At 72.5% G+C, this 55,859-nt stretch carries 50 protein-coding genes, 3 tRNA genes and 3 pseudogenes; 17 read left to right on the top strand and 39 right to left on the bottom strand.

Features of this window, described 5'->3' with window-relative positions:
• The 16 genes from ACLZN2_RS05695 to ACLZN2_RS05770 form a co-directional block, all read right to left on the bottom strand.
• Positions 1-214, bottom strand: a 214-nt coding sequence (locus ACLZN2_RS05695; RefSeq protein ID WP_416977263.1) for a flavodoxin-dependent (E)-4-hydroxy-3-methylbut-2-enyl-diphosphate synthase, incomplete at its 3' end; no start/stop codon positions are given.
• Positions 215-218: 4 nt separating this feature from the next.
• Positions 219-1,241, bottom strand: coding sequence for an adenosyl-hopene transferase HpnH (hpnH, locus tag ACLZN2_RS05700; protein WP_416977264.1), 1,023 nt, complete (start codon positions 1,239-1,241; stop codon positions 219-221).
• A gap of 5 nt (positions 1,242-1,246) precedes the next feature.
• Positions 1,247-1,888, bottom strand: coding sequence for a 1-hydroxy-2-methyl-2-butenyl 4-diphosphate reductase (locus ACLZN2_RS05705; protein ID WP_416977265.1), 642 nt, complete (start codon positions 1,886-1,888; stop codon positions 1,247-1,249).
• On the bottom strand, positions 1,889-3,949 hold the full coding sequence (shc, locus tag ACLZN2_RS05710; protein WP_416977266.1) for a squalene--hopene cyclase: 2,061 nt from the start codon (positions 3,947-3,949) through the stop codon (positions 1,889-1,891).
• A gap of 118 nt (positions 3,950-4,067) precedes the next feature.
• Positions 4,068-5,132, bottom strand: a complete 1,065-nt coding sequence (locus ACLZN2_RS05715; RefSeq protein WP_416977546.1) for a polyprenyl synthetase family protein — start codon at positions 5,130-5,132, stop codon at positions 4,068-4,070.
• Positions 5,133-5,206: 74 nt separating this feature from the next.
• The gene (gene hpnE, locus ACLZN2_RS05720; RefSeq protein ID WP_416977267.1) at positions 5,207-6,607 is read right to left on the bottom strand and encodes a hydroxysqualene dehydroxylase HpnE; all 1,401 of its coding nucleotides are present in this window, start codon (positions 6,605-6,607) and stop codon (positions 5,207-5,209) included.
• The gene (locus ACLZN2_RS05725) at positions 6,604-6,786 is read right to left on the bottom strand and encodes a DUF6380 family protein (RefSeq protein WP_416977268.1); all 183 of its coding nucleotides are present in this window, start codon (positions 6,784-6,786) and stop codon (positions 6,604-6,606) included. The genes hpnE and ACLZN2_RS05725 overlap by 4 nt, the downstream gene beginning before the upstream one ends.
• On the bottom strand, positions 6,786-7,736 hold the full coding sequence (gene hpnD / locus ACLZN2_RS05730; RefSeq protein ID WP_416977269.1) for a presqualene diphosphate synthase HpnD: 951 nt from the start codon (positions 7,734-7,736) through the stop codon (positions 6,786-6,788). Before hpnD ends, ACLZN2_RS05725 begins: the two co-directional genes overlap by 1 nt.
• Positions 7,733-8,671, bottom strand: a complete 939-nt coding sequence (gene hpnC / locus ACLZN2_RS05735; protein ID WP_416977270.1) for a squalene synthase HpnC — start codon at positions 8,669-8,671, stop codon at positions 7,733-7,735. The genes hpnD and hpnC overlap by 4 nt, the downstream gene beginning before the upstream one ends.
• Before the next feature lie 359 nt (positions 8,672-9,030).
• Positions 9,031-9,810 (bottom strand): ABC transporter ATP-binding protein, encoded by a 780-nt coding sequence (locus tag ACLZN2_RS05740; protein WP_416977271.1) that lies wholly within the window; start codon positions 9,808-9,810, stop codon positions 9,031-9,033.
• Complete coding sequence (locus ACLZN2_RS05745) at positions 9,803-10,732, bottom strand: ABC transporter permease (RefSeq protein WP_416977272.1); 930 nt, start codon at positions 10,730-10,732, stop codon at positions 9,803-9,805. Before ACLZN2_RS05745 ends, ACLZN2_RS05740 begins: the two co-directional genes overlap by 8 nt.
• Before the next feature lie 98 nt (positions 10,733-10,830).
• Positions 10,831-11,676: a glycosyltransferase family 2 protein gene (locus tag ACLZN2_RS05750; protein WP_416977547.1), complete on the bottom strand. Its 846-nt coding sequence runs from the start codon at positions 11,674-11,676 to the stop codon at positions 10,831-10,833.
• Between the two features lie 32 nt (positions 11,677-11,708).
• Complete coding sequence (locus tag ACLZN2_RS05755; protein WP_416977273.1) at positions 11,709-12,488, bottom strand: CDP-alcohol phosphatidyltransferase family protein; 780 nt, start codon at positions 12,486-12,488, stop codon at positions 11,709-11,711.
• The gene (locus ACLZN2_RS05760) at positions 12,466-13,527 is read right to left on the bottom strand and encodes an iron-containing alcohol dehydrogenase family protein (protein ID WP_416977274.1); all 1,062 of its coding nucleotides are present in this window, start codon (positions 13,525-13,527) and stop codon (positions 12,466-12,468) included. The genes ACLZN2_RS05755 and ACLZN2_RS05760 overlap by 23 nt, the downstream gene beginning before the upstream one ends.
• Positions 13,515-14,267, bottom strand: coding sequence for a sugar phosphate nucleotidyltransferase (locus ACLZN2_RS05765; RefSeq protein WP_416977275.1), 753 nt, complete (start codon positions 14,265-14,267; stop codon positions 13,515-13,517). The genes ACLZN2_RS05760 and ACLZN2_RS05765 overlap by 13 nt, the downstream gene beginning before the upstream one ends.
• Positions 14,264-16,093, bottom strand: coding sequence for a DUF5941 domain-containing protein (locus tag ACLZN2_RS05770; RefSeq protein ID WP_416977276.1), 1,830 nt, complete (start codon positions 16,091-16,093; stop codon positions 14,264-14,266). The genes ACLZN2_RS05765 and ACLZN2_RS05770 overlap by 4 nt, the downstream gene beginning before the upstream one ends.
• A gap of 321 nt (positions 16,094-16,414) precedes the next feature.
• Here ACLZN2_RS05770 and galE point away from each other — a divergent pair, with 321 nt between their 5' ends.
• The 3 genes from galE (at position 16,415) to idi (ending at position 19,247) form a co-directional block, all read left to right on the top strand.
• Positions 16,415-17,380 carry a UDP-glucose 4-epimerase GalE gene (gene galE, locus ACLZN2_RS05775; protein WP_416977277.1) on the top strand — a complete coding sequence of 322 codons (966 nt, stop codon included), beginning with the start codon at positions 16,415-16,417 and terminating at the stop codon, positions 17,378-17,380.
• Positions 17,381-17,516: 136 nt separating this feature from the next.
• Positions 17,517-18,458 carry a cation diffusion facilitator family transporter gene (locus ACLZN2_RS05780; protein WP_416977278.1) on the top strand — a complete coding sequence of 314 codons (942 nt, stop codon included), beginning with the start codon at positions 17,517-17,519 and terminating at the stop codon, positions 18,456-18,458.
• A 195-nt stretch (positions 18,459-18,653) separates the two neighbouring features.
• A complete protein-coding gene (idi, locus tag ACLZN2_RS05785; protein ID WP_416977279.1) occupies positions 18,654-19,247 on the top strand; it encodes an isopentenyl-diphosphate Delta-isomerase in 594 nt (197 codons plus the stop codon).
• A gap of 12 nt (positions 19,248-19,259) precedes the next feature.
• On the opposite strand, the gene ACLZN2_RS05790 is transcribed toward idi, so the two are convergent.
• Positions 19,260-19,778, bottom strand: coding sequence for an ATP-binding protein (locus tag ACLZN2_RS05790; protein WP_416977548.1), 519 nt, complete (start codon positions 19,776-19,778; stop codon positions 19,260-19,262).
• A 186-nt stretch (positions 19,779-19,964) separates the two neighbouring features.
• On the opposite strand from ACLZN2_RS05790, the gene ACLZN2_RS05795 reads away from it, so the two are divergent.
• The gene (locus ACLZN2_RS05795) at positions 19,965-20,717 is read left to right on the top strand and encodes an enoyl-CoA hydratase/isomerase family protein (protein ID WP_416977280.1); all 753 of its coding nucleotides are present in this window, start codon (positions 19,965-19,967) and stop codon (positions 20,715-20,717) included.
• On the opposite strand, the gene ACLZN2_RS05800 is transcribed toward ACLZN2_RS05795, so the two are convergent.
• On the bottom strand, positions 20,704-21,339 hold the full coding sequence (locus tag ACLZN2_RS05800) for a DJ-1/PfpI family protein (RefSeq protein WP_416977281.1): 636 nt from the start codon (positions 21,337-21,339) through the stop codon (positions 20,704-20,706). The two genes, ACLZN2_RS05795 and ACLZN2_RS05800, sit on opposite strands and share 14 nt — an antisense overlap.
• A gap of 19 nt (positions 21,340-21,358) precedes the next feature.
• The gene (locus ACLZN2_RS05805) at positions 21,359-22,336 is read right to left on the bottom strand and encodes a GlxA family transcriptional regulator (protein ID WP_416977282.1); all 978 of its coding nucleotides are present in this window, start codon (positions 22,334-22,336) and stop codon (positions 21,359-21,361) included.
• Between the two features lie 167 nt (positions 22,337-22,503).
• Between ACLZN2_RS05805 and ACLZN2_RS05810 the strand changes: the two genes are divergently transcribed.
• The 4 genes from ACLZN2_RS05810 (at position 22,504) to ACLZN2_RS05825 (ending at position 27,010) form a co-directional block, all read left to right on the top strand.
• The gene (locus ACLZN2_RS05810) at positions 22,504-22,635 is read left to right on the top strand and encodes an LPFR motif small protein (RefSeq protein ID WP_416977283.1); all 132 of its coding nucleotides are present in this window, start codon (positions 22,504-22,506) and stop codon (positions 22,633-22,635) included.
• Between the two features lie 92 nt (positions 22,636-22,727).
• Positions 22,728-25,130 (top strand): Tex family protein, encoded by a 2,403-nt coding sequence (locus tag ACLZN2_RS05815; RefSeq protein ID WP_416977284.1) that lies wholly within the window; start codon positions 22,728-22,730, stop codon positions 25,128-25,130.
• A 689-nt stretch (positions 25,131-25,819) separates the two neighbouring features.
• Complete coding sequence (locus ACLZN2_RS05820; protein WP_416977285.1) at positions 25,820-26,383, top strand: putative glycolipid-binding domain-containing protein; 564 nt, start codon at positions 25,820-25,822, stop codon at positions 26,381-26,383.
• Positions 26,384-26,425: 42 nt separating this feature from the next.
• A complete protein-coding gene (locus ACLZN2_RS05825) occupies positions 26,426-27,010 on the top strand; it encodes a DinB family protein (protein WP_416977286.1) in 585 nt (194 codons plus the stop codon).
• An 18-nt stretch (positions 27,011-27,028) separates the two neighbouring features.
• On the opposite strand, the gene ACLZN2_RS05830 is transcribed toward ACLZN2_RS05825, so the two are convergent.
• Positions 27,029-28,681, bottom strand: a complete 1,653-nt coding sequence (locus tag ACLZN2_RS05830; protein ID WP_416977287.1) for an ABC-F family ATP-binding cassette domain-containing protein — start codon at positions 28,679-28,681, stop codon at positions 27,029-27,031.
• Positions 28,682-28,776: 95 nt separating this feature from the next.
• Here ACLZN2_RS05830 and ACLZN2_RS05835 point away from each other — a divergent pair, with 95 nt between their 5' ends.
• Positions 28,777-29,745 (top strand): NAD(P)/FAD-dependent oxidoreductase, encoded by a 969-nt coding sequence (locus ACLZN2_RS05835; RefSeq protein ID WP_416977288.1) that lies wholly within the window; start codon positions 28,777-28,779, stop codon positions 29,743-29,745.
• A 107-nt stretch (positions 29,746-29,852) separates the two neighbouring features.
• On the opposite strand, the gene ACLZN2_RS05840 is transcribed toward ACLZN2_RS05835, so the two are convergent.
• Both ACLZN2_RS05840 and ACLZN2_RS05845 read right to left on the bottom strand, forming a co-directional pair.
• Positions 29,853-31,796, bottom strand: a complete 1,944-nt coding sequence (locus ACLZN2_RS05840) for a Xaa-Pro dipeptidyl-peptidase (protein ID WP_416977289.1) — start codon at positions 31,794-31,796, stop codon at positions 29,853-29,855.
• A gap of 145 nt (positions 31,797-31,941) precedes the next feature.
• On the bottom strand, positions 31,942-32,424 hold the full coding sequence (locus ACLZN2_RS05845) for a macro domain-containing protein (RefSeq protein ID WP_416977549.1): 483 nt from the start codon (positions 32,422-32,424) through the stop codon (positions 31,942-31,944).
• 48 nt (positions 32,425-32,472) lie between these two features.
• On the opposite strand from ACLZN2_RS05845, the pseudogene ACLZN2_RS05850 reads away from it, so the two are divergent.
• Positions 32,473-33,128 (top strand): annotated as a pseudogene (locus tag ACLZN2_RS05850) (MerR family transcriptional regulator); the annotation flags it as partial.
• A gap of 207 nt (positions 33,129-33,335) precedes the next feature.
• Here the strand turns inward: ACLZN2_RS05850 and ACLZN2_RS05855 are convergent.
• The 5 genes and pseudogenes from ACLZN2_RS05855 to ACLZN2_RS05875 form a co-directional block, all read right to left on the bottom strand.
• Positions 33,336-33,677 (bottom strand): annotated as a pseudogene (locus ACLZN2_RS05855) (acyltransferase); the annotation flags it as partial.
• Between the two features lie 389 nt (positions 33,678-34,066).
• A complete protein-coding gene (locus ACLZN2_RS05860; RefSeq protein WP_416977290.1) occupies positions 34,067-36,244 on the bottom strand; it encodes a 3-hydroxyacyl-CoA dehydrogenase NAD-binding domain-containing protein in 2,178 nt (725 codons plus the stop codon).
• A 42-nt stretch (positions 36,245-36,286) separates the two neighbouring features.
• On the bottom strand, positions 36,287-37,501 hold the full coding sequence (locus tag ACLZN2_RS05865; RefSeq protein ID WP_416977291.1) for an acetyl-CoA C-acetyltransferase: 1,215 nt from the start codon (positions 37,499-37,501) through the stop codon (positions 36,287-36,289).
• Between the two features lie 3 nt (positions 37,502-37,504).
• On the bottom strand, positions 37,505-38,710 hold the full coding sequence (locus ACLZN2_RS05870; protein ID WP_416977292.1) for a CaiB/BaiF CoA transferase family protein: 1,206 nt from the start codon (positions 38,708-38,710) through the stop codon (positions 37,505-37,507).
• Positions 38,711-39,068: 358 nt separating this feature from the next.
• Positions 39,069-39,398, bottom strand: a pseudogene (locus ACLZN2_RS05875) (MmcQ/YjbR family DNA-binding protein); the annotation flags it as partial.
• Between the two features lie 111 nt (positions 39,399-39,509).
• On the opposite strand from ACLZN2_RS05875, the gene ACLZN2_RS05880 reads away from it, so the two are divergent.
• The gene (locus ACLZN2_RS05880; RefSeq protein ID WP_416977293.1) at positions 39,510-40,682 is read left to right on the top strand and encodes a saccharopine dehydrogenase family protein; all 1,173 of its coding nucleotides are present in this window, start codon (positions 39,510-39,512) and stop codon (positions 40,680-40,682) included.
• Between the two features lie 18 nt (positions 40,683-40,700).
• On the opposite strand, the gene mmpA is transcribed toward ACLZN2_RS05880, so the two are convergent.
• The 4 genes from mmpA to ACLZN2_RS05900 all read right to left on the bottom strand — a co-directional run bounded on the left by mmpA (position 40,701) and on the right by ACLZN2_RS05900 (position 43,217).
• The gene (mmpA, locus tag ACLZN2_RS05885) at positions 40,701-40,847 is read right to left on the bottom strand and encodes a morphogenic membrane protein MmpA (RefSeq protein ID WP_416977294.1); all 147 of its coding nucleotides are present in this window, start codon (positions 40,845-40,847) and stop codon (positions 40,701-40,703) included.
• Positions 40,848-40,947: 100 nt separating this feature from the next.
• Complete coding sequence (locus ACLZN2_RS05890; protein ID WP_416977295.1) at positions 40,948-41,643, bottom strand: endonuclease V; 696 nt, start codon at positions 41,641-41,643, stop codon at positions 40,948-40,950.
• Positions 41,644-41,702: 59 nt separating this feature from the next.
• Positions 41,703-42,035 carry a plasmid stabilization protein gene (locus tag ACLZN2_RS05895; protein WP_416977296.1) on the bottom strand — a complete coding sequence of 111 codons (333 nt, stop codon included), beginning with the start codon at positions 42,033-42,035 and terminating at the stop codon, positions 41,703-41,705.
• A 63-nt stretch (positions 42,036-42,098) separates the two neighbouring features.
• Entirely contained in the window at positions 42,099-43,217 is a 1,119-nt protein-coding gene (locus tag ACLZN2_RS05900; RefSeq protein WP_416977297.1) for a WD40/YVTN/BNR-like repeat-containing protein, read from the bottom strand.
• A 224-nt stretch (positions 43,218-43,441) separates the two neighbouring features.
• Between ACLZN2_RS05900 and ACLZN2_RS05905 the strand changes: the two genes are divergently transcribed.
• The 5 genes from ACLZN2_RS05905 to ACLZN2_RS05925 all read left to right on the top strand — a co-directional run bounded on the left by ACLZN2_RS05905 (position 43,442) and on the right by ACLZN2_RS05925 (position 48,632).
• On the top strand, positions 43,442-43,858 hold the full coding sequence (locus tag ACLZN2_RS05905) for an SsgA family sporulation/cell division regulator (RefSeq protein ID WP_416977298.1): 417 nt from the start codon (positions 43,442-43,444) through the stop codon (positions 43,856-43,858).
• Positions 43,859-44,156: 298 nt separating this feature from the next.
• Positions 44,157-45,779 (top strand): ABC-F family ATP-binding cassette domain-containing protein, encoded by a 1,623-nt coding sequence (locus ACLZN2_RS05910; RefSeq protein WP_416977299.1) that lies wholly within the window; start codon positions 44,157-44,159, stop codon positions 45,777-45,779.
• A gap of 180 nt (positions 45,780-45,959) precedes the next feature.
• On the top strand, positions 45,960-46,736 hold the full coding sequence (gene ddaH, locus ACLZN2_RS05915) for a dimethylargininase (RefSeq protein WP_416977300.1): 777 nt from the start codon (positions 45,960-45,962) through the stop codon (positions 46,734-46,736).
• A 218-nt stretch (positions 46,737-46,954) separates the two neighbouring features.
• Positions 46,955-47,929, top strand: a complete 975-nt coding sequence (locus tag ACLZN2_RS05920; RefSeq protein WP_416977301.1) for an acyl-ACP desaturase — start codon at positions 46,955-46,957, stop codon at positions 47,927-47,929.
• Positions 47,930-48,209: 280 nt separating this feature from the next.
• Positions 48,210-48,632, top strand: a complete 423-nt coding sequence (locus ACLZN2_RS05925) for a hypothetical protein (RefSeq protein WP_416977302.1) — start codon at positions 48,210-48,212, stop codon at positions 48,630-48,632.
• A gap of 14 nt (positions 48,633-48,646) precedes the next feature.
• Here the strand turns inward: ACLZN2_RS05925 and ACLZN2_RS05930 are convergent.
• The 6 genes from ACLZN2_RS05930 to ACLZN2_RS05955 all read right to left on the bottom strand — a co-directional run bounded on the left by ACLZN2_RS05930 (position 48,647) and on the right by ACLZN2_RS05955 (position 52,011).
• Positions 48,647-48,722: transfer RNA gene (locus tag ACLZN2_RS05930), tRNA-Trp, on the bottom strand.
• Positions 48,723-48,872: 150 nt separating this feature from the next.
• Positions 48,873-50,141: a ribonuclease inhibitor gene (locus ACLZN2_RS05935; protein ID WP_416977303.1), complete on the bottom strand. Its 1,269-nt coding sequence runs from the start codon at positions 50,139-50,141 to the stop codon at positions 48,873-48,875.
• Positions 50,138-51,499, bottom strand: a complete 1,362-nt coding sequence (locus ACLZN2_RS05940) for an SDR family NAD(P)-dependent oxidoreductase (protein WP_416977304.1) — start codon at positions 51,497-51,499, stop codon at positions 50,138-50,140. The genes ACLZN2_RS05935 and ACLZN2_RS05940 overlap by 4 nt, the downstream gene beginning before the upstream one ends.
• A 28-nt stretch (positions 51,500-51,527) precedes the next feature.
• Positions 51,528-51,599, bottom strand: a tRNA-Glu gene (locus ACLZN2_RS05945).
• An 8-nt stretch (positions 51,600-51,607) separates the two neighbouring features.
• Positions 51,608-51,679 (bottom strand) — tRNA-Ser (locus tag ACLZN2_RS05950).
• 86 nt (positions 51,680-51,765) lie between these two features.
• On the bottom strand, positions 51,766-52,011 hold the full coding sequence (locus tag ACLZN2_RS05955) for a WhiB family transcriptional regulator (RefSeq protein ID WP_416977305.1): 246 nt from the start codon (positions 52,009-52,011) through the stop codon (positions 51,766-51,768).
• Between the two features lie 268 nt (positions 52,012-52,279).
• Between ACLZN2_RS05955 and ACLZN2_RS05960 the strand changes: the two genes are divergently transcribed.
• Positions 52,280-53,071: a VOC family protein gene (locus tag ACLZN2_RS05960; protein ID WP_416977306.1), complete on the top strand. Its 792-nt coding sequence runs from the start codon at positions 52,280-52,282 to the stop codon at positions 53,069-53,071.
• A gap of 507 nt (positions 53,072-53,578) precedes the next feature.
• Here the strand turns inward: ACLZN2_RS05960 and ACLZN2_RS05965 are convergent.
• Together ACLZN2_RS05965 and ligD are read right to left on the bottom strand one after the other, a co-directional pair.
• Complete coding sequence (locus ACLZN2_RS05965; RefSeq protein WP_416977307.1) at positions 53,579-54,604, bottom strand: LacI family DNA-binding transcriptional regulator; 1,026 nt, start codon at positions 54,602-54,604, stop codon at positions 53,579-53,581.
• Between the two features lie 103 nt (positions 54,605-54,707).
• Positions 54,708-55,787 carry a non-homologous end-joining DNA ligase gene (gene ligD / locus ACLZN2_RS05970; protein ID WP_416977308.1) on the bottom strand — a complete coding sequence of 360 codons (1,080 nt, stop codon included), beginning with the start codon at positions 55,785-55,787 and terminating at the stop codon, positions 54,708-54,710.
• Positions 55,788-55,859 lie beyond the last annotated feature (72 nt).

Genomic DNA, 55,859 nt, shown 5'->3' on the forward strand with positions numbered 1-55,859 from the left:
CCACCCGCACGATCTGGCAGCCCGACGCGGTCAGCTCGGCGATCTGCTGAAGGGTCGCGCCGACGTCCGACGTACGGGTCGTCGTCATCGACTGCACCGACACCGGGGCCCCGCCCCCGACCGCCACCGGCCCGACCTGGATCCGCCGCGACACACGCCGCGCGGCGACCGGCCGGACCGGCACCTCGGGGACGCCCAGAGGGACGGCGGTCATGCCCTCACTCCCGGTTCCCGGAGACCGTCTCGCGCAGCGCGCGCAGCGACTCCTTGAGCGAGCCCATGGTGGCGAGGACGGCGGTGGGCTCGTAGCCGCAGTGCGCCATGCAGTTGGCGCAGCGCGGGTCCTTGCCTCGGCCGTACTTGTCCCAGTCGGTCTCCTCGATCAGCTCGCGGTACGTCGGCACGTACCCGTCGCTCATCAGGTAGCAGGGGCGCTGCCAGCCGAAGAGCGAGTAGTTCGGGATCGCCCACGCGGTGCACGGGAAGTCGACCCTGCCCTCCAGGAAGTCCAGGAAGAGCGGGGAGTGGTTGAGCCGCCACTTGCTCCGGTTGCCGCCCGCGAAGGCCTTCCTGAACAGCTCGCGGGTCTGCTCCACGCCGAGGAAGTGCTCCTGGTCGGGCGCCTTCTCGTAGGCGTAGGCGGGCGAGATCATCATCTCGTCGACCTTGAGGTCGTCGTTGAGGAAGTTGAGCACCTCGATGATGGTCTGCGGGGTGTCGGTGTTGAAGAAGGTCGAGTTGGTGGTGACCCGGAAGCCGCGCCGCTTGGCCTCCTTGATCGCGGCCACGGCCTCGTCGAACACGCCCTCCTTGGCCACCGACTCGTCGTGCCGCTCGCGCAGCCCGTCGATGTGCACCGCGAACGCGAAGTACGGCGAGGGCTTGAACCTGTCCATCTTCTTGCGCAGCAGCAGGGCGTTGGTGCAGAGGAAGACGTACTTCCTCCTCGCCACCAACTGCCGCACGATCTCGTCGATGTGAGGGTGCATCAGGGGCTCGCCGCCCGCGATGGACACCATCGGCGCACCGGACTCCAGGACCGCCCCCACGGCCTGGGCGACCGGCATGCGCTGCTTGAGCACCCCCGCCGGATGCTGGATCTTGCCGCAGCCCTCGCACTTCAGGTTGCAGGCGTACAGGGGTTCCAGCTCCACGATCAGGGGGAACTTGTCCCGCTTGCGGAGCTTTTGTTCAGCCAGATATGTAGCGACCTTGATGGACTGGCGCAGCGGCATGGCCATTCGGCTCACCTCCGGGGGAGCAGCACATTACGGTGCCATTCGAAGAATGCAGGCAGGACGGAACGAAGGACACGGAAAGCCGATATTCCACCGCGCACCGTGCCGATCCGGACGAGTTCATGTTCTGGAGCGTCCACGACCACCCGGACGGCCGCAACCGGGCGTCCGTCCGCGCGCACGGCGCTCAGGAGCGTGGCCGCGGACTCCATGTCGACGGCGATCGCACCGGTCGCCAGCAGATCGGCCCGTTCGTGACCGCGTACGACGTGGTCGGAGCCGGTCAGAGGGCCGGTGTGGACGGTGCGGCCGGGCAGGGTACGCACGAGTTCCTTGACGAGCAGTTCCGTGGCCACGCAGGGCACGGTGCCGCGCGGGTCACGGGTCTCCTCGGCGACGACCAGGTCGCCGGGGTGCATACCGGGGGCGAGTCCCGCGCAGAAGCCCGTGGCCAGCACGGCCGCCCCGGCCAGCACCGGGTCGGCGAGGACCCGGGTGACGGAACGCTCGGCCGCCTTCGGTCCCATGCCGGTGCGCAGGACGGTGACGGGCCCGCCGGCCCCGCTGCGGTCGCCCATGCGCAGGGCGAGGTGCTCGATGCCGAGGGCGCAGGCGATCAGCAGCGGGGCCGGGACGGGCTGCGTGCTCATTCAGCTCCCCTTGACCTCGACGGGAGCGGCCTCGGCAGGAACGGCCTCGACGGGAGCGGCCTGGGCAGAGGGCTTCTTGCTGAACGGCTCCCCGTGGACGTACCGGCCGAGCGCGGTCAGCGGGAAGACCTGCCGGTAGAGGTGGTAGTTGATGGAGAAGTCCCAGGGGAAACCGGTGCCGGTGAAGTAGGGCTCGTCCCAGGAGCCGTCCTCGCGCTGGGTCCGGGCCAGCCAGGCGATGCCCCGCTCGACGGCCCGGGAGTCCCGCTCCCCCGCCGCCAGCAGAGCCATCAGCGCCCAGGCCGTCTGGGAGGCCGTCGAGGCGCCCCGGCCGCTCCAGCGGGCGGCGTCCTGGTAGGAGCGCAGGTCCTCGCCCCAGCCGCCGTCGTCGTTCTGGACCCGCTCCAGCCAGGCGACCGCCCGGCGGATCGCGGGGTGGCGGGCGGGCAGTCCGGCCGCGGTCAGGGCGGGCACCACCGACCCGGTGCCGTAGACGTAGTTGACGCCCCAGCGGCCGAACCACGAGCCGTCCGGCTCCTGTTCGGCGAGCAGCCAGCGGATGCCGCGCCGGGTGCGCGGGTCGTGGGAGAGGCCCTCGACGGCGAGCATCTCCACGACGTGCGCGGTGACGTCGGCCGACGGGGGGTCGATGACCTCGCCGAAGTCGCAGAACGGCAGCCGGTTGGGGAAGGGGCTGGTGTTGTCGACGTCGAAGGCGCCCCAGGCCCCGCCCCGCGACTGCATGCCGAGGTTCCAGCGCACCCCGCGCCCGATCGCCTTCTCCACCCGCTCGGGGTCGTGGTGGCGGACCCGGCGCAGCGCGAGGACGACCTCAGCGGTGTCGTCGATGTCCGGGTAGTTGTCGTTGTGGAACTCGAACGCCCAGCCACCCGGTGGGAGTTGGGGACGGCGTACGGACCAGTCGCCGGGCCGTACGATCTGCTCGCCGAGCATCCAGTCGGCGGCCCTGACGAGCTGGGGGTGGTCGGCGGGCAGTCCGGCGTCGGCGAGCGCGATGGTCGCCAGGCAGGTGTCCCACACCGGGGACTGGCAGGCCTCGATCATCCGGGCGCCGTCCTCGCGCCACACGGCGTAACGGTCCAGCGACTTCAGTCCCTCGCGCATCACGGGGTGTTCGAGGTCGTAGCCGAGCAGATGCAGGGCGATCACCGAGTACACGGCCGGGGGCTGGATGCCGCCCCAGCAGCCGTCGTTCTCCTGGCGCTCGATGATCCAGCGGGCGGCGGAGTTCATCGCGGCCTTGCGCAGTCGGCGTACGGCGACCGTGCGGTAGCCGCGCACGACCTTGTCGAGCCGCTGGAAGAGACCGTCCCAGCTGTTCACCGGGGCGAGCGGCCTGGGCGGGTTGGGGAGGTTGGGGTCGGTGTGCAGTTCGTCGAGCGGGAACGGCGCCGGGCGCACGGGGCGCTTCGCCGACACGACCGTGAGCGGGACGATGGTCTGCCGGGCCCAGCAGCCGAAGTTGTAGATGCTGAGCGGGAACCACCTCGGGAAGTACAGCAGCTCCGGCGGGAGTTCGGGCAGGTCCTCCCACTTCCACCAGCCGAACAGGGCCAGCCAGATGCGGGTGAAGACCCGGGCGGCGGCGATGCCTCCCTGCTCGCGGATCCATGCCGAGGCCTTCGCCATGTGGGGCGCGTCAGGGGTGTCACCGGCCAGGCGCAGGGCGACGTACGCCTCGATGGTGGCGGAGAGTTCGGGCGGGCCGCCGTAGAAGGTGGCCCAGGTGCCGTCCTCGCGCTGCTCGCCGCGCACGAAGCGGGCGGCGGCCTGGGTGGTGGCCTCGTCGCGGATGCCCAGGAACTGGCGGAGCAGCAGGTCCTCGGCGTCCATCGTGACGTTCGTCTCGAGGTCGCCCTTCCACCAGCCCTCGGGGTCCTGCCGGGCGAGCAGGAAGTCGGTGGCGCGTCGCATCGCGCGTTCGGCGGCTTCTTGTCCCCCGGCCGCCACGGGGATGGTGATGTCGGTGTCGGTGTCGCTGGCCGCGGCCGCCCGGGGCGGCAGGGCCGCCCCGGTGCTTCCGTCGGTCGTCGCTGTCATGGCTTCCCCTTCGTGCAGTCGTGCGAGTCGTGCTGCTGTGGGAACGCCGTCGGCCGGTGCGCATCTCGCCTCGCTGCACCGGCCGGCGACTACGCGAGGACTATTCGACCGATAGTGATCATCTCTTTCGTACGACGACGAAGTCGGCGAGCGCCGTGAACCGGTCCCGCACCTGCTCGGGCATGTCGACGGCGTTCAGGGCCTCGATGGCGACGGTGTGCTGACGACGGGCCTCCCCGGCGGTCCAGTCACGGCCGCCGGCCTCCTCGATGAGTGCGGCGCGGGCCGCGAACTCCTCCTCGGAGAAGGTCGCGAAGTCGCTGCTCTTGGCGTCGGCGGCGAGGATCTCGCCGAGCCGCTCGGAGGCGGGGCCGCCCGCCGCGAGCGCCGCCACGACCGGCAGGGACTTCTTGCGCTGGCGCAGGTCGCTCCAGGTCTGCTTGCCGGTGGAGACCGGGTCGCCCCAGATGCCGAGGAGGTCGTCGACGGCCTGGAAGGCCAGGCCGAGGTGGTAGCCGTACTTCTCCAGCGTGTCGGCGGTGCGCTCGTCCGCGCCGCCGAGCACGGCGCCGATGGAGCTGGCGCAGGCCAGCAGGGCGCCGGTCTTGTTGCCCTCCATCTCCAGGCACTCCTCGACGCTGACGCGGTCGCGGTGCTCGTAGGAGATGTCCTGGGCCTGACCGTCGATCAGGGCGCGGGTGGCGGTGGTCAGCCTGCGGGTGGCGCGGCCCGCCTCCGCGGTGCCGAGTTCGAGGAGGATCTCGTTGGCGAGGGCGAACAAGGCGTCGCCGACCAGGATCGCCTGGGCCGGGCCGTGCACCTTCCAGACGGTGTCGCGGTGGCGGCGCTGCTCGTCGCCGTCCATCAGGTCGTCGTGCAGGAGCGAGAAGTTGTGGACCAGTTCCACGGCGACCGCGCCGGGCACGCCGACCTCGGGCGCGGCCCCGGTGACCTCGGCGGACAGCACGGCGAGCGCGGGGCGCACGGCCTTGCCGCCGTCGCCGTCGGTCGGGTTGCCCTGGGCGTCGATCCAGCCGAAGTGGTAGGCGGCGACCGTGTCCATGGGCGGCGCCAGTCGGTCGACGGCCGCCCGGAGCACCGGTGTGGCCAGGGTGCGGCCGCGCTCCAGGAGCGCGGTCACGTCCACCGCGGTCCTGCGAGCGGCCGGCGAGGCCGGTGGCACAGTGGGCACAGTTTCTCCTCTTGTTGCGGTACCGGAGGGGGTGCGGGGGTGTGCCGAGCCGTGCTGATCGAGCATCAGGCCGCCTCCTCGAACGCGAAGAGCCGGTGGGGTCGGGGCCGGCCGAGGGCGCCGAGCGCGGCGTCCGCCGCGTTCACGCCGCTGCGGACCGCACTCTCCATGGTCGCGGGCCACCCTGTGGCGGTCCACGCTCCGGCCAGGTACAGGCCGGGAACCTTGGTGCGGGCGCCGGGGCGCAGCCGCCCGACGCCGGGGGCGGGGGCGAACGTGGCCGTGCGCTCCCGGGTGACGAAGAAGTCCCTCACCTCGGCGCCGCGGGTTCGGGGCAGCAGCCGTTCGAGCTCCGGGAGATAGCGCTCGCGCAGGTCGGCGACGGGGGTGTCGATCTCGTCCTGTGCGGCGGACTGGGACAGCGCGAGGTACTGGCCGTCGCGCAGCCCGGAGGCGTCGGTGCGGTCGAACACCCACTGGACGGGGGTGCCCAGCGCGGCGAGGAAGGGGGCGTCCAGCACCTTGCGGTCGTAGACGACATGGACGTTGAGGATGGGCGCGGTGCCGATCTCGAGCAGCCGTTCGGGGGCGTCCAGGGCCCCGGCCGGCAGCAGGTCGTGGGTCTCGCGCTGCGGTACGGCGAGGACGACGGCGTCGGCGGTGAGTGTCTCGCCGGGAACCCGCACGCTCCAGCGCCCGTTCTCGTCGGGGGAGACGGAGGTGACGCGGGTACGGACCTCGGTGCGCACGCCCGCGGAGTCGAGCGCCTTGCGGGCCAGACCGTCGTGCAGTTCGCCCAGGGGGACATGGGCCCAGCCGATGTCGGCCGCGCCCGGGTCGGAGAGCAGACCGGTCTTGAACACCATCGCGGCGAGCCCCAGGGAGGCGTCGCCCGCGACCGCGTTGAGGGTGGCGACCCCGACCAGGTCCCACAGGGCCTCGACGGCGCGTGCCGACTGGCCGTGCGCGGTCAGCCAGCTGCCGAAGTCCTGCGTGTCCAGCGCCGGGTCGGCGAGGTCGAGCCCCTGGAGCGCGAGCGCGGCCCGGCCCACCTTCGCGCGGTCGGCGAGGGAGAGATGCGGATACGTGGCGAGGCTGCGCCCCAGGTGCAGCGGCACCGGCAGGGCGTCGCGCCGCAGTCTGCCGAGCCTGCGTCCCTCGGGCCGCGCGACATCGACAACGGGCACGTCGAGACGATTTTGCAGCGGTGCCAGCGCCGCGCCCCCGATGCGGTCGAGGAACCAGCGGTAGGCGGTGCAGCAGCGCAGATAGACGTGCTGTCCGTTGTCCACGGTCAGTTCGCCGCGCCGGAAGGAGAAGGCCAGACCGCCGAGGCGGGGCCGGCCCTCCAGCAGGGTGACACGCATGCCCGCGTCGGCGAGCGCGAGCGCGGTGGTGACGCCGGCGAGCCCGCCGCCGACGACGACCGCGTGCCGCCCCTCGGCGGCCTGCCGTTCGTCACTCATCGCGCACCCTCCCCTGCCGCCCTGGCGTGGTAGGTGAACTCTGCACGGCGGGCGGTCGCACTCAGGGACGCCACACCGCAGCGGAGGGTTGCGTGCCGCTTTCCGTCGGTTCCTGCGGGTTCCCCGGCGGCATCACCCCGGCCCACGGTGTCGGCCTCGGTGTCGCCCATGGTCCCCATCAGGAGTGCCTCCTGACGGTCTGCCGCGAGACGTGCCGGGCGTCCAGCCCCGACAGTCCCCGTACGGCGACATAGGCCTTCTCCCGGCCGGGCAGCGAGACCCGGCCGCGCAGCACGGCACCGGGGTCGCGTTCGATGCGGTCCAGGAGGCGGCGGTAGATGCCGGCCATCGCGGCGACACAGGCGCCGCTGCGCCGGTCGAGCATGGGCAGCAGCCGGTACCCCTCGGCGAACAGGGCGCGGGCCCGACGCACCTCGAAGTGCACGAGTCCCGCGAAGTCGGAGCCCTCCGGCGGGACCGCCCCGTCGAACCCGGCCGAGCAGCCGAACTTGGCGAGGTCGTCGGCGGGCAGATAGGTGCGGCCGCCGGCCGCGTCCTCGCGGACGTCCCGGAGGATGTTCGTCAACTGGAGCGCGAGCCCGAGTGTGTCCGCGTACTCCGGCGCGCGCTCGGCGCCGCGCGCTCCCGGTTCCGTACCGAACACGCCGAGCGAGAGACGTCCGATGGCGCCCGCCACACAGCGGCAGTACACCTTCAGGTCGTCCCAGGTCTCGTAGGTCTCACCGCGTACGTCCATCAGGACGCCGTCGATCAGTTCGCCCAGGCCGCCCAGCGGGACCGGGAAGGCCCTCGCGGTGTGAGCGAGGGCGACCGCGACGGGATCGGTGTCGTCCTCGTCGACCTCGCCCTCGCGGACCCGGGCGAGCAGCGCGCGGGTGTCCTCGAGGCGGGCGGTCTTGACCTTGTCGTCCAGTGCGCCGTCGCCGATGTCGTCGACACGGCGGGAGAACGCGTACAGCGCCGACATCGCGCGGCGCTTCGGTGTGGGCAGCAGCCGGATGCCGTAGGCGAAGTTCCGGGCCTGCTGTCCGGTGACGGCCTCGCAGTAGCTGTAGGCGGCGAGTACCGGTGCGGACACGTGCGGTGACGACTCCACGGTCCGGATCACCCCTCTTCTCGCAGGGTCACGCCCACCTCGCGCAGCAACCGGAGCTTGCCGGGCTTGGGCGGGCCGGGAAGTACGTCGTGTTCGGCGGCGGCGATCGCGTGGATCGCCGCCCTTCCCCCCGCCACGAACCCGGCGAGCAGCAACCTCAGCCTGCCGTGGACGCTACCCACGAGGGGGGCGCCTTCATTCAGCAGATCGCGGGCGCGTTGCGCCTCGTACGCGACCAGGGCGCGCACGGAGGCGCTCGCCGTGCGTGCGGCGAGATCCGCCTCCTGCACATGAAAGCGCTTCATGTCGGCGGCGGGCAGATAGACGCGGTCGCGGCCGAGGTCCTCGGCCACGTCCTGCAGGTGTTCGACGATCTGCAGTGCGGTGCAGATGGCGTCGGAATGGCGGATCCGTTCGGGGGTCGAGGTGCCGGTGACGGCGAGGACGAGACGGCCGACGGGGTTGGCGGACAGCTCGCAGTAGGCGAGGAGGTCGTCGTAGGTCTCGTAGCGCTTGACGAGCTGGTCCTGGCGGTTGGCGGCGATCAGGCCGAGGAACGGCTCGGGGGTGAGGGAGCGACGGCGGACCGTGGGGCGCAGACGGCGCAGGAGGGGGTGGCGGGGCCCGCCACCGGAGTCGTCGGACCCGTCGGATCTGTCTGAGCTGTCGAAGACGCGGCGCAGATCGGCCTCGAAGGCGTCGAGGAGGAGCATGCGGTCCTCGGCGTCGGCGGCCGGGACGCCGAGGAGGGCGGCGTCGGCGCCGCCGGGGGCGAGGTCGCCGTCGCCGATGTCGTCGACGAGACGGGCGAAGCCGTAGACGGCCATGAGGTCCTCGCGCCAGGCCCTGGGCAGGAAGAAGGGCGCCACCGGGAAGTTCTCGTCCGCGGCCTTGTCGAGGGTGCCGCGCTCCGGGCCGCCGGCGCGGGGCACGGCCGGCGCCGTCATCGTTCACTACCCGGGGCAGGGACGGCACATGCTGCGTTGAGCTGGGGAGTTTCCGTAGCCATTGCCGTCACATCTCCCGTTCTACACCGCCGACCCAAGACACACTATTTCGGACACGCCGCCCGGCCGTCCGCACGGCAGCCCCGACCAGGGTGTCGCGCGTTATCGCCCCACTTGACGCGTTTCGGGACCGGTCACAGCTTACGTTGTACAACGCAGCGAGGTTCGCGCGGGTGTCCCGCAGATCACAACAACACACCGATTGGCGTCAAGATTCCTACGGTGGGCCGGAGTTGACGTTTCCTTTGCAGACGCGGGGCCCCACCGGTCAGTTCCGGCGGGGCCCAGGCTCGTTCCGGCTACTTGCCCGTGAACTTCTCGTACTCCTTGAGGACCTCTTCGGTCGGTCCGTCCAGGCGGAGTTCACCGCGCTCCAGCCACAGGACGCGGTCACAGGTGTCGCGGATCGACTTGTTGCTGTGGCTGACCAGAAACACCGTGCCCGCGTGCTTGCGCAGCTCCCGGATGCGTTCCTCGGAGCGCTTCTGGAACTTGCGGTCGCCGGTGGCCAGGGCCTCGTCGATCATCAGGACGTCGTGGTCCTTGGCGGCGGCGATGGAGAAGCGCAGCCGGGCCGCCATGCCGGAGGAGTAGGTGCGCATCGGCAGGGTGATGAAGTCGCCCTTCTCGTTGATGCCGGAGAAGTCGACGATCTCCTGGTAGCGCTCCTTGATCTGCTCCCGGGACATACCCATGGCGAGACCGCCGAGGATGACGTTGCGCTCGCCGGTGAGGTCGTTCATCAGGGCCGCGTTGACGCCGAGCAGCGAGGGCTGGCCGTCGGTGTAGACCTTGCCGCTCTCCGGCGGCAGCAGACCGGCGATGGCGCGCAGCAGGGTGGACTTGCCGGAGCCGTTGGAGCCGATCAGACCGATGGCCTCGCCCCGGTAGGCGACGAAGGAGACACCGCGCACCGCGTGCACCTTGCGCACCCCGCGCTCCTCGCCGCGCTTGACGATCCGGCTCAGGGCGGCGGTGGCGCTGCCCTTGCCCGTCTTCGCGCCGTTGACGCGGTAGACGATGTGCACGTCGTCGGCGATGACGGTGGGGATCTGCTGCTCGGGTACCTGGTCAGCCACGGCCGTACCTCTCCTCCGCCTTCCAGAAGTACAGGAAGCCGCCGACCGCGCACAGCAGGGCCCAGCCGCCGGCGACGGCCCACACGTGGTCGGGGAGGTTCTCGGCGCCGTACTCCTCGATGAGCGCGAAGCGCATGAGGTCCATGTAGATCGCCGCAGGGTTCCACTGCAGGACGTTGGCCACCCACTGCGGCTTGTCGGCGAGGAAGACGGGGATGGAGAACATCACGCCGGAGGCGTACATCCAGGTCCGCATCACGAACGGCATCAGCTGGGCGAGGTCGGGGGTCTTCGCGCCGGCCCGGGCGAAGACCAGCGCCAGTCCGGAGTTGAAGGCGAACTGCAGGATCAGCACCGGCACGATCAGCGCCCAGGAGGCGTCCGGGTAGCTGCCGAAGGCGATCACGACGGCGAACATCACCAGCATCGAGTACAGCAGCTGCTGGAGCTGCTGCAGCGCGAAGGAGATCGGCAGGGAGGCGCGCGGGAAGTGCAGGGCGCGCACCAGGCCGAGGTTGCCGGAGATCGCCCGGACCCCGCTCATCACGGAGCTCTGCGTGAAGGTGAACACGAAGACGCCCGTGACCAGGAACGGGATGTACACGTCCTTGGACATGCCCCGGCTGGCGTTGAGCAGCACGCCGAAGATCATGAAGTACACGAACGCGTTCAGCAGCGGAGTCGCCACCTGCCACAGCTGGCCGAGCTTGGCCTGGCTGTACTGCGCGGTCAGCTTCGCCCGGGAGAAGGCCAGGATGAAGTGCCGGCGTCCCCAGAGCTGGCGGACGTACTCCCGCACCGGGGGCCGGGCGCCGCTCACGGCCAGCCCGTACTTGGCGGCCAGCTGGGCGGCCGTCAGGCCCTCGTCGGGCGACGGAGGCGCGCTCACCGCGACTCCGCCGTCATGCGTTGTCTCACTCACAAGTAGGAAACTTTCGTCTTCGCGATGCACAGCCTTGACGGGGCTGGCATGAGCCGGGGGACTCACGGTGCGGCCGGGAGCCCTCTGGGACGAGCTTGTCAGATGACCGGGGGGCGGCCCAGTCGGGTCAGCCGCCACACCGTACGCCACTTCATGGGCCTGCGCGGCCCGCAGGGCGTGGTCCAGCCTTCCCGGAAGCCGCCGAACCACGCCTTCAGCGCGGACCGGGAGGGCCGCCGGGCCAGGGTGAGCAGCAGCCACACCCCGAGATAGACCGGGACGAGCACGGCGGGCAGGTTGCGCCGGGCCAGCCAGACCCGGTTGCGGGCCACCATGCGGTGGTAGACCGCGTGCCGCGAGGGCGCGGTCGTGGGGTGGTACAGCACCATGTCGGACCGGTAGTCGATCATCCAGCCCGCGTCGAGGGCCCGCCATGCCAGGTCGGTCTCCTCGTGGGCGTAGAAGAACTCGTCCGGGAGTCCACCCACTTCTGCGAAGACCTTCGTACGGACGGCGTTGGCGCCGCCGAGGAAGGTGGTGACCCGGGAGGAGCGCATCGGGTCGGAGGCCCGCAGCCGGGGGACGTGCCGGCGCTGGGTGACGCCGGTGTCCGGGTCGGCGATGCGGAAGCTGACGATGCCCAGCCGCTCGTCGTCCGCGAAGACCTTCCGGCACAGCTCGGCGGTGTCGTGGTGGGCCAGCAGGCCGTCGTCGTCCAGGAAGAGCAGGACGTCCGTGTCCCGGCCGGCGGGGCCGAACGCCTCGATGCCGACGTTGCGGCCGCCGGGGATGCCCAGGTTCTCGGGCAGCTCGATCGTGCGTACGCCCTCGGGGACGTCCGGGACCGGCGAGCCGTTGCCGACCACGACGACCTCGACCGGGTCGCCGTCCTGCCCCGCGACCGAGTCGATCAGGGCCCTGAGCTCGTCGGGACGGTTGCCCATGGTGATGATCACCGCCCCGACCTTCAGGGCACTCACTTGAGCCTGCTCGACGCGAGGATCGACACCAGGTGCAGCAGGGTCTGCAGCACGGCGATACCGGCGAGGACGGCGACACCGAGCCGGGTGAAGAAGAGGTCGCCGCGGACCTGGTCGGCGATCGCCAGGGCCAGGATCAGCAGGGACGCCTCGATGCCGAGGATCAGCCGGTGGAACTTCAGCGCGGCGGCGGCCCGGCGGGCCAGCGCCATGCCGGAGGAGCGCATCTCGGCGGCGGCCTCCTTGACCGGCGGCTTGCCGGCCTGGTGGCGGGCGACGCCGACCAGGTCGGTCTCGGCCTTGATCAGGATCGCGCCGAGCGCGGCCAGCGTGCCGAGGAAGGCCCACAGCCAGTCGATACGGCCGCTGCCCCACAGGTCGGCGGCGCGCAGCCCGAGGCCCACCAGCACGGCGGCGTCGGTGAGGTACGCGCCGACGCGGTCGAGGTAGACCCCGTTGAGCGAGTACATCTTCTTCCAGCGCGCGATCTCGCCGTCGACGCAGTCCAGCAGCAGGTACAGCTGGACGCAGAGGACGCCGAGCACGGCGCCCGGGATCCCCGGCACGAGCAATGCCGGGGCCGAGAGCACGCCGAAGACGGTCATCAGGTACGTGAGCTGGTTGGGCGTGACCCTGGTGTTCACCAGGTAGCGGTCCACCCGCAGGGACACCTCACGCATGTAGAGGCGTCCCATCCAGTGCTCACCGCTGCGCCGGTCCTTCACCCCCGGAGGGTGGACGACCGGTCTGAGTTCAGCTACCGATGGCCTTGACATAGTCGGCGTAGATGTCCTTGATCTGTTCGGTCTTGAGGTCGAGGTGTTCGAGGATCGTGTAGCGGCCCGGCCGGGTCTCGGGGGCGAACTCCACCACGCGGACGAACTCGTCCACGGTGAAGCCGATCTCCTCCGGCAGCACCGGCAGCCCGTGCCTTCTCAGCACCTCGGCCATGTTGGCCGACTCCTCGTGGGCTCCGCGCAGGTACATCGCGAAGGCGGCGCCGAGGCCGCACTGCTCGCCGTGGGCGGCGGCGCGCCGGGGGAAGAGAAGGTCGAAGGCGTGGTTGATCTCGTGGCACGCGCCGGAGGACGGGCGGGAGTCGCCGGACACCGACATGGCGATGCCGCTGAGCACCAGCGCCTCGGCCAGCACCTGGAGGAAGCCGGTGTCGCCGATGCCGCCGGGGTGGCGCAGGACCGCCTCGCCGGCCTGGCGGGCGATCGCGGCGGCGAGGCCGTCGATCTTCTCGCCCTTGACCCGGTTGGCGAGCTCCCAGTCGGCGATGGCCGAGATGTTCGACACCGCGTCGCCGATGCCGGCGCGCACGAACCGCACCGGGGCCTCGCGGATGACGTCCAGGTCGATCACGACGGCGATCGGGTTGGGCACACCGTAGGAGCCGCGGCCCGCGTCGTTGTCGAGGGTGGCGACCGGGGAGCACAGGCCGTCGTGCGCGAGGTTCGTGGGGACGGCGACCAGCGGGAGGCCGACCCGTGCCGCGGCGAACTTGGCGCAGTCGATGATCTTGCCGCCGCCCAGGCCGACGACCGCGTCGTAGTGGCCGGCCTTTATGTCGCCGGCCAGCCGGACCGCGTCGTCGAGGGTGCCGCCGCCGACCTCGTACCAGGTGGCGCCGGGCAGCAGGGGCGTGAGCCGCTCGCGCAGCCGGGAGCCCGAGCCGCCGCTGACGGCGACGGCGAGCTTCCCGGAGTGCGAGATGCGCTCGTCGGCGAGGACGTATCCCAGGTCGTCGAGGGCACCCGGGCGGATGTCCACGACGACCGGCGAGGGGATGAGCCGGGTCAGTACTGGCACGCGATCTCCCGTCCGCGGGCGAGATCGTCGTGGTTGTCGATCTCCACCCACTGCACGTCGCCGATCGGCGCGACGTCGATGCGGAAGCCCCGGTTCACCAGCTCCTGGTAGCCGTGCTCGTAGAACTGCTGCGGGTCGGTCTCCCACACGGTCCTGAGTGCGTCGGCGAGCTCGGGGGCGGCGTCGCCCTCGATGAGCGTGACGCCGATGTACTCGCCGGTGGCCTCGGCGGGGTCCATCAGCTTGGTGATCCTCGTCATGCCCTTCTCGGGGTCGACGACGACCTTCATCTCCTCGTCGGCGAGGTTCTTCACCGTGTCCAGCGCCAGGATGATGCGACGGCCCTCGCCGCGGGCGGCGAGCAGGGTCTGCTCGACGGAGACCGGGTGCACGGTGTCACCGTTGGCGAGGATCACCCCGTCCTTGAGGGCGTCACGGCCGCACCACAGGGAGTAGGCGTTGTTCCACTCCTCGGCCTTGTCGTTGTCGATCAGGGTGAGCTTGAGGCCGTACTTCGCCTCCAGCGCCTCCTTGCGCGCGTACACGGCCTCCTTGCGGTAGCCGACGATGACCGCGACCTCGGTCAGCCCGATCTCGGCGAAGTTGCCGAGGGTCAGGTCGAGGACCGTGGGCTCGCCCTCTATGCCCGCGGGCCCCACCGGCACCAGCGCCTTGGGCAGGCTGTCGGTGTAGGGGCGCAGACGCCGTCCGGCGCCGGCCGCCAGCACGAGGCCGATCATGCGGGTTCTCCTTCATCGTGTACGGCGGGCGCCCCTGCGGACGCCCAGAAGCGGATGCTCTCGACGAGCACCAGCAGGGCGACGGCCACGGCGAGCGCCGTGAGCGCGACCTTGAACTGCGAGGCGGTGAGCAGCGCGGCAAGGACGGCGACGAGCAGTGCCCGCCCTTCGTGCCCCCCTGTGGCGCGCACCAGCCAGGCCCGGGGCGCTCCGGCGTTGCCGCGGATGCGGTACACCGTGTCGTAGTGATGGTAGGCGACGGCGGCCACCAGGCCGAAAGCCGCAGGAAGGGCTCCGTTCACGTCCGCTTTGGCTGCCAGGATCAGGACGGTGCCGTATTCGGCGGCGCGGAAGATCGGCGGGATCAGCCAGTCGAGGGCGCCCTTGAGAGGGTGCGAGACGGCGTCGGCGGACAGCAGGACGTAGACGGCGGCGCACACGACGACCGACCAGCCCGGCCCGTCGATCCAGGCCGCCAGCACGAGACATACGGCGCCGATGGCGGCGAGGACAGGCGCCAGCACGGGGAGCTGGCTCGGCAGGAAGCGCGCGAACAACTGGGCGAGCGCGCCGCTGTCCGTCAGATCCGCCAGCGCCTGCGCCGCCCGGTCCGTGCGCTGCGCGCTGCGCGTCACCGACCGCAGTACGCGCCCCGCCGTCGTGTACGTCGCCGCGAAGGCGCAGCCGACGAGGAGCGCGTAGAAGGTGATGCGGGGAGTGGTGGCCGCCGTGAGGACGGCGATCATGGCCCATCGTTCGCCGATGGGCAGGACTATCATCCGGCGCACCCAGACCGTCCAGCCGACGCTGTCGAGCCTGCCGGAGAGGGCGGCGGTGGGGCTGGTGTTGGCGGTGGCGTCGTGGTTGGCCTCGTTGAAGGAGAAGTCGACCACGTGCCGGCAGGTCTGCAGGATCATCGCGCCGAGCGCCAGCGCCCAGACGTCGTCGCCGCCGCGTGCCGCTCCCAGGGCGAGGCCCGCGTAGTAGGCGTACTCCTTGATCCGGTCGAAGGTGGCGTCCAGCCAGGCGCCGAGCGTGGAGTACTGCAGGGAGTAGCGGGCGAGCTGGCCGTCGGTGCAGTCCAGTACGAACGAGGCGATCAGCAGGACACCGGCCGCGACGAAGCCGCCCCGGGTGCCGGTGGCCGCGCACCCGGCCGCGATCAGCGCGGTGATCAGGGAGGCGGTGGTGACCTGGTTGGGAGTGAGGCCCCGGCGGGCGCACCAGCGGGCGATGTAGCGGGAGTACGGGCTGATGAAGAAGGTGGTGAAGAACCCGTCGCGGGCCTTCACGGCCGACTTCAGGCGTACGGCCTCGTCGTCGACGGCGGCGACGGCCTGCCGTGCCTCGTTGCGGGCCTGCGGGTCGGCGGGGACCTCGGCGACCAGACTGCCCAGCTCGGGGCGGTGGACGCCCACGCCGTCGGTGTCGAGGGCGGTGACGACGCGGTCGGCGAGGCTGTCCACGTCCCCCACGCTCGGCTTCGCTCGCGCGGGGGCACCCCCATGGGCGGTGCCGCCGCTCGCGGAGTTCTCGTGGGCCAGCGCGCGGGTGAGGGCCGGGCGGCCGGCGGGCTGCGCGGTGAGCGCGCCCGGGATCGCGGCGAGCGGGAAGCGCGGGTCGGTGAGGCCGAGGCGCAGGGCGTGCACATGGCCGACGAAGCCGGCGTCGACGACGGCGACCCGCTCCCGGGCCGGCACGTCGGCGAGCAGCGCCTCGGTATCGGCGGCGTCGGCGGCCTGCCGGACGTCGAAACCGAGGGAGCGCAGGTCGCCCTCGATCGACGATCCGGGTACCGGCTGACCGGTGAGGATGGCGGTCGGCAACCGAACTCACTCCCTGGGTCCCGACGCGTCCGCGCCGGTCGTGTACACGATGGAGGCGCCCTCGGCCTGCCCCGGTCGGGGCCGGGCGGGCGGCATGTCGGCAGAGGCTATCGGATGCCGGGAAGGCCACGTTCACCGGCCGTTCAGCTCCGGTCAACACGGTTCGGCGGCACGGTGTGACCGGCCTTTGCCGAGATCATCATCATCGATCGGCGGCCCGCCCCACAAACCGCGCGGCTCCGGAGCACGAGCCACCGGGCCATGTGTCTGACATAGGGGACATTGCGGGCGACGCGGGGGCTCGGCATAGGGTGGGCGGCCATGACGTGGCTGATCACCGGCGGAGCCGGATACATAGGGGCCCATGTGGCGCGGGCCATGACGGGCGCCGGGGAGCGCGTCGTCGTCCTGGACGACCTCTCGGCCGGGTCCGCGGCCCGGCTGCCGGCGGACGTGGAGCTGGTGCGGGGCTCGTCGCTGGACGCCGCCCTGCTCAAGGAGGTCCTGACCGGGCACGCCGTGACGGGTGTGGTGCACCTGGCCGCGCACAAGCAGGTCGCCGAGTCGGTGGCGCGGCCCACCCGGTACTACCGGGAGAACGTCGGCGGTCTGGCCACGCTCCTGGAGGCGGTGGCCGAGGCCGGGGTGCGGCGGTTCGTGTTCTCCTCGTCCGCGGCCGTCTACGGCAACCCGGATGTGGACCTCATCACGGAGGACACCCCCTGTGCCCCGGTGAACCCGTACGGCGAGACCAAGCTCGCCGGGGAGTGGCTGGTGCGGGCGGCGGGACAGGCGCACGGCATCACGACGACGTGCCTGCGCTACTTCAACGTGGCCGGTGCCGCGGCGCCGGAGCTGGCCGACACCGGGGTGTTCAACATCGTGCCGATGGTCTTCGACCGGCTGACCCGCGACGAGGCCCCGCGGATCTTCGGCGACGACTACCCGACGCCGGACGGCACCTGTGTACGGGACTACATCCATGTCGCCGACCTGGCCGAGGCGCATCTCGCGGCGGCCCGCCGGCCGGCCGGAGACGGGGGCGATCTGACCGTCAACATCGGGCGCGGCGAGGGCGTCTCGGTGCGCGAACTGGTCACGCTGATCGGCGAGGTGACGGGCGACACCCGGCCCGCGGTCGTCGAGGGGCGGCGCCCGGGTGACGCGCCGCGGGCGGTCGCCTCGGCCGAACGGGCCGCACGGGAGCTGGGCTGGACGGCCCGGCGCGGGGTACGCGAGATGGTGGAGTCGGCCTGGTGGGGTTGGCGGCTGCACCACCGTGGCTGAACGCGACTGAGGGTGCCCTGACCTGCACTTCGTTTCCGCAGGTCAGGGCACATGACAACGGTGTTCAGTGCCGCGTTGCCGGATACCCCCCACCCGTAGTTCACTGTGATCCGGCGACCACAGGAGGGTGCTTTCCATGGGGGCTGGGCACGACCACGGCCACGGACACACGCACGCGCCGACCACCGGTACGGCCTCGGCGGCGTACCGCGGCAGACTGCGCGTCGCGCTGGCGATCACGCTCGGCGTCATGGTGGTCGAGATCGTCGGCGGGCTCCTCGCGGACTCCCTCGCGCTGATCGCGGACGCGGCGCACATGGCGACGGACGCCCTGGGCCTCGGCATGGCGCTGCTCGCCATCCACTTCGCGAACCGTCCGGCGAGCACCAAGCGCACCTTCGGGTACGCGCGTGCCGAGATCCTGGCGGCGCTCGCCAACTGTCTGCTGCTGCTCGGGGTCGGCGGATACGTCCTGTACGAGGCGGTGCAGCGGTTCATCACACCGGCCGGTACCGAGGGCGGGCTGATGATCTGGTTCGGCGCCGTCGGCCTGGTCGCGAACATGATCTCGCTCACGCTGCTGATGCGGGGCCAGGCGGAGAGCCTGAACGTGCGCGGGGCGTTCCTGGAGGTGGCGGCGGACGCGCTGGGCTCGGTCGCGGTGCTGATCTCGGCGGCCGTGATCCTCACCACCGGCTGGGAGTACGCCGACCCGATCGCCTCGCTGGTGATCGGCCTGATGATCGTGCCGCGCACCGTGAAGCTGCTGCGCGAGACGCTCGACGTGCTGCTGGAGTCGGCGCCCAAGGACGTCGACATGGCGGAGGTACGGGCCCACATCGTCGCCCTGGACGGGGTGGAGGACATCCACGATCTGCACGCCTGGACGATCACCTCGGGGATGCCGGTGCTGTCGGCGCACGTGGTGGTGCGCTCGGACGTGCTGAACGCGATCGGCCACGAGAAGATGCTGCACGAGCTGCAGGGCTGCCTCGGCGACCACTTCGACGTGGAGCACTGCACGTTCCAGCTGGAGCCGGTCGGCCACGCGGAGCACGAGGCGCGGCTCTGCCACTGAGCCGGTGAACCGCCGAGGTCACGGGGCCAGCAATTCGCACACCCGTTCAGGACGGTTCTCCGGCCGGGGCGCCGGGCAAGATCACCCGCGGAACCCGCCGCCGTGCGCGGGCGGGCGCGGCGTTTGCGTGAAGCGCCGGGCGGGCCGGGCTCGTGCGGCAGACTGGGGACGCGAGGACCGATGCTAAGGATGGGTATGCCGATCACACCTGCCACCGCTGCGCACAGTTCGTCGAGCGGCACCGCGGAAGCGATTTTGCTGGAACTGGTCGACGAGAACGGCGTGACGATCGGCACCGAGGAGAAGCTCACGGCCCACCAGCCGCCGGGCCTGCTGCACCGCGCGTTCTCCGTGTTCCTCTTCGACGAGCGGGGCCGGCTGCTGCTCCAGCAGCGGGCGCTCGGCAAGTACCACTCCCCCGGTGTGTGGTCCAACACCTGCTGCGGTCACCCCTACCCCGGTGAGGCACCGTTCGCGGCGGCCGCGCGGCGCACGTTCGAGGAGCTGGGGGTGTCCCCGACGCTGATGGCGGAGGCGGGCACGGTCCGCTACAACCATCCGGACCCGGCGTCGGGCCTGGTGGAGCAGGAGTACAACCACCTCTTCGTCGGGATGGTGCAGTCGGCGCTCCGGCCGGACCCGGAGGAGGTCGGCGACACGGCGTTCGTGACGCCCGCCGAGCTGGCCGAGCGGCATGCGAAGGACACGTTCTCCGCGTGGTTCATGACGGTGCTGGACGCGGCCCGGCCCGCGGTACGGGAACTGACGGGACCGTCGGCCGGCTGGTGAGCCTCAGGGCGCTCAGGGCAGGCGGACGGGTTTGAGCGGCAGGGCGGCCCAGATCACCTTGCCGCCGCCGGACGTGTGCTCGACGTCGCACACCCCGCCCGCCTCCCTGGTGATCTCCCGCACCAGGAGCAGCCCGCGTCCGTTGGTCTCCTCGTGGTCGGCCTCGAGGGCCGTGGGGCGGTAGGGGTGGTTGTCCTCGACGGCCACCCGCACCCACTCGGCCCCGACGGCCACCTCCACCGCGAGCGTCGGCGACAGCAGCGCGGCATGCCGGACGGCGTTGGTGACCAGCTCCGAGACGATCAGCAGGAGCCCCTGGACCAGGTCCTCCGAGACGGGCACCCCCTGGCGCAGCAACAGATCCCGTACGGCGTGCCGGGCCTGCGGGACGGAGGCGTCCACGGCGGGTGCGGTGAACCGCCAGACGCCTTCGTAGGGCAGCGGCCGCCGCCCCGGGTCCGCCGCGGACCCGGCAGGTGCGTCCGCGTCGCCCTCTGGGCGTGGGTCGGGCCCGCGCCCGTGGTTGTCCATCGTCCGGTCGCCACCCTCGCGCTCGATTGTCACCACACGTCGAGTGTTGGTAACGAGCTGCGCCACCCCGTATGACTGACCAGAAGTCAGCGATTATCGAGCGTTTCCGACCACCACCGTCCAAGGCGGTCGCATGCGCGACCGCTCCCTGACCGGGCCGGGGGTGCGGAGGTTAGCATCCGGACCATGGAGCCCGAACTGCTGCACGGCGTCACCGACGGGGTCGCCACCGTCGTCCTGCACCACCCGGCGAAGCGCAACGCCATGACGGCCGCGATGTGGGCGGCGCTGCCCCCGCTGCTGGAGGCGCTGGCCGCCGATCCCGAGGTACGGGCGCTGGTCCTGACGGGTGCGGGCGGCACGTTCTGCGCGGGCGCCGACATCTCCACGCTCCAGGGGTCGCCGGACGAGGCGCAGGAGCTGGCCGTGCGGGCGGAGGACGCCCTCGCGGCGTTCCCCAAGCCGACGCTGGCGGCCGTGAAGGGGTACTGCGTGGGCGGGGGCGCTCAGCTCGCCGCGGCCTGCGATCTGCGGTTCGCCGAGGAGGGGGCGCTGTTCGGGGTGACCCCGGCGAAGCTCGGCATCGTCTACCCGTCCTCCGCCACCCGTCGGCTGGTGGCACTGGTCGGCCCGGCGACCGCCAAGTACCTCCTGTTCTCCGGCGAGTTGATCGACACCGAGCGGGCGCTGCGCACCGGTCTGGTCGACGAGGTGCTGCCCGCGGACGAACTCGACAAGCGGGTCGCGGAGTTCACCCGCGTCCTCGTCTCACGCTCCCGGCTGACCCAGGCCGCCGCGAAGGAGTTCGCGAACGGCCACACCGACCGGGACGCCCACTGGGCCGCCCAGGCCCGGCTCGGCGGCGACACCGCGGAAGGGGTCGCCGCGTTCCTGGAGCGCCGGGAGCCACACTTCACCTGGACCGTCACGCCAGGATGAACCGGCTGCGGGCCCGCAGGGCGTCGACGAGGTGCGCGGGCGCCTTGTGCGGGGCGCCGGCGTCGTAGGGCGGCTGCGGGTCGTACTCCGTGCCCAGCTGTACGGCCCGGGCGTGGTCGTCGCCCGCGATCCGGCCGAGCAGGGCGAGCCCCATGTCGATGCCGGCCGAGACACCGGCCGCGGTGACGTACTTGCCGTCGAAGACGACCCGTTCACCGGTGGGTTCGGCGCCGAACGCCCTGAGCTGCTCCAGCGCCAGCCAGTGCGAGGTGGCCCGGCGGCCCCGCAGGAGACCCGCGGCGGCGAGCAGCAGCGATCCGGAACACACCGAGGTCGTCCAGGTACTGGTCGCGTCCACGGTCCGGAGCCAGTCGAGAAGGTGCTCGTCCTCCATCAGCGCGCTCTGCCCCGGACCGCCCGAGACCACCACGACGTCGGGGGCGGGCACCTCCGACAGGGCCTTGTCGGCGGTGACGGCGAGGAAACCGGTCTCCGTGCGGACCGGTCCCGGCTTCCCGGCGACGAACACGGCCTCCGCGTCCGGGGCACGGGAGAGCATCTCGTAGGGGCCGACGACGTCGAGGGCGGTGAAACGGTCGTAGACGACGAAGGCGATCTGCATCGGTTTCCTCACTCGGTCTTCAGTGGGCGGGGGCAGGGGCGGCGGCAGGGGCGGGGCGGAAGCGGCGGCGGTACTCCGCCGGGGCCGTTCCCAGTGCCCTGACGAAGGCGCGTCGCATGCCCTCGGGGGTGCCGTAGCCGCTGGCGCGGGAGATCTCCTCGACGCCGTCGGCGGTGTCCTCCAGCAGCCGACGGGCGTGTTCGAGGCGGACCCGGTCGACGTAGCGGCCGGGGGTGGTGCCGGTGTCGGCGCGGAACGCGCGGGCGAAGTGGCGGGGGGAGAGCCGGGCGCGGGCGGCCAGCGCCTCGACGCTCAGATCGGCGCCGGGGTGCTCGGTGATCCAGTGCTGGACCTCCCGCAGGGGCTCCCGCCGCGCGGTCTGGGCGGCGAGCTGGGCGCTGAACTGGGCCTGGTTTCCGGGCCGGCGCAGGAAGACGACCAGATGCCGGGCGACGGTCAGCGCCGCGTCCCGGCCGAGATCCTCCTCGACCAGAGCGAGTGCCAGGTCGATGCCGGAGGTGACGCCGGCCGAGGTGTAGACGCTGCCGTCGCGGACGTAGATCGGATCGGGGTCGACCCGGACGGCGGGGTGGTGCCGGGCGAGGGTGTCGCTGTAGGCCCAGTGGGTCGTCACCCGGCGGCCGTCCAGCAACCCGGCCGCGGCGAGCGGGATCGCGCCGGTGCACACGGACACGAGGCGCTCCGCGCGCGGGGCATGGATCCGCAGCCAGTCGGTGAGCTGCGGATCGTCCCGCCGGGTGCCCCGGCCGCCGGGGACGACGAGAGTGTGTGGGACACGCGCACGCGTGAGGGCCTCGTCCGGGACCAGCGTCAGCCCGCTGGAGGTGCGCACCGGGGCGCCGTCCAGGGAGGCCGTACGGATGCGGTACGACCCCGGCGTGTGCCGCTCGGCGCCCGTGAAGACCTCCAGGGGGCCGGTGACGTCGAGGCTCTGGACGTCGTCGAAGAGGACGAAGAGGACCGTTCGCTGCGCCATGGGGACGATTCTTCGCGGGCCCGGGCATGGCGGCAATGACGTGTTCCCCACCTTTTCTGCCATCCCTCCATCCCTGTTCTTTCGGAGGCCGGGGCATGGCCGGGCGGCGTCGCGGTACTCGGGACTCCACCCGGCCGCCGCGGCCGGGGAGAGGAAAGGGGAAGCTCGTGTTCCGTGCGATCGCAGACGTACTGCGGCAGATCGGTGGCGCGATCGCCACCGTGGTGACGCTGCCGTTCCGGGCGCTGGCCCGGCTCTTCGGCGGCGCTTCGGGCTCCGCGCGGAGCCGCCGGGCCTGATGACCGGCCCGATGACCGCGCCCTGATCCCCGAGTGTCGGTCCCGCCTGCCACAATTGCGGCGCAACCTCAGTGGAGAAGGCGGTACGGGTCGTGACCACACCCCTCGTAGGGTCCATCGAAGGCAGGATCGCCGAGGAACTCGGCGTACGGGAGCGGCAGGTGAAGGCCGCCGTGGAGCTGCTCGACGGCGGCTCCACGGTGCCTTTCATCGCCCGCTACCGCAAGGAAGCGACCGAGATGCTCGACGACGCGCAGCTGCGCACGCTCGAGGAGCGGCTGCGCTATCTGCGGGAGCTGGAGGAGCGGCGGACGGCGATCCTGGAGTCGGTGCGCGAACAGGGCAAGCTCACCGAGGCACTGGAGGCGCAGATCCGCGGCGCCGAGACGAAGGCGCGGCTGGAGGACATCTACCTTCCGTACAAGCCCAAGCGGCGCACCAAGGCGCAGATCGCGCGTGAGGCGGGTCTGGAGCCGCTGGCCGAGGGCCTGCTCGGTGACCCGGGCGTGGAGCCGCTCGCGGCGGCGGCCGCGTTCGTCGACGCCGGCAAGGGCGTCGCCGATCCGCAGGCCGCGCTGGAGGGCGCGCGGGCGATCCTGACCGAGCGGTTCTCGGAGGACGCCGACCTGATCGGCGAGCTGCGCGAGCGGATGTGGGGGCGTGGGCGGCTGGCCGCCAAGGTGCGCGACGGCAAGGAGGAGGCGGGCGCGAAGTTCGCCGACTACTTCGACTTCGCCGAGCCGTTCACCGAGCTGCCCTCGCACCGGATCCTGGCGATGCTGCGCGGCGAGAAGGAGGAGGTCCTCGACCTCGTCCTGGAGCCGGAGGAGCCCTCCGAGCAGCCCGGCCCGTCGTCGTACGAGGGGATCGTCGCGTCGAGGTTCGGCATCGCCGAGCGCGGCCGGCCGGGCGACAAGTGGCTGACGGACACCGTCCGCTGGGCCTGGCGGACCCGCATCCTCGTCCACCTCGGCATCGACCTGCGGCTGCGGCTGCGCACGGCCGCCGAGGACGAGGCGGTGAACGTGTTCGCCGCGAACCTGCGCGACCTGCTGCTCGCGGCGCCCGCCGGCACGCGCGCGACGCTGGGCCTGGACCCCGGCTTCCGTACGGGTGTGAAGGTGGCCGTGGTCGACGCGACCGGCAAGGTCGTCGCCACGGACGTCATCTACCCGCACGTCCCGGCGAACAAGTGGGACGAGGCGCTCGCCAAGCTCGCGCGGCTGGCGAAGGAGCACGCGGTCGAACTGGTCGCGATCGGCAACGGCACGGCGTCCCGCGAGACCGACAAGCTCGCCGGTGAGCTGATCGCGAAGCACCCGGAGCTGAAGCTCACCAAGGTGATGGTGTCCGAGGCGGGCGCCTCGGTGTACTCGGCCTCCGCGTTCGCCTCGCAGGAGCTGCCCGACATGGACGTCTCGCTGCGCGGCGCGGTCTCCATCGCGCGCCGGCTGCAGGACCCGCTCGCCGAGCTGGTGAAGATCGACCCGAAGTCCATCGGCGTCGGCCAGTACCAGCACGACCTGTCCGAGGTGAAGCTGTCGCGTTCGCTGGACGCGGTGGTGGAGGACTGTGTGAACGGCGTCGGCGTGGACGTCAACACGGCCTCGGCGCCGCTGCTCGCCCGGGTCTCCGGCATCACCTCCGGGCTCGCCGAGAACATCGTGGCGCACCGGGACGCCAACGGGCCGTTCACGTCCCGTACGGAACTGAAGAAGGTGTCGCGGCTCGGCCCCAAGGCCTACGAGCAGTGCGCGGGCTTCCTGCGGATCCGGGGCGGCTCCGACCCCCTGGACGCCTCCAGCGTGCACCCCGAGGCGTACCCCGTCGTACGGCGGATGGTGAAGACCTCCGGCCAGGAGGTGGCCTCCCTCATCGGCAACACGGGCGTGCTGCGCTCGCTGCGGCCGGCGGACTTCGTGGACGACACGTTCGGCCTGCCGACCGTCGGCGACATCCTCAAGGAGCTGGAGAAGCCGGGGCGCGACCCGCGGCCGGCGTTCAAGACGGCCACGTTCAAGGAGGGCGTGGAGAAGATCTCCGACCTTGCGCCCGGGATGGTCCTGGAGGGCGTCGTGACGAACGTGGCGGCCTTCGGCGCGTTCATCGACGTCGGTGTCCACCAGGACGGGCTGGCGCATGTCTCCGCGCTGTCGAAGACGTTCGTCAAGGACCCGCGGGACGTCGTCAAGCCGGGTGACATCGTCAGGGTGAAGGTCCTCGACGTCGACATCCCGCGCAAGCGGATCTCGCTCACCCTCCGGCTGGACGACGAGGCGGCCCCCCAGGGCCAGGACCGCTCCCCCGGCGGCGGCCGACCCCAGCGGGCCGGCGGGCGCCCGCCGCAGCAGCGGCAACAGGGCGACCGGCGCGGCGGCAACGGCGGCCAGCGCGGGACCGGCGCGGCGCGCCAGGCACCCCCACCGGCCAACAGCGCGATGGCCGACGCCCTGCGCCGAGCGGGCCTGCTGGACCCGAAGAAGGGCCGCGGCTGAGAAAGTCCACGGCCCGGGGCAGGGCCGCAGCGGACGCATACGGACCTGGCCGGGCCGGGGCCGCATCCAACGCGAGCGAGCCGCGGCTGAGGCGCGGCCGCCGTGATGGAGGCGAGCGGACCGGATCCCGGCCGGGCTACGACGAGCGGGCCCGACCCAGGCACGGCACGGACCGTGGCCGAGGCGAGCGGACCGGATCCAGGCCGGGCCGCGGCCAAGGCGAGCAGCCAAGACCGACAACACGCGAGCCGTGGCTCAGGCAAGGCGGCCGGATCCAGGCAGGGCGCGCGCCGCGACAGCGGCGAGCAGCCGGGGGCCGGCAACGCGCGGGCCGCGACTGAGGCGAGCGGACCGGATCCCGGCCGGGCTACGACGAGCGGGCCCGACCCAGGCACGGCACGGACCGTGGCCGAGGCGAGCGGACCGGATCCAGGCCGGGCCGCGGCCAAGGCGAGCAGCCAAGACCGACAACACGCGAGCCGTGGCTCAGGCAAGGCGGCCGGATCCAGGCAGGGCGCGCGCCGCGACAGCGGCGAGCAGCCGGGGGCCGGCAACGCGCGGGCCGTGGGTGAGGCGAGTGGGTCGGGGGCTGGCCGTGGTCAAGGTGAGTGGGCCGGGGTCGTTGTCGACGCGGGCGGGGCGGGTGGCGGTGGGGCGCCGGGGGACCGGTCCGCTCGTACAGTGACGGTATGACCACTTCGCGTGTCCTCACCTGGAGCGTTTCGGCGAGCGGCGGTTACGAGACCGCGTGGGCCGAGACGGGTGAGGGGGTGCTGCGGGCACGGGGGCGCGCGGTCGGGACGGTTCCGGAGCCGTACTGGGTGTCGTACGACCTCGACACCGCCGGCGGTTTCGTGACGCGGCGTCTGCGGGTGAGTGTCGAGACGGCCGAGCGGACCAGGTCGCTTGATCTGCGGCACGACGGGCAGGGCGGCTGGACGGCCGACGGGGAGCCGCTGCCCGGGTTCCGGGACGCCGTCGACTGCGATCTGGGCCTGTGCCCGCTCACCAACACCATGCCGGTGCTCCGGCACGGGCTGCACCGGACGCCCGGGGAACGTCGGCTGCTGATGGCGTGGGTGTCGGTACCGGCCCTGACCGTACGGTCCTCCTGGCAGACGTACACCCACCTCGGCCCGGGAGAGCGCGGCTCACGGGTGCGGTTCGCCTCCGGGACCTTCCGCGCCGATGTCGTCTTCGACGCGGACGGGTTCGTCGTCGACTACCCGGGACTGGCCGCGCGCCTCGCCTGAAAACCCGGTTGCCGGTGATCTTCCCGTCGGCAGACTGACCGTATGAGCGACCATGATCCCAAGTCGGATCTCCGGAAGTATCTGCAGGATGCCCGTACCGCGCTGCTGTGGAAGCTGGACGGGCTGTCGGAGTACGACGTGCGCCGGCCCATGACACCCACCGGCACCAGTCTGCTGGGCCTGGTCAAGCACGTGGCGGGCGCCGAGGCCCTGTACTTCGGGACGACCTACGGCCGGCCCTTCGCCGGGCCCCCGCTGTGGATCACCGGGGACGCCGAACCGAACGCGGACCTGTGGGCACGGCCCGACGAGACCCGTGAGGAGATCGTCGGGCTGTACCGGCGGGCCTGCGCCCACGCCGACGAGACGATCACCACCCTGCCCCTGGACACGGTCGGCCTGATCCCCGGAGACCAGGGCATCCGCATCACGCTTCACCACAGCCTCACCCACATGATCGCCGAAACCCACCGTCACGCCGGTCACGCCGACATCGTCCGCGAACTGATCGACGGATCGACCGGTCAGCGCCCCACCGGCGCCAACACGCCGGAGCGGGACACCGCGTGGTGGGCGGCGCACCGGGAGCGGGTGGAACGGGCCGCGCGGGAGGCCGGCGGGCACTGACCGTTACGGCACGGCACCTCAGGGCCTGCCCTGACGCTCCGTCACCTTGCCGTCCGCCACCTCCAGGCGGCGGGTCACATGGACCGCGTCCAGCATGCGGCGGTCGTGCGTGACCAGCAGCAGCGTGCCCTCGTAGGCGTCGAGGGCGGACTCCAGTTGTTCGATGGCCGGGAGGTCGAGGTGGTTCGTCGGCTCGTCGAGGACGAGGAGGTTGACCCCTCGGCCCTGGAGGAGGGCGAGGGCGGCGCGGGTGCGTTCGCCGGGTGACAGGGTGGCCGCCGGGCGCAGCACGTGGTCCGACTTCAGACCGAACTTGGCCAGCAGGGTGCGGACTTCGACCGGTTCGGTGTCGGGGACGGCCGCGCAGAAGGCGTCCAGCAGGGACTCCGAGCCGTGGAACAGCTTGCGCGCCTGGTCGACCTCGCCGACCAGGACACCCGAGCCGAGTGCCGCGTGCCCGCCGTCGAGGGGGATCCGGCCCAGCAGCGCGCCGAGCAGCGTCGACTTGCCCGCGCCGTTCGCACCGGTGACCGCGACCCGGTCGGCCCAGTCGATCTGCAGGGTCACCGGGCCGAAAGTGAAGTCGCCCCGCCGTACCTCCGCGTCCCGCAGCGTGGCGACCACCGCGCCGGAGCGCGGGGCGGACGCGATCTCCATGCGCAGCTCCCACTCCTTGCGGGGCTCCTCGACGACCTCCAGCCGTTCGATCATGCGCTGGGTCTGCCGGGCCTTCGCGGCCTGCTTCTCGCTGGCCTCGCTGCGGAACTTGCGGCCGATCTTGTCGTTGTCGTTGTTCGCCTTGCGGCGGGCGTTCTTCACGCCCTTGTCCATCCAGGAACGCTGCATCTGGGCGCGGTCCTGGAGGGCGGACCGCTTGTCGGCGTACTCCTCGTAGTCCTCGCGCGCGTGCCGGCGGGCCACGTCCCGCTCCTCCAGATAGGCGTCGTAGCCGCCGCCGTAGAGGTTGATCCGCTGCTGGGCGAGGTCGAGTTCGAGGACCTTGGTGACGGTGCGGGTGAGGAACTCGCGGTCGTGGCTGACGACGACCGTCCCGGCGCGCAGGCCGGTCACGAAGCGTTCGAGTCGTTCCAGGCCGTCGAGGTCGAGGTCGTTGGTGGGCTCGTCGAGGAGGAAGACGTCGTAGCGGGAGAGGAGGAGGGAGGCGAGGCCCGCGCGGGCGGCCTGGCCGCCGGACAGGGACGTCATCGGCTGGTCCAGGCCGACGCCGAGACCGAGGGAGTCGGCGACTTCCTCGGCGCGTTCGTCGAGGTCCGCGCCGCCGAGGCCGAGCCAGCGCTCCAGGCTCGTCGAGTACGCGTCGTCGGCGCCCGGGGTGCCGTCCACCAGGGCCTGGGTCGCCTCGTCCATGGCCCGCTGGGCCTCGGCGACACCGGTGCGGCGGGCGAGGAACTCCCGGACGGTCTCGCCGGGGCGGCGCTCCGGCTCCTGGGGCAGATGGCCGACGGTCGCGGTGGGCGGGGAGAGCCTGAGCTCGCCCTGCTCGGGCGCGGTGAGCCCGGCGAGCAGCCTCAGCAGGGTGGACTTGCCCGCGCCGTTGGCACCGACCAGCCCGATCACGTCACCGGGCGCGACGACGAGGTCCAGCCCGGAGAAGAGGGAGCGGTCGCCGTGTCCGGCGGCGAGGTTCTTGACGACGAGGGTGGCGGTCACAGGTCGTAGATCCTAGTGGCCGCGGGGAGGGGCGGGCGCGCGGGTTTCCCGGGCACGGCTCGCCGTCCTGCCGTTCGTTCGTCTATCGTCCGGACGTGGTCGGTGCATCGGGCAGTGAGGTCGTCGTGATCGGCGGCGGGGTCGTCGGGCTGACGACGGCCGTCGTCCTCGCCGAGCGTGGGCGGCGGGTGCGGGTGTGGACGCGGGACCCGGTGGAGCGGACCACCTCGGCGGTGGCCGGTGCGCTGTGGTGGCCGTACCACATCGAGCCGATGGCCGCGGCGCGGCGCTGGTCGCTGCGCTCGCTGGAGGTGTACGAGGAGCTGGCCGGCCGGTCCGAGGAGGCCGGGGTGCGGCTGGTGGAGGGCGCCATGGGCGGGGTCGACCCGGCCGAGGTCGAGGACTGGGCGGCGGGCCGGCTGGCGGTGCTGCGCCGGGCGACCGAGCGGGAGTACCCGGGCGGGGCCGCGGTGTGGGCGCGGCTGCCGCTGATCGACATGGCGGTGCATCTGCCGTGGCTGCGGGAGCGGTTGCGGCGGGCGGGCGGCTCGGTCGAGGAGCGTACGGTGACGGATCTGGCCGAGGCCGAGGCGCCGGTCGTCGTCAACTGCACGGGCCTGGGCGCGCGGGAGCTGGTGGGCGATCCGTCGGTACGGCCGCAGCGCGGGCAGCTGGTCGTGGTCGAGAACCCCGGGATCGACACCTGGCTCGTCGCCGACACCTCGGGCGCCGAACTGGCCTACCTCTTCCCGCAGCCCGGCCGCCTGCTCCTGGGCGGCACGGCCCAGGACGACGACTGGTCCGGGGAACCGGACCCGGCGCAGGCCGAGGCGATCGTACGGCGGTGCGCGGCACTGCGCCCGGAGGTCGCCGGGGCACGGATCCTGGAGCACCGGGTGGGCCTGCGCCCGGTGCGGCCCGCGGTGCGCCTGGAGCGGGAGACGCTGCCGGACGGTCGGGCGGTGGTGCACCACTACGGCCACGGCGGCGCGGGCGTGACAGTGGCCTGGGGCTGCGCCGAGGAGGCGGCCGCACTGGCCACCCCCTCGGCTGCAACGCCCTGAGCTGCAACGCCCTGAAGGGGCGCGGGGCCGTGTCGATCTGCGGCTCCGCCGCGCGGGCGCGACGAGCCACAACGCACCCGCAGCCGGCCGACGGACCGCAGCAGCCGCTACGGAACCCGATACGTGCTGCGCGGTGCGCGCACACCGTCAAGCGGACCGGTTGCAGACCGCCCCGGCTCCACCCCCGCCGTCGCCGCTGCGAACGCTGTCATGCCGCCCACGAAGGGGACCCTGGCCGAGGTACGGGCCAGGTCCACCGTCAGCGCGGGCGCATCCGCGGGCGGATCGATGAGATCCCTGTCGGTGCCCGCGACGATCAGCGCAAGGCGGTGACCGGCCGGGACGACGTGGTCCGTGGCGGCCAGGTCGAGGGTGATCGTGTACCGCTTGCCCGGAGTGAGCGGGACGCCCTTGCCGGGATCGGCGTAGGTGCCGAGGTCGGCCCAGCCGCGGCTGAGGACGGTGAAGTCGACGTCGGTGGTCTTTGCCCCGGTGTCCTTGAAGCAGGCGCTGTCGCCGGCCGTGCTCTCGCCCCAGCAGGTGCGGTCGGTGAGGGTGGTGATGCCCTCGCCACCGGCCGCGTAGTCGCGGATGGTGTCGGGGCCGAGGTCGACGAGGACGGCGCTGAGGTGGGCCGTCGCGGTGGTGGGGGTGGCGGTGACGGTGACCTGTGAGGAGCCGGACAGGCGCAGGTCCCGGGTGAGCGGCCCGGTGACGAAGCCGGCCTTGGCGGGGGTGGGGGTGTCGATCTGCGCGGCCCAGTCGGTCTCGCTGAGCCGCGGGTCGTCGGTGAAGGTCTCGGTGCCCGTGCTCTGGCGCGGGCCGAGGGTGCCGACTCCCGGCTGGGTGCCGGTGGCCGGGTGCAGGGTCGTGGTGTGTGTGCCGCGTGGCGGCCAGGCCTTCGAGGTGACCCACTGGTCGGGGTGGCGTTCGATGTCGGCCATCGGCTCGCCGTCGATTCCGTTGTCGTAGCCGAGGAGTTCGTGGTCGAACCAGCGGTGCAGGGTGTCGACCCAGGCGGCGCGGCGGAAGTCGAAGGGGTCGACGTGGCCGGTCTGGGAGAGCCAGATCTTGCGCTCGACACCGTTCTTCGCGAGGGCTTCCCACCACTGGCCGACGTGCCTGGTGCGGACGTTGAGGTCCTGCATGCCGTGGACGAGGAAGACGCTCGCCCGCACCCTGCGCGCGTCCTTGACGTAGTCGCGCTCGGTCCACAGGGACGTCCGGTCGCCCGTGCGCGGGGCCTCGTCGACGAGTTTCCGCTGGACGGCGGCGCACTTGGCCCGGGCGTCGGGGCTGTCGACGTAGTCGGAGAGCCAGTCGGGGCCCGAGTCGTAGAGGGGAGCGCCCTGCGAGAAGTAGTAGTCGTACCAGGAGGAGATCGCGGCGATCGGGACGACGGTCCTGAGGCCCTTCACGCCGGTGGCGGCGACGCCGTTGGCTATGGTGCCGTCCCAGCTCTTGCCGATCATGCCGGTTCTGCCGTTGGTCCAGCCCGCCTTGGCGGTGGTGGTGCCGGTGCGGGTGGTGTACGCCCTGGCGCGGCCGTTCAGCCAGTCGACGACGGCCTTCGCGGAGAGGATGTCGGAGCGGCCGCCCACGTCCACGCAGCCGTCGGAGCGGTTGGTGCCGGCCAGGTCGACGCCGACGAAGGCGTAGCCGCGGGGCACGAAGTAGTTGTCGTAGAACAGCGGCATCTGGACGACGTCGCCCGCCGAGTCGTACGTCTTGCGCTGGCTTTCGTTGCCGCGTCCGCAGCAGGAGTAGTAGGGGCTGGCGTCCATGATGACGGGCACCTTGCGGCCCTGGGCGGCGGGTTCACGGGGGCGGACGATGTCGACGGCGACGCGGTCGTGTCTCCCGTCGCCGTCGCCGTCGAGTCCGGTGTCGACCCAGACGGCCTCGCGGATCGCCTGCGCGTAGGAGTAGACGGGCCTGCTCTCGCGCGGGGCGCCGTGGGCGGTCACCGGGGTGAGGAAGCCTGCCACCAGCAGGGTGAGGGCGGCGGTCGCGAGCGTTCTCCAGATCGTGAAGCGCGTGCGTTTCGGCATGCGCGGGACGGTACATCGGTCAACTCCCTTACAGAAGAGGGCGTTTGTGACCCCGAACGGACGCCGGACACTTGCTCCCCGGGCTCCTGTCGGCGCCCTGGCTGTCGGTATCGGCCTGACCGCGGCGCGACGGAAGGAGCGGACGCTACCCGTCCCCGTGGTCGTACACCGTCACCTGTATGCCCTGGCGCACGAGCCGTTCGGTGACGAGCGGTTCCACGCGGGACCACTTGCCGCCGGCAAGCCCGCAGCCTATCCGGGGCATGTGCACGGAGGCGTCGAGTTCGAGGACGCGGTGCGCCAGGCGGGCCAGGGCCGTGTCAATGGCGTCGTAGCGCACGGGCACGCCCTTGCTGCCCGTACGTATGCCGCGCTGGCCGATCATGTTCGCGACCCAGACGTCGGGTTTGACCCGCACGAGTTGGACCGCGCCCAGACCGAAGTCGTTGGAGGCGCGCTCACGGTGCCAGGCGCGATACGCCGCCTCCGGCTCCGGCCAGCGGTGGGAGAGGGCCAGGACGAAGCCCTTGCCCCATCCCCCGATGTCGTTGCAGACATGGGCGATCACCTTGACGCCCTTCACCGACGGCACGGTGGCGTCACCCCGGGCATATGTGATCTCCGACATGACGCCACCGTAGGCGATGCCACTGACACGACGGCGATACTGCTGTTCATGACGATCGAGACCGACGGGCCGGCCCTCACGGTCGACGAGTTGGCCGCACGTGCGGGGGGTCACGGTCCGCACGGTCCGCTTCTACGGCACCAGGGGTCTGCTGCCGCCGCCCGTGATCGGCCCGCGCCGGGTGGGGCACTACGGCCCGGAGCACCTCGCGCGGCTGGAGCTGATCGAGGAGTTGCAGCGGCAGGGCATGACCCTGGCGGCGATCGAGCGCTACCTGGGGCAGCTGCCGCCCGGGCTCGACGCGGACGATCTCGCCGTCCACCGGGCGGTGGTGGCCTCCTGGGCGCCGGACACCGGGGAGACGGTGAGCCGGGACGAGCTCCGGCGGCGGGCGGGGCGGCCGTTGTCCGAGGAGGACGTACGGCGGCTGGTGGCGATGGACGTCATGGAGGCGGCGGCCGACGGCCGGTACCGCGTCGACTCCGGGCTGCTTCCGCTCGGGGTGCGGCTGCTCGACGTACCGCTGTCGCAGGAGGTGATCCTCGCGGCGCGCGGCGGCGCAGGAGCTGTCCGGGCTGCTGCGGGAGACGGTGGCCGAGCGGGACGCGCAGGACGTGCGGTCGCTGACCGCGCAGATGCGTCCGCTGGTCGTGCAGGCCCTGCTGACGTCGTTTCAGCGGTCGTTGCGGGACGAGCTGCGGAAGTTGGCTGTCGGAGGCGCAGTCGGGCGGCTGAGGGGCCGACGGCGGTCCGCGCGGACGGTTCAGCGTTCGCCGTCCGTGCGGCGGGTCAGTCTGCGGCCCCATGCCTGGCCCGGCGCCTCGACCCAGGCGTACGTCAGCCCGCCGCTGTCGGCCGAGCGTGCCGTCGACCGCCGCGAGCAGCACCGGATGCAGCAGGTAGACGGAGTAGCTGATGACGCCGAGCGCGGCCGTCGCACGCGGGATCCGACGCCGCCGCACGGCGAATCCGACGGCGAAGGTGAGCGCGGCCGGCAGGAACGCCGTGGTCCAGCCGCGCCGGGTGAAGTGGTGGCCGTCGCCGTGGTACCAGGCGCTGCCCACCGCGCAGAGCAGCACCACGGCCGCCGCACAGGCCGCGACCCGCCAGGTGGTGTGGCCGTGTTCGGCACGGTGGACGGCGGTGCCGAGGAACATCACGGCGAGCATGACCAGGATCTCCCACTGCGGCACCGTGCTGTCGAACGCCACCAGGGCGAGCGCCGGCGTCCCGCCCAGCACTCCCCCGGCCACGCGCGGCGCGGGCGTTCCCGCGCTCGCGCAGCAGACGGCGACGGCCAGGGCGACCGCGGCGACCGCGATCAGCGGGCCGGTGCGCGAGCGCGCCGACGGCGGCGAGCACGGCCAGGGTGACGGCGACCGTCGCCGATCTCTGGTGCTGTCGGACCGCCAGCGAGGCGGGGATGATGTAGCCGCTCACGAGGAAGAACACCATGATGCCGTAGCGGCTGGTGTTGAACTGCGGCACGAGTTCGCGCCGGAGCTCCGGCATGAACGAGTAGGACGCGTGGTCGAACACCACCACGAGTGCCGCGACGGCGCGCGAGGAGCGTTACGCGGCGGGGCCCACGTGCCGAACCCCGCACACCCTCGGGGGGTTACGGGGTCCGGCGCGCGGGGTGTCAGCGGGCGTCGGTGAAGATCTCCCCCCGCTCCGCCTTCGCCACCAGCAGCGCGGGCGGGGTGAAGCGGTCTCCGTAGCGCCCGGCGAGCTCACGCGCGCGTGCCACGAATCCGGCGAGGCCCCCGTCGTAGCCGTTGACGTACTGCAGGACGCCGCCGGTCCAGCCGGGGAAGCCGATGCCGAACAGGGAGCCGATGTTGGCGTCGGCGACGGAGGTCAGGACGCCCTCCTCGAGGAGCTTGACGGTGTCGAGGGCCTCGGAGAAGAGCATGCGTTCCTGCATGTCCCGGAACGGGATCTCGCTCCCCGCGCGCGTGAAGTGCTCGCGCAGGCCCGGCCACAGCGCGCCGCGCCTGCCGTCCTCGGTGTAGTCGTAGAAGCCCGCTCCCCCGCTGCGGCCGGGGCGGCCGAACTCGTCGACCATGCGGTCGATGACGGCTTCGGCGGGGTGCGCGGTCCAGGTGCCGCCCGCCTCCTCCGCGGCCCGCTTCGACTCGCGCCGGATCTTCTGCGGAAGGGTGAGGGTCAGCTCGTCCATCAGGGACAGCACCTTGGCCGGGTACCCGGCCTGCGCGGCCGCCTGCTCGATCGAGGCGGGCTCGATGCCCTCGCCGACCATGGCGACGCCCTCGTTGATGAAGTGGCCGATCACCCGGGAGGTGAAGAAGCCGCGCGAGTCGTTGACGACGATCGGCGTCTTCCTGATCTGCCGGACCAGGTCGAAGGCGCGCGCGAGCGCCTCGTCACCGGTGCGTTCGCCCTTGATGATCTCGACGAGCGGCATTTTGTCGACGGGTGAGAAGAAGTGCAGGCCGATGAAGTCCGCCTGGCGTTCCACGCCCTCGGCGAGTGCGGTGATGGGGAGCGTGGAGGTGTTGGAGCACAGCAGGGCGTCGGGGGCGACGACCTGCTCGATCTCCTGGAAGACCTTGTGCTTGAGGGTGGTGTCCTCGAACACGGCTTCGATCACGGCGTCGCAGCCGGCCAGGTCGGCGGGGTCGGCGGTGGGGGTGATGCGGGCGAGCAGCGCGTCCGCCTTCTCCTGGGTCGTACGGCCCCGGGAGACGGCCTTCGCGCACAGCTTCTCGGAGTAGCCCCTGCCCTTGGCGGCAGCCTCCGGGGTGACGTCCTTGAGGACGACGTCGAGCCCCGCGCGGGCGCACGAGTAGGCGATGCCGGCGCCCATCATGCCCGCGCCGAGAACGGCCACCTTGCGGACCCGGCGGGGTTCGATCCCCTGGGGGCGGTTGGCGCCGGAGTTGACGGCCTGGAGGTCGAAGAAGAACGCCTGGATCATGTTCTTCGAGGTCTGGCCGGCCGCGAGTTCGACGAAGTAGCGGGCCTCGATGACCTGCGCGGTCTCGAAGTCGACCTGGGCGCCCTCCACGGCCGCGGCGAGGATGGCCCGCGGCGCCGGGTAGGGGGCGCCGTTGGTCTGCTTGCGCAGGGTCGCCGGGAAGGCGGGCAGGTTGGCGGCGAACTTCGGGTTGGCGGGCGTGCCGCCGGGGATGCGGTAACCCGGCTTGTCCCAGGGCTGCTGGGACTCGGGGTGGGCGTCGACGAAGGCGCGGGCCTTTTCGAGGAGTTCCTCGGGGGTGGCGGCGACGTCGTCGATCAGGCCGTTCCGCAGGGCCTTGTGCGGGCTGTACTGGGTGCCCTGGAGGAGGACCTTCAGCAGGGCGTCGGCGATGCCGAGCAGGCGCACGGTGCGGACGACGCCGCCGCCTCCGGGGAGGAGGCCGAGGGTGACCTCGGGGCAGCCGATCTTGGTGCCGGGGGCGTCGAGGGCAATGCGGTGGTGGCAGGCGAGGGCGAGTTCGTAGCCGCCGCCGAGGGCCGCGCCGCCCAGGGCGGCGACGACGGGCTTGCCGAGGGTCTCGATGCGGCGGAGGTTGCGCTTGATCTCCAGGCCGCCGTCGAACAGTTCCTGGGCGGTCTCGGGGGTGACGCGGATCAGGTCGCGCAGGTCGCCGCCGGCGAAGAAGGTCTTCTTGGCCGAGGTGACGATGATGCCCCGGATGGTGTCCTTCTCGGCCTCCAAGCGGTCGGTGACCGCGGCGAGGGAGGCACGGAACGCCGCGTTCATGGTGTTCGCGGACTGGTTCGGGTCGTCGAGGACGAGGGTGACGAGGCCGGTGCGGTCCTGTTCCCAGCGGATGGTGGTGCTCTCGGTCATGACGGGGTCTCCGTAGAAGTCTGTGAGGTGCCGCTGGGGTGGTCAGACGCGCTCGACGATCGTGGCGATGCCCATGCCGCCGCCGACGCAGAGGGTGGCGAGGCCGTAGCGCTTGTCCTGGCGCTCCAGTTCGTCGACGAGGGAGCCGAGGAGCATCGCTCCGGTGGCGCCGAGGGGGTGGCCGAGGGCGATGGCGCCGCCGTTGACGTTGACCTTGTCCAGGGACAGGCCCATCTCCCTCACGAACCGCAGCACGACAGCGGCGAACGCCTCGTTGATCTCGACGAGGTCGATGTCGTCGATGGTCAGGCCGGCCTTGGCGAGGGCCTTGCGGGTGGCCGGGGCGGGGCCGGTGAGCATGATGGTCGGCTCGGAGCCGGAGACGGCGGCGGAGACGATCCGCGCGCGCGGGGTGAGGCCGTGGCGCTCGCCGACCTCCCTGGAGCCGATGGCGACGAGGGAGGCGCCGTCGACGATGCCGGAGGAGTTGCCCGCGTGGTGGACGTGGTCGATCTTCTCCACCCAGTGGTACGTCTGGAGCGCCACCGCGTCGAAGCCGCCGAGTTCGCCGATGTCGGCGAAGGACGGCTTGAGCGCGGCGAGGGAGTCGGCGGTGGTGCCGGGGCGCGGGTGCTCGTCGTGGTCGAGGACGACCAGCCCGGCACGGTCCTTCACCGGGACGACGGAGCGGTCGAAGCGGCCCTGCTTCCAGGCCGTCGCCGCCCGCTCCTGCGACAGCGCCGCGTACTCGTCGACGTCACGGCGGGAGAAGCCCTCGATGGTGGCGATGAGGTCGGCGCCGATGCCCTGCGGCACGAAGTTGACGGCCAGGTTCGTCATCGGGTCGTTGAACCAGGCGCCGCCGTCGGAGGCCATCGGCACCCGGGACATCGACTCCACACCGCCCGCGAGGACCAGGTCCTCCCAGCCCGAACGGACCTTGGCGGCGGCCAGGTTGACCGCCTCCAGACCCGAGGCGCAGAAGCGGTTCTCCTGCACGCCCGCCACCGTGTCCGGGAGCCCCGCCATGATCGCGGCGGTGCGCGCGATGTCGGAGCCCTGGTCGCCGACCGGGCTGACGACGCCGAGGACGATGTCGTCGATCGCGGCCGGGTCGAGGCCCGGGAAGCGGCCCCGCAGCTCGTGGATGAGGCCGACGACGAGGTCGATGGGCTTCGTGCCGTGCAGGGCGCCGTTCGCCTTGCCGCGCCCGCGCGGGGTGCGGATCGCGTCGTACACGTACGCTTCGGTGCTCACTGGTCAAGCCTTTCGGGGAGGGTGGGCCGGACCGGGTCGGTCGCCCTGGTGCGGGAGGTCCTTCACGGGGGTCTTCACAAGGTCGTCCGCGAGTCCCGGTATGTCCCAGTCACGGGCCACCTCGCCGGTGTCTGCGCCGGGCTGCGCGGGGCCGGAGCGGACGGCCGTGGGGGTGGCGGAGAAGCGGGGCGCGGGGGCCGGCTGGGTGATGCCGCCGTGGTCGGTGAAGGTGCCGCGGGCCGCGAGGTGCGGATGGTGCGGGGCCTCGCGCAGCGACAGCACGGGGGCCACGCACGCGTCGGAGCCCTCGAAGAGGGCCATCCACTCGTCCCGGGTACGGGCCCTGAAGCGGGCGGCCACCGCCTCGCGCAGCTCCCCCCAGCGTGTCCAGTCCTTACGGGCGTCGCGGAAGTCCGCGAGGCCGAGGAGGTCGGTGAACTCGTCGTAGAACTGCGGCTCCAGGGCGCCGACCGCCATGTACCCGCCGTCGGCGGTCTCGTAGGTGCCGTAGTACGGGCAGCCGCCGTCGAGGAGGTTGGCGGCGCGCCGGTCCCGCCAGCCGCCGGCCGCGAGCATGCCGTGGATCATGGCCGAGAGATGGGCGGTGCCGTCCACGATCGCCGCGTCGACGACCTGGCCGGTGCCGCTCACGCGCGCGTGGTGGAGCGCGGCGAGGACACCGACGACCAGGTAGAGGGAGCCGCCCGCGTAGTCGCCGAGCAGGTTGGCGGGGGCGGGCGGCGGGCCGTCCGGGGCGCCGATCATGCCGAGGGTGCCGGTGAGCGCGATGTAGGTGATGTCGTGGCCCGCGCGGTGGGCAAGGGGGCCCTCCTGGCCCCAGCCGGTCATCCGGCCGTAGACCAGCCGGGGGTTGCGGGCGTGGCAGTCCTCGGGGCCGACGCCGAGTCGCTCGGCGACGCCGGGCCGGTTGCCCTCGATCAGCACGTCGGCACGGGCGGCGAGGTCGAGCACGCGCGCGGGGCCGTCCGGCGCCTTGAGGTCGATCACGACCGAGCGCTTGTTGCGGTTGGTGACGTCGTACGCCGGGTCGACGGCGAGGGAGGTGCCGCCGGGGCGGTCCACGCGGACGACGTCGGCGCCGAGGTCGGCCAGCAGCATCGCGGCGAAGGGGCCGGGGCCGATCCCGGCGAGTTCCACCACGCGCACACCGGCGAGCGGGCCGTGCCCGGCCGTGTGTCCCGTCGTCATCCAGCCCCCTTGCTGTGACACAACCGATGTAACACCCGCGATGTCAAGAACGTGTTCCAGTGGACACAAGAGCGGAGCGAGCAAGCGCTTAGCCAGTTTACGGCCGAGGCCCCTGACGGGCACGTCGCCGTCGTCACCCGGCGTGCGCCGAGACGTCGCTCAGCGGGCGTCCAGCTCCGCTCAGCCGGATTAGCGATCCGTAGCGTTCCTGTGGCAGAGTGTCACACGCACGCCCGGCGCCCAGGCGACGTCGGGCACCCTCCTCGGTCCCATAGCCGTGCAAGCTGGACCGACCAGCGTCCGGAGGGACGTGCCACGCGGGCCGATCGCCTTGACGACCGGCACCAGGGCACGAAGGCGATTGGCTCACATCCCTGAGTAACACTGAGCAACACGGGGGATCACTAAGCCAGTCAGAGACGCTCACCCAGCCCGCCTTCCCCAGGCCGTACCCGGCGGGTTCGGCGCCCGGGGCGGCCAGCGCGTGCGCGTGGGCCGTCTCGTCGCGTAGCTTGACGGTGACACCCAGCGGGTGACCGCCGTCGTCGACGCCGAGGAAGACGAACACCTTCCTGTTGACCTTGGCGACCGTCCCGCCCCAGGGGAACTCCTCGGTCGCGCCCGGCAGCCCGAGCGCGAACTCGCGTACTTTCTCCCACTTCTTCAGGGCGTTCCGGTCCACCGCCACCTGCTGCCTCCGGGCTCGTCGTCGGCCTGCGCACTCCTCACGCTAGCCTCAGCCACCGACGGCGGCGCGGGCTGCGGGACCAAGAGGTGTCATGAACGGGCAAGGGGTGTCATGAGCAGGCTAAAGAGGGCGGACCGTCCCTACGACATCGTGCTCTTCGGGGCGACCGGATTCGTCGGGACGCTCACCGCCGAGTACCTCGCCGCCCACGCACCCGGGGATCTGCGCTGGGCGATCGCCGGCCGCGACGAGGAGAAGCTGGAGCGGCTGCGCGAGCGGCTCGGCGGGGCGCCCGGGGTGCTGACGGCCGACGTCTCGGACCCGGCGTCGCTGCGCGCCCTCGCGGAGCACGCGCGCGTGGTGGCCACGACCGTCGGCCCCTACGTCGAGTACGGCGAGGAGCTCGTCGCCGCCTGCGCGGACACCGGCGCCGACTATCTGGACCTCAGCGGCGAGCCGGAGTTCCTGGATCTGATGTACGTCCGGCACGACGCCCGCGCGCGGGAGACGGGCGCGCGGCTGGTGCACGCCGTCGGCTTCGACTCCGTCCCGCACGACCTCGGCGTGTACTTCACCGTCCGGCAGCTGCCCGTGGGCGTGCCGTTGACGGTGGACGGGTTCGTGAGCGTGGACGCGACGTTCTCGGGCGGGACGCTCGCGTCCGCGCTCGGCCAGTTCGCGCGCGGGAGGCAGGTGGCCGCCGCCGCGCGGGACCGACGTCGGCACGAGCCCCGTCTGATGGGCCGACGGGCGTCGGCACCGGCGGGCGTGCCCCGGTTCGCCCCGGAGGTCGGCGCCTGGGCGCTGCCGCTGCCGACGGTGGACCCGCAGATCGTGTGCCGGTCGGCGAAGGCGCTGGAACGGTACGGCCCCGATTTCCGCTACCGCCACTTCGCGGCCGTACGACGGCTTCCGGTCGCCGTGGGCGGGGTCGCGGCCGTCGGGACGGTCGTCGCCGCAGCCCAGCTGCCGCCCGCCCGGCGCTGGCTGTCGGACCGCCTCAAGCCCGGGGAGGGGCCGAGCGCCGAGAAGCGGGCACGCAGCTGGTTCTCGGTCAGGTTCGTCGGCGAGGGCGGCGGCCGGCGGGTGCTCACGGAGGTCTCGGGCGGCGACCCCGGCTACGACGAGACGGCCAAGATGTTCGCCGAGGGCGCGCTCGCGCTCGCCTGCGACGACCTGCCGCCGACGGCGGGGCAGGTCACCACGGCGGTGGCGATGGGCGACGCGCTGACCGAGCGGCTGATCCGCGCGGGCATCCGCTTCCGGGTGGCGGCGACCCGCTGAAGGGCTGTCTCCGAAGCCTCACATCGGCCACTGGACGAGCGTGTAGATCATTCCGACGATCCAGCCGAGGCCCGCGAGCGCCCCGAGGATCAGGGCGAGGTTCACGGCACGCTCGACGGGGCGGTTCGGGTCGACGAGGGGCTTCGGGGCGCGGTGCGTTGTCATGGGCACAGCCTCGCCGTCGGGGGGCGGTGCCCACATCCGTACGGATACTCAGACGACGTACTCAGACGCGGTGACCGTACGACCCGTCAGGGGTGGCCCGTCAGGGGTGGCCCGTCGCCTCGTGGAGTGCCCGGCGGCACAGCGCGTCCGCCCTGCGGGTCGTCTCCGGGAGGCGGAACCGCGGGGTGAGGGCGAGGGTGTGGGCGCAGGCGGTGTCCAGGGTCGTGCGGTGGCCGACGGAGACGAAGACCGGTTTGACACCCTGCCGGGTGCGCAGGGCGCGTCCCACGTCCTCGGCGCCCGCGAGGAGCGGCGAGGAGGATCCGCGCGGCGCGTCCGGATCGTCGTACGTGAAGGTGAACGGGTTCTTCGCGACGCCGATCGTGGGCAGGCCGGTGAGGACTCCGAGGTGGCTCGCGAGGCCGAAACGGCGCGGGTGGGCGAGGCCGTAGCCGTCGCAGACGACCAGGCCGGGCGGGACGGGCAGGGCGTCGAGGACGGCCAGCACGGTCGGGATCTCGCGGAAGGCGAGCAGCCCGGGCACGTACGGGAACGAGATCCGGCCGACGGCGGTGGCCTCGGCGAGGACGTCGAGGCTCCCCGCGTCCAGCACGACGGCCGCCGCGGCGACGACGTCCCGCTCGTCGTCGTAGGCGACGTCGACCCCCGTGACATGCCCGGTCCCGGGCGGCGGGCCGGGCTCGTCGAGCACCACGCGGGCCCGCAGCTCGTCCTGGACGGCGCGGGCCTCCTCCTCGGTCGCGGGCCAGCCCGCGGGAATGTCTACGGTCGTCATGGTGGTGACGAGCGTACGGCTCACGTGCGCGTGCCCGCGATCGGGTTCCCGGCGGCCCGTCAGCTCTTCCGGCCGCCCAGGGCGCGCTGCAGCTGACTCTTGTTCATGTCCGAACGGCCCTTGATGCCGCGCTGCCTGGCCTCCTCGTAGAGCTGGTCGTACGTCGGCCCCTGGGAGCCCTTGCCGGACCGCAGCCCGCCCCGCCTGCCGGACGACATGTCCTCGGTGGACGTGCGGCTCGCGGTCTTCGACTCGCCGGCTCGGGCGCGTTCCTTGTTGACCGTCCGCGCGGCGATCTCCTCGGCGCGGCGGGGGCTCTCGCCCCGGTCCCGCGCGCTCTCCTTGATGTGCTCGTACTGGCGTTCCCGCTTGGGGCTCGAACCTCGTGGCATGTGCGCTCACTCCTTCCGCGTGCGCGGCCCTTTCGCCTACGCGGTCCGGGTACCCCGATCCGGTCAGCTCTCCAGGCGGGCCACCCGCCCTTGTTCGCCCGCGGCCCAGCAGCCGCCGTCGGGGGCGCAGTCCACGGTGTCGTACGAGCCGGTGCCGAGGGTGCGCCAGGTGCGGCCGGCGTCGGCGGTCAGGTCGGTGCCCGTGGGGCCGACGGCGAGGGCGGCGGTGCGGCTGTGCGGGAGCCAGGTCACGCCGGAGCGGTAGGCGGGCGGCGGGGTCGCCGCGGGGCGCCAGGTGCGGCCCGCGTCGCCGGTGGAGGCGGCGGCGTCCGGGGAGGGCTGGTCGGCGCGGTAGTCGCCGCCGACGGCGAGACCGTGCGTGCGGTCGCGGAAGGCCAGGGCGAACACCCCGCGCGCGGGATCGCCCGCCGGGACGGGGGTGTCGGCGGCCGTCCAGGTCAGTCCCCGGTCGGAGGAGTGCAGTACACGCGCGCGTGCCGCTCCGCCGGTGGCCAGCCACACGTCCTTCGGCCCGGCGGAGACCAGACACTGGCCACTGGCGGCGAAGCCCGCCTCGCCGTCCAGGGCGGCCGGCATGCCGGTGTCGGGCAGCACCTTCCAGGACCGGCCGCCGTCCCCCGTCGACAGGATGCGGAACTTCCCGTCCACCGGGTCGCTCATCGCGAGGCCGTGCCGGCGGTCGAAGAAGGTCATGCAGTCGTAGAACGCCTTCGCGTCGGTGTTGCGGAAGGACTCCTTCCAGGTCGCTCCCCCGTCGTCGGTGCGGTACACGCGCGAGGCCTCGCCCTCGCCGATCGCCAGCACCACCGCCCGGCGCGCGTCGAACGCCTCGATGTCACGGAACTGCAGGTCGGCGGCGCCGGGCGGAGAGACGTTCCGCCAGCTCGCCCCGCCGTCGGTGGTACGCAGCACCGTGCCCTGCGTGCCGGACACCCACGCGGTACGCCGGTCGACCGCGGACAGCCCACGCAGACGTACGGAGGTCATGCCGGTATCCTTCGATGCCCAGTGCGGATCGCCATGAACCCGGGCCTGGGCCTGGGCCGGTGCCGCGGGCAGCGTGGCCAGCGCCGCCGCGCAGGCCGCCGCGGCGGCCCACGCCCTCCCCCGTGCGGTTCTTACCGTCCTTACCGTGCGTCGCGTCTTCCCCAAGCGCCTCATGGCGGGGGAAGCTAGCCCACGGCCCCGGTCGCGTCCAGAGGCCCTCGGCCGCCTCAACGGCCCTGCCCGGCACGGCAGGAGAGGTGTGTCACTCCCGTGCATGAAGGCGGTGACCGAGGTCACTCGCCATCGGTGTGCACGGATCGGCCGGTTCCAGCGTCTCTTCCTGTATCCGGTCCCGTCCGGCCGGAGGTCCGTCCCGTCGTCAGCAAGGGAGCAAGGCGTTGTCCACCGTCATCGAGCAGCCCGTTGAGGCCCGCCTGGTCGCCGCCGCGCCTCGGATGCCGAGCATCCCCGCCATGCTGCACTACGACCGCAGCGATCCGTTCGCCGTCCGCATGACCTTCCCCGCCCCCGCGACCCTGGAGGGCGTCGAGGTCTGCTGGACGTTCGCCCGTGAGCTGCTCTCCGCCGGCCTGGAGCGGTCCGAGGGCCACGGGGACGTCCGCGTCCGCCCCTTCGGGTACGACCGCACGGTGCTGGAGTTCCACGCCCCCGAGGGCACCGCCGTCGTGCACGTCCACTCGTCGGACGTCCGCCGCTTCCTGCGGGCCACCGGCGAGCTCGTGCCGGCCGGTCTGGAACACCTCCAGCTGGATCTGGACCACGACCTGGCGGAGCTGATGCGGGACGCCTGCTGAGCCGTGAACGGCTCGTTTTAATCCTTTGACGGCGCTCCCGGCCCCTCCTATCGTCTGGAGCGGTCCTGTTGCCGTCGATTGGAGAAGGACGTTGCTCGTCTGAGGTCCTGAGACACCACGCCCCGCACCCGTGCGGGCGCTTGCGTGCGACCTCGGCGTTTCGAGCCGTCCTTGCGCAACAGGGCTCTTCGCATGCCCACGCGCTCCTGCTCCCGCCCCCGCTCCCGCGGTGGTCGCCGCCCTCCGGTGTCTCGACACGCGTATGCCCCTGACCGCACACGCACACCGCGAGGCCCCTTTGACACGATCCATCACCTGTTCCTCCCTCGCCTTCTCCTGGGCCGACGGCACGTCCGTCTTCGAGGGCCTGGACGTCTCCTTCGGTCCCGGCCGGACCGGGCTCGTCGGCGTCAACGGCTCCGGCAAGTCGACCCTGCTGAAGCTGATCGCCGGGCGGCTGACCCCGGCCGACGGTGCCGTACGGGTCGCCGGCGAGGTCGGCCACCTCCCGCAGAACGTCACGCTCGACACCGGTCTGCGGGTCGACGACGTCCTCGGTGTCGCCGTACAGCGCGCCGCCCTGCACGCCATCGAGGCCGGGGACGTCTCGGAGGAGCACTTCGAGGCCGTCGGCGACGACTGGGACGTGGAGGAGCGCGCCCTGGCGACCCTCGGCGAACTCGGCCTCGGCCACATCGGCCTGGACCGCACCGTCGGCGAGGTGTCCGGCGGCGAGTCCGTCCTGCTGCGGCTGGCCGCGCTGCTGCTGCGCCGCCCGGACGTCCTGCTGCTCGACGAGCCCACCAACAACCTCGACCTGTACGCCCGCAGACGGCTGTACGCGGCCGTGGAGACCTGGCCGGGCGTGCTGGTCGTGGTCAGCCACGACCGGGAACTGCTGGAGCTCGTCGACCAGATCGCCGATCTGCACGGCGGGGAGATCACCTGGTACGGCGGCAACTTCTCCGCCTACGAGGCGGCCCTCGCCACCGAGCAGGACGCCGCCGAGCGCATGGTGCGCGTCGCCGAGGCCGATCTGCGCAGGCAGAAACGCGAACTGGCCGACGCCCAGGTCAAACTCGCCCGCCGCAAGCGCTACGGGCAGAAGATGTCCGACCAGAAACGCGAGCCGAAGATCGTCATGGGGGCGCGCAAACGGTCGGCGCAGGAGTCCGCGGGCAAGCACCGCATCCTGCACGAGGAGCGCCTCACCGAGGCCAGGGAACGGCTCGACGAGGCCGTGGAGGCCGTACGGGACGACGACGAGATCCGCGTCGAGCTGCCGTACACGGCCGTCCCGCCGGGGCGTGAGGTGCTCACCCTGCGGGACCTGGAACTCGCGTACGGCGCGCGCGTGGCGGGCGGTTTCGATCTGCGCGGCCCGGAGCGGGTGGCGCTGGTCGGCCGCAACGGCGCCGGCAAGACGACCCTGCTGCGCACGATCGCCGGGGAGCTGGCGCCGCTCGCGGGCGAGGCCCACGCGCACGTGCCGCTGCGTTTCCTGCCACAGCGCCTGGACGTCCTCGACGACACGCTGACGGTCGCCGAGAACGTGGCGCGGTTCGCACCGGCCGCCACCAACAACCGGGTACGGGCCCGGCTCGCCCGCTTCCTGTTCCGGGGCGCCCGCGCCGACCAGAACGCGGGGACCCTGTCGGGCGGGGAGCGCTTCCGGGCGGCCCTGGCGGCGCTGATGCTCGCCGAGCCGGCGCCACAGCTGCTGATGCTGGACGAGCCGACGAACAACCTCGACATGGCGAGCGTGCGGCAGCTCACCACGGCCCTGGAGTCCTACGAGGGCGCCCTCGTCGTGGCCAGTCACGATCTGCCGTTCCTGGAGTCGCTCGGGATCACCCGCTGGCTGCTGCTGGACGGGGAGTTGCGCGAGAGCAGCCTCGAGGAGGTGACGGACCCGGCGTAGGGCCTGGCGTAGGGCCTGGCCGACGGGCGGTCTCAGGAGGGGCACAGGCGGGCGACAGGGGTTTTGTCCTGGTGGGCCCGCGCTGCATGATGGCGACCGGCGCCGTGTCAGGGGCGCCGGTCGGACCCGCGGCGCGATCCGCCGGCGGGCCCCAGCCACCGCCGATTCGGAGACCCGTCCGTGCCCAGCAGGAAAGCCCTCGTCCGCCGCCCGAGCCCCCGCCTGGCCGAAGGGCTGGTGACCCATGTCGAGCGCGAGAAGATCGATGTGGACCTCGCCGTCGAGCAGTGGGAGGCGTACACGGAGACGCTGCGCGCGCACGGCTGGGAGACGATCGAGGTCGACCCGGCCGACGACTGCCCGGACTCCGTGTTCGTCGAGGACACGGTGGTCATGTACAAGAACGTGGCCCTGATCGCGCGCCCCGGAGCCGAGTCCCGGCGCGACGAGACCGACGGGGTCGAGGAGGCCGTGGCGCGCCTGGGCTGCTCGGTGAACTGGATCTGGGAGCCGGGCACACTGGACGGCGGCGACGTGCTGAAGGTCGGCGACACGATCTACGTCGGCCGCGGGGGGCGGACCAACGCCGCCGGGCTGCAGCAGGTGCGCGCCGCGTTCGAGCCGCTCGGGGCGCGGGTGGTCGGCGTGCCGGTGAGCAAGGTGCTGCATCTGAAGTCGGCGGTCACCGCGCTGCCCGACGGCACGGTGATCGGGCACATCCCGAAGGTGGACAGGCCCTCACTGTTCCCCCGGTTCCTGTCGGTGCCCGAGGAGGCCGGCTCGCACGTCGTGCTCCTGGGCGGCCCCGAGCTGCTCATGTCGGCCGCCGCGCCCAAGTCGGCGGAGCTCTTCGCCGACCTCGGCTTCGAGCCGGTCATGGTCGACATCAGCGAGTTCGAGAAGCTCGAAGGTTGTGTGACATGCCTCTCGGTGCGACTGCGGGAGCTGTACGCCTGACCAGGTGACCGGATCACCTTTTCAGCCCTGGGACCTGCGGATCCCGGGGGTGTTCGGCGCCGCTCGAAATCCCTTGGGGAGCCTGGCTGAGCAGCGATCTTTACAGCGCCCTTAACCTACGGCTTCGTAACCTACGGGTTCGTAGCCTACGATCCCGTAGGTTCCGGCTTCGCTCGCCGGAGTGTCCCGCTCCGTTTTCCTGTCCCCTGGAGTACCTCGTGACGATCACCTCCCCTCACCTCGGCAGCCCTGCCGTCTGGACCGACGCCAAGCTGCTGTACGCGCTCGAGGAAGTGGTCGAGACGGAACTCAACCGGCATCTGAAGGTCGCCAAGGACTGGATGCCGCACGAGTACGTGCCCTGGAGCGACGGCCGCAACTTCCCCGCCCTCTTCGAGGACGGGGAGGCCTGGGACAAGGAGCAGTCCAAGGTCACCGAGATCGGCCGGATCGCCCTCGTGGTGAACCTCCTCACCGAGGACAACCTCCCCAGCTACCACCACGAGATCGCCAGCCTGTTCGGCCGGGACGGCGCCTGGGGCACCTGGGTGCACCGCTGGACCGCCGAGGAGGGCCGCCACGGCATCGTGATGCGCGACTACCTGCTCGCCTCGCGCGCGGTGGACCCGGACAAGCTGGAAGCGTTCCGGATGACGCACATGAGCGAGGGCTTCGAGTCGGACAACCGGCACTCGATGCTGCACTCGGTCGCCTACGTCGCCTTCCAGGAGCTCGCGACCCGCATCTCGCACCGCAACACCGGCCACCAGTCCGGTGACCCGGTCTGCGACCGCATGCTGGCCCGGATCGCGACCGACGAGAACCTGCACATGGTCTTCTACCGCAACCTGCTGAAGGCCGCCTTCGAGCTCGCCCCCGACCTCACGATGCAGGCCGTGCGGGACGTCATCGTGAACTTCCGCATGCCCGGCCACGGCATGCCCGGCTTCGAGCGGTTCGCCGCGCAGATGGCCATCGGCGAGGTCTACAACCTGCGCATCCACCACGACGACGTGCTCCAGCCCGTCCTGCGCCACCTCAAGGTCATGGACATCGACGGCCTCGGCGCCGAGGGCCGCCAGGCCCAGGAGGAGCTGGGTCTGTTCATGGGCGGCCTGGACTCGGAGGCCGCGAAGTTCGACGAGAAGCTGGCGGCGCGCAAGGCGCGGATGGCAGCGCGCGCCGGAGCCTGATCCCCGGGCGTGAGCCACCTTGAGCGGGGCGCATCGAAACAGCGGTGCGCCCTGTCGGTGCGCTGCGGCATCATGCCGCCATGCCGACTCGCCCGGCGACGGATCCGACGGGCGTGGACCTGGTCCCCCGTACCGGCGTCCGTCGCACTGTGGTTGCTGGAACTGGACGACCCGCAGCTGAACACGCTGCTCTGGCCCCACCTCGGCCGGAACGCGGGCCTGCGGCGGGCCGTCGTCCGCGGGCTGCCCTTCGGGCCCCGGCCGCACGGCACCCGTCCCGGTGGATCGCACGCCGGCGGGCGAGGAACCCGAGATCCCCGAGACCTACGTCCGCCACGGCCTCGTCGGCGCCCTGCGCGCGGTGGACTCCATGTCCCGGGCCCGCGCGGCCTGCTCCATGGTGATCACCCCGGACGACCGGACGACGGCCGCCGAGGCGCACGCCGAGCAGCCCTTGCCCGGCTACACCCGCTGGGTGCTGTCGGTACGCCCCGACTGCCCGGCTGTCCGCGACCTCGAAGTCCTGGCCATGGGCCACCCGATGTTCCCCGCCCGCGCCCCCGACGCCGAGGACGCGCTGTGCCCGCTCGTCCGCGACCACCTCGGCGACCGCGCGGAGGCCTGGGCCGTGCCGGCCCAGATCGCCGAGACCTTCCACGGGACGGCACCTGAGCTGCTGATGACGGCAGGCGCCATCGCCTGAGCAGGGCCGAGGGGGGCGGGGCGGCTGGATTCGAACCAGCGTGTTCCAGTTTTGGAGACCGGTGCGGCTGCCTCTGCGCTACGGCCCCGCCCTTGCCTCGGAGCGTAATGCCTTGGGCCGTTGTCAGTGGGGCCTGCTACCAATGAGGTGCTGGGGGAGGCGTCGCACGGGGGGGCTGTGGCATGGGGTACGGAGAGCGGGGGGGGCGGCGTGCGCTTGCGCTGTGGGCGGGTGGCTGGGTCAGCCCTCGGTCGAGGGCTCGTCCGGGGCGGGCGGGGCCGTGCGGTGGACACTGCGTACGGCGGCGACGTCGGCCGGCACGATCGGGGGCGGGACGTGGGTGCTGAGGGCCGTCAGGCGGCGCTTGATGCTGGTCGCGATGGACTGGCCGAGGACGAAGCGGGTGGGCGTGGCGGCACGGGGTGCGTGGTCGAGCAGGCGGTGGGCCTCGCGGCTGCGCAGGCCCGTGTGGCGCAGGAACAGGTGGGCGAGACGGTGTTCGCCGACCGCCAGCGTCCGCCCGATGCTGTCGGCGGCCTCCAGGTCGAGCCGGTTGTCGGCCGCGCCGAGCACGGCGGCGGCGCGGACCCGGCCGAGGTCCAGCAGGGTGACCCCGGCGGCGGTGGCCGCGTCGACCAGCCGGGCGGCGGCCTGCGGTCCGATGCCGTTGCTGGCGACGGACAGCCGGGTGAGCCGCCCGTACGGCGCCCGGGACAGTGCATCGGCGAGACGGAGGGCGCCGGCGTCGCCCAGCCGGGCGGCCGACACGTAGAGCTCGTCGATCGCCCCGGCGGCGATCACCGCGGCGAGTGCCTCGGCGCCCGGTTCGCCCAGCGGATTGCCGCCGGCGAAGAGCCGCTCGATGCGCCGTCCGCCGTCCGCGGCGGCCAGCAGCGCGTCGGCGAGCCGTGCGGCGCCGGACGGGTCGAGGCCCGTCTGGACCAGGTCGAGGGTGCGCAAAGTTCGTGCGGACTCGATGAGTTCGGCGGCCGCCCGTCCTCCCCCGCCGCCCAGCGGGTTGCGCTTGAGCCAGACGCCGGTGACGACCTGCGGCGAGGCGCGCAGCTGGTCGGCGATCCGGCAGGCGCCGCCGGCGGTGATGCCGTTGCAGCCGAGGTAGAGCGTCTCGACCGGCGCGCCCGTACCGGCCACGGTGGCGGCGCCGTCGTCACCGAGGGCGTCGGTGCCCAGCAGCAGATGCCGTACCGGCGTCGGGCCGTCGGCCAGGGCCTCGGCGATCAGCGCGGCTCCCGCTGCGCCCAGCCCTTGTTTGCACAGGTCCAGGCGGCCGTCCGGCAGCGCGGACCCGGCCGTGAAGTCCTGCCGCTCTGCCGCCGGACGCCCGGCGCGCAGCCAGTCGAGCAGCGGGGCGAGATCGGCGAGGGGGCGCGGAACGACGTGGGGCACTCCGGCGAAGCGGGCCTGAAGGCTCACCCGCTCGCCCACCGGCTCGCCTCCGGCCGAACCCGTCCCCGACCCGGGCCCGGCCGCCGTGTTCTCCTCGCTCACCACTCCGCCTCCCGGTAGTCCTTCAGGAACACGCCCGACACCGGGTCGCCGGCCTCGCCGCGCACGATCGGGTCGTACACCCGGGCCGCGCCGTCGACGATGTCGAGCGGGGTGCGGAAGCCGGCGCCCGCCATGCGGGCCTTCTTCGGTGCCGGGTTCTCGTCGGTGATCCAGCCGGTGTCGACGGCGCACATGTGGACGCCCTGGGCGGCGAGTTCGGCGGCGCTGGTGCGGGTGAGCATGTTGAGGGCGGCCTTGGCCATGTTGGTGTGCGGATGCCCCGGCATCTTGTTGCGCACGGCGAACCGGCCCTCGACGGCGGTGACGTTGACGACGTACCGGCGCGGGTGCGGGGAGGCGAGCAGCAGCGGCAGCAGCCGGTCGCACAGCAGCGCGGGCGCGAGGGCGTTGACGAGCTGGGTCTCCAGGACCTCGGCCGGGTCGAGCGCGCCGAGCCTCGCCGACCAGGAGTTCTCCGGGGACGGGTCGGGCAGCAGTCCGGCCTCGTCGGCCTCGCGCAGGGCGGCGGGCAGCGAGGCGGCCCCGCCGGTGAGCATGCGCATCGGCGCGAACCCGGGGGCCTGCCGCGCCCCTTCGGGCAGCGCGCCGACCTCGCCGGCCGCGAGGAGGGCGTACGACTCCGGAGGGCGGCGTACGGTCTGGGCCGCGTTGTTGACGAGGACGTCGAGGGGCCGCCCCTCCGCGCGCAGGTCCTCGCACAGGCCGAGCACCTGGCGCGGGTCGCGCAGGTCGACGGCGAGCACGGTGAGCCGGTCCCGCCAGGCCCCGTTGCCCGGTTCGGCGTGGAAGCGGCGCACGGTGTCGTGCGGGAACCGGGAGGTGACGACGACCTCCGCGCCGTCCCGCAGCATCATCAGCGCCAGATGGAAGCCGATCTTCACGCGTCCGCCGGTCAGCAGGACGCGGCGCCCGCGCAGATCGGTGCTCAGGGCGCGGCGGGTGGTGTTGTCGGCGGCGCATCCAGGGCAGAGCCGGTGGTAGAAGGTGTCGACCTGTCGATACGGCGACTTGCAGACGTAGCAGGTACGTGGCCGCAGGAAGACGCCTCCGCCGCCGGTGTCGGCTCCGGTCAGGGGCGCGTCCTCGCGCCGCTCCGGGGCACCGGTGGCGGTCGCGGCCATCGCGGCGGCGTCGGCGGCCGACAGCTCGGCGCCGCGGGCCTTGCGCCGACGCAGCCGTCCGTCGCGCGCGAAGGACGCGGCGACCTGCTCGGCGCACAGCCGTACGGGATCGTCGACGGGCAGGGCGCGCAGCTTGCCCACGACCACGTGGAATGCGGCCAGTTCCGCCTCGGTGACCGGCGGGTCGACCGCCGTGACCGTGCTCTCCTCGCCCATCCGTCCCCGCCCCGTGCTCGCCGTACCGTGGTCCCGGCCGGATTCGAACCGGCGTATCCACCTTGAGAGGGTGGCGAGTCTGCCTCTGCTCTACAGGACCGTTCCGCGCCCGGACGACCGGATTCGAACCGGCGTATCCGGCTGAGCAAGCCGGCGCGACTGCCTCTGCGCTACGTCCGGAGGCGCCCCCGGATCCTAACCGCACCCCCGCGACGCGGTCGCCCGGATTTTCGAGGCGCCTTCACAGCCCACCGCCCGATGACGGGTCAGCAGGACGTGCGCCTGATCTGCAGGCGTTCCTTCTCGGACAGGCCGCCCCAGACGCCGAAGCGCTCGTCGTTGGCCAGGGCGTACTGGAGACAGGCCACGCGCATGTCGCACATGCCGCAGATGCGCTTGGCCTCGCGCACCGAGCTGCCGGGCTCCGGGAAGAAGAAGTCCGCCCCGGTCTGCGCGCACAGCGCCTCCCGCTGCCAGCCGAGGTCGGGTGTGGGGATCGTGTCGGTATGCATGGCCAGGATCGTGCCCTGCGGCGAAAAACGTTCGATCAACGCCGGATATACGCACCGGGCGAGGGCCTCCGGCCGCCCTGATGATGACGCGCGGACCGGCTCCTGCGCACGGCGGCGCGCGGAACTCACAGGGACACAAAGAACTGAAACGGTTACCGATGGTAAGGGAAAGTCCGTGCGAGCCGTTGCCGCACTCCGGCGGCGATTGTCAGTGGGCGGTGCAAGACTCGGCAGTGCAGGCAACGGGACCCCTGTGAGGAGGGCGGAGATGCTCACCACCCGTTTCGTCGACGGCGCTCCGAACTGGATCGACCTCGGCACGCCCGACATCGACGGCGCCACCTCCTTCTACGGCGCACTGTTCGGCTGGCGGTTCGAGTCCGCGGGGCCGGACGCGGAGGGGTACGGCTTCTTCCAGTCGGAGGGCAGGACCGTGGCGGGCGGAATGCAGACCACGCCCGCGCAGGGTCCCCCGTCCTGGACGGTGTACTTCCAGTCGTCGGACGTGGACGCCACCGCCAAGGCCGCCGAACAGGCCCACGGCCGGGTGCTCTTCGCGCCGATGGACGTGATGGGGCAGGGCATGATGGCGATCGTCGCCGACTCGGCGGGGGTGCCTTTCGGCCTCTGGCAGCCGGGGCGGAACAAGGGCGTGGACATGGCCGGCGAACCCGGCTCGCTGTGCTGGGTGGAGCTGTACACGCCGGACATAGCCGCGGCGGCCGTCTTCTACCGCACGACGCTGGGTCTGGAGACCTCCGCGGTCCCCTTCCCCGGCGGCGTGTACACCTGCGTCAACCCCGCACACGAGGGCGAGGACGCCATGTTCGGCGGCTTCGTGGCACTGGCCGACGACCCGACCGAGGCGCGGGACGGGGCGTACTGGCTGCCGTACTTCGAGGTCGCGGACGTGGACGCGGTCGCCGCCGAGGCGGAGGCGCGCGGTGGCGCGGTCCGGATGCCGGCGGCGGACGTCGAGGGCGTCGGCCGCATGGCCCGCCTGGCCGACCCGTACGGGGCACGCTTCGCGGTGATCAGGAGCACACCGCGGCAGACCTGAGAGGGCCGTGCCTGGTGCGGGTCCGAGGGTGGCTCCGGGCACAGCTGGCGGGAGCGGCTGAGGCCGGCCACCGGACCGCGCCCGCAGCAGGGCCACGCCCGCGCTCAGGCAGGGCCATGCGCAGACCGAGACGCGCGGACGGACGGGACTCCTCTCACGCCCAGCCCTGCGCCCACCGAGCCGGACCACAGGCCGGGCCGGGCTCGGACCGGGGCGCACCACAGGCGGACCAGGCTCAGGCAGGGCCAGGCCCAGACCGAGACGCGCCGCAGACGGGACCGCGCTCGGGGTCGTGCCGCGCTCGGACCGGGGCGCGCCGCAGTCGTCGGGACCGCTCACACCCCGGCCCTGCCCAGGCCGGCCCAGGCTCAGGCGCGCCGCAGTCGGGACCGCGCTCACGTCGGGCGTGGCTCGGGCCGGGCCGGGCTCTGGTCGGGCCGGGCTCTGGTCGGGCCGGGCTCTGGTCGGGCCGGGCTCTGGTCGGACCGGGCTCTGGTCGGGCCGGGCTCAGGCCGAGGCTCGCCGTACCAGGGTGGTCGGCAGGACCACGCCGGCCGGGGCTTCCACGGGGGTGCGTGGGTCGAGGCGGCGGAGCAGGAGGCGGGCCATGATCCGGCCCATCTCCTCGATGTCCTGACGGACCGTCGTCAACGGCGGGTCGGTGGCCTCGGCGACCGGCAGCATGTCGTCGAAGCCGACCACCGCCACGTCCTCGGGCACCCGCCTCCCGTGCTCGCGCAGAACGCGCAGCGCGCCCGAGGCGGCGAGGTCGTTCGCGGCGAACACCGCGTCGACGTCCGGGCAGCGGCCCAGGAGTTCGCGCGTCGCGCGCTCCCCGCCGCCGGGCGTGAAGTCGCTCGCCACGACGAGCCCTGGGGCGGTCTCGCCCATGACGTCCCGGTAGCCGTCGAGCCGGTCGGCCGCCGAGGTCTGGTCGAGGGGGCCGGTGAGGTGCGCGATCCGGGTGCGGCCGAGGCCGACGAGATGGCGTACGGCCTCGCGGGCCCCGCCCCGGTTGTCGCTGTCCACGTACACCACACCGGCGTCGCCGTCGCTCCAGCCGGGGCGTCCGCCGAACACGGTGGGCAGACCCGTGCCGCGGATGAGGCCGGGGAGCGGGTCGTCGAGGTGGAGGGAGAAGACCAGGGCGCCGTCGACATGGCCGCCGGCGAGATAGCGGGCGACCCGCGTGTGGTCGTCGCGGCCCTCGGTGAGCAGCAGGACCAGCTGGTTGTCCTGGGCCGTCAGTTCCTTGCTGATGCCGCGGAGTTGGAGCGCGAAGAACGGGTCGGCGAAGACCCTGGTCTCCGGTTCGGCGATGACGACGGCGACGGCGCCGTGCCGCTTCGTCACCAGGCTGCGGGCCGCCTGGTTGGGTACGTACCCGAGTTCCTCCACGGCCTGCCGGACCCGCTCCACCAGAGGCTCCCGGACCCCGTCCCCACCGTTGACGACCCTCGACACGGTGGCCCTGGACACCCCGGCCCGCGCGGCCACGGCCTCCAGGGTGGGACGCTGCGCGGTCTCGGTCACGTCGGGGCTCCTCCTCGGTGGGCGGGGTGCGGATCAGGATAGCTCCGGGAGCGGAGGGCGGTGAGGGCGCTCTCGCGGACCGCCGAAACCGGTCCGCCCCCTGTCAGGGTGCCGTCGATTCCGGTGGCGGGGCCGGCTTCTCGCGGCGGCGGGAGCGGGGAGCTGACGGTGTGTCCTCGTTCCGGGCCCTGCTCGGCTGGACGCGCTTCGGTTCGCCCGGCATCTTCGGGTACTCCGGGGGATACGGGAGGTCGCCCAGGCCGTGGTCGTGTTCGTCGCGGCGGGCGAGTTCCAGGAGGGGCTCCAGGGAGAAGGCGTGGTCGTCCATGTCGGCGTGGACGTCGCCGAGTTCGGCGTAGCGGGCGGGCATGGTCGCGATGTCGAAGTCGCGGGGTTGGGCCTCGTCGACCTCCTCCCAGCGCAGCGGCGCCGAGACGGGGGCGTGCGGGCGGGGCCGTACGGAGTAGGCGGAGGCGATGGTGCGGTCGCGGGCGGTCTGGTTGTAGTCGAGGAAGATGCGCTCGCCGCGCTCCTCCTTCCACCACTTGATGGTGACCCGCTCCGGCATCCGGCGTTCCATCTCCCGGCCGACGGCGATCGCCGCGCGGCGGACCTGGGTGAAGGTCCAGCGGGGCTCGATGGGCACGAAGACGTGCAGACCTCGGCCGCCGGAGGTCTTGGGCCAGCCGCGCAGACCGCCGTACTCGTCGAGGACGGTCCGCAGTTCATGGGCGGCGCGCACGGCGTCGTCGAAGTCGGTGCCGGGCTGCGGGTCGAGGTCGATGCGCAGTTCGTCGGGGCGGTCGACGTCGTCCCGGCGCACGGGCCAGGGGTGGAAGGTGAGCGTGCCGTACTGGGCGGCCCACAGCACGGCCGCCTCCTCGGTGGGGCACATCTCGTCGGCGCTGCGGCCGCTGGGGAAGGTGATGTGGGCGGTGGGGATCCAGTCGGGCATGTTCTTCGGTGCCCGCTTCTGGAAGAAGGACTCGCCGGTCACCCCGTCGGGGTAGCGCTCCAGGGTGGTGGGGCGGTTGAGCAGGGCGCGCAGGATGCCGGGGGCGACCGCCTGGTAGTAGCGGGCGAGGTCCAGCTTGGTGAAGCCGCGCTCCGGGAAGAAGACCTTGTCGGGACTGGACAGCCGTACGGTCCGGCCGCCCGCCTCCAGTTCCACCGCGTCACCCATGCGAGCCACGGTAGGCGTAACGCCCATGACGCGCATACCGGGCGATCGGGGCGGTCCGGGCGCAGAACTGGA

This window comes from Streptomyces sp. T028, assembly GCF_048159505.1.
Classification (GTDB): Bacteria; Actinomycetota; Actinomycetes; order Streptomycetales; family Streptomycetaceae; genus Streptomyces.

Excerpts from the sequence above, each read along its gene's own strand:
- hpnH (WP_416977264.1), bottom strand. The coding sequence starts at position 1,241 with ATGGCCATGCCGCTGCGCCAGTCCATCAAGGTCGCTACATATCTGGCT.
- ACLZN2_RS05705 (WP_416977265.1), bottom strand. The coding sequence starts at position 1,888 with ATGAGCACGCAGCCCGTCCCGGCCCCGCTGCTGATCGCCTGCGCCCTC.
- shc (WP_416977266.1), bottom strand. The coding sequence starts at position 3,949 with ATGACAGCGACGACCGACGGAAGCACCGGGGCGGCCCTGCCGCCCCGG.
- hpnE (WP_416977267.1), bottom strand. The coding sequence starts at position 6,607 with ATGAGTGACGAACGGCAGGCCGCCGAGGGGCGGCACGCGGTCGTCGTC.
- ACLZN2_RS05725 (WP_416977268.1), bottom strand. The coding sequence starts at position 6,786 with ATGGGGACCATGGGCGACACCGAGGCCGACACCGTGGGCCGGGGTGAT.
- hpnC (WP_416977270.1), bottom strand. The coding sequence starts at position 8,671 with ATGACGGCGCCGGCCGTGCCCCGCGCCGGCGGCCCGGAGCGCGGCACC.
- ACLZN2_RS05750 (WP_416977547.1), bottom strand. The coding sequence starts at position 11,676 with ATGGGCAACCGTCCCGACGAGCTCAGGGCCCTGATCGACTCGGTCGCG.
- ACLZN2_RS05755 (WP_416977273.1), bottom strand. The coding sequence starts at position 12,488 with ATGTCAAGGCCATCGGTAGCTGAACTCAGACCGGTCGTCCACCCTCCG.
- ACLZN2_RS05765 (WP_416977275.1), bottom strand. The coding sequence starts at position 14,267 with ATGATCGGCCTCGTGCTGGCGGCCGGCGCCGGACGGCGTCTGCGCCCC.
- galE (WP_416977277.1), top strand. The coding sequence starts at position 16,415 with ATGACGTGGCTGATCACCGGCGGAGCCGGATACATAGGGGCCCATGTG.
- ACLZN2_RS05780 (WP_416977278.1), top strand. The coding sequence starts at position 17,517 with ATGGGGGCTGGGCACGACCACGGCCACGGACACACGCACGCGCCGACC.
- idi (WP_416977279.1), top strand. The coding sequence starts at position 18,654 with ATGCCGATCACACCTGCCACCGCTGCGCACAGTTCGTCGAGCGGCACC.
- ACLZN2_RS05790 (WP_416977548.1), bottom strand. The coding sequence starts at position 19,778 with ATGGACAACCACGGGCGCGGGCCCGACCCACGCCCAGAGGGCGACGCG.
- ACLZN2_RS05795 (WP_416977280.1), top strand. The coding sequence starts at position 19,965 with ATGGAGCCCGAACTGCTGCACGGCGTCACCGACGGGGTCGCCACCGTC.
- ACLZN2_RS05800 (WP_416977281.1), bottom strand. The coding sequence starts at position 21,339 with ATGCAGATCGCCTTCGTCGTCTACGACCGTTTCACCGCCCTCGACGTC.
- ACLZN2_RS05805 (WP_416977282.1), bottom strand. The coding sequence starts at position 22,336 with ATGGCGCAGCGAACGGTCCTCTTCGTCCTCTTCGACGACGTCCAGAGC.
- ACLZN2_RS05820 (WP_416977285.1), top strand. The coding sequence starts at position 25,820 with ATGACCACTTCGCGTGTCCTCACCTGGAGCGTTTCGGCGAGCGGCGGT.
- ACLZN2_RS05825 (WP_416977286.1), top strand. The coding sequence starts at position 26,426 with ATGAGCGACCATGATCCCAAGTCGGATCTCCGGAAGTATCTGCAGGAT.
- ACLZN2_RS05840 (WP_416977289.1), bottom strand. The coding sequence starts at position 31,796 with ATGCCGAAACGCACGCGCTTCACGATCTGGAGAACGCTCGCGACCGCC.
- ACLZN2_RS05845 (WP_416977549.1), bottom strand. The coding sequence starts at position 32,424 with ATGTCGGAGATCACATATGCCCGGGGTGACGCCACCGTGCCGTCGGTG.
- ACLZN2_RS05860 (WP_416977290.1), bottom strand. The coding sequence starts at position 36,244 with ATGACCGAGAGCACCACCATCCGCTGGGAACAGGACCGCACCGGCCTC.
- ACLZN2_RS05870 (WP_416977292.1), bottom strand. The coding sequence starts at position 38,710 with ATGACGACGGGACACACGGCCGGGCACGGCCCGCTCGCCGGTGTGCGC.
- ACLZN2_RS05880 (WP_416977293.1), top strand. The coding sequence starts at position 39,510 with ATGAGCAGGCTAAAGAGGGCGGACCGTCCCTACGACATCGTGCTCTTC.
- mmpA (WP_416977294.1), bottom strand. The coding sequence starts at position 40,847 with ATGACAACGCACCGCGCCCCGAAGCCCCTCGTCGACCCGAACCGCCCC.
- ACLZN2_RS05890 (WP_416977295.1), bottom strand. The coding sequence starts at position 41,643 with ATGACGACCGTAGACATTCCCGCGGGCTGGCCCGCGACCGAGGAGGAG.
- ACLZN2_RS05895 (WP_416977296.1), bottom strand. The coding sequence starts at position 42,035 with ATGCCACGAGGTTCGAGCCCCAAGCGGGAACGCCAGTACGAGCACATC.
- ACLZN2_RS05900 (WP_416977297.1), bottom strand. The coding sequence starts at position 43,217 with ATGAGGCGCTTGGGGAAGACGCGACGCACGGTAAGGACGGTAAGAACC.
- ACLZN2_RS05940 (WP_416977304.1), bottom strand. The coding sequence starts at position 51,499 with ATGGGCGAGGAGAGCACGGTCACGGCGGTCGACCCGCCGGTCACCGAG.
- ACLZN2_RS05955 (WP_416977305.1), bottom strand. The coding sequence starts at position 52,011 with ATGCATACCGACACGATCCCCACACCCGACCTCGGCTGGCAGCGGGAG.
- ACLZN2_RS05960 (WP_416977306.1), top strand. The coding sequence starts at position 52,280 with ATGCTCACCACCCGTTTCGTCGACGGCGCTCCGAACTGGATCGACCTC.
- ligD (WP_416977308.1), bottom strand. The coding sequence starts at position 55,787 with ATGGGTGACGCGGTGGAACTGGAGGCGGGCGGCCGGACCGTACGGCTG.